Source organism: Phreatobacter sp. (genome assembly GCF_030691135.1).
Lineage (GTDB): Bacteria > Pseudomonadota > Alphaproteobacteria > Rhizobiales > Phreatobacteraceae > Phreatobacter.
In genome coordinates this window covers 1-41,492 of sequence record NZ_JAUYFA010000114.1, presented here as the reverse complement: position 1 = coordinate 41,492, position 41,492 = coordinate 1, and the positions used below count along the sequence as shown (strand labels likewise).

The 41,492-nt window shown below is 68.9% G+C and carries 40 protein-coding genes; 19 read left to right on the top strand and 21 right to left on the bottom strand.

What is annotated here, in order from left to right:
* Both Q8O26_RS20680 and Q8O26_RS20675 read left to right on the top strand, forming a co-directional pair.
* On the top strand, window positions 1-1,036 hold a 1,036-nt coding region (locus Q8O26_RS20680; protein WP_305579118.1), incomplete at its 5' end, for a M20 aminoacylase family protein.
* An 8-nt stretch (window positions 1,037-1,044) separates the two neighbouring features.
* On the top strand, window positions 1,045-2,016 hold the full coding sequence (locus tag Q8O26_RS20675; protein ID WP_305579116.1) for a Gfo/Idh/MocA family protein: 972 nt from the start codon (window positions 1,045-1,047) through the stop codon (window positions 2,014-2,016).
* 442 nt (window positions 2,017-2,458) lie between these two features.
* Here Q8O26_RS20675 and Q8O26_RS20670 read toward each other — a convergent pair whose 3' ends face one another.
* Window positions 2,459-4,084: a GMC family oxidoreductase gene (locus tag Q8O26_RS20670; protein WP_305579114.1), complete on the bottom strand. Its 1,626-nt coding sequence runs from the start codon at window positions 4,082-4,084 to the stop codon at window positions 2,459-2,461.
* 231 nt (window positions 4,085-4,315) lie between these two features.
* Here Q8O26_RS20670 and denD point away from each other — a divergent pair, with 231 nt between their 5' ends.
* The 3 genes from denD to Q8O26_RS20655 all read left to right on the top strand — a co-directional run bounded on the left by denD (window position 4,316) and on the right by Q8O26_RS20655 (window position 6,623).
* On the top strand, window positions 4,316-5,302 hold the full coding sequence (gene denD / locus Q8O26_RS20665) for a D-erythronate dehydrogenase (RefSeq protein WP_305579112.1): 987 nt from the start codon (window positions 4,316-4,318) through the stop codon (window positions 5,300-5,302).
* A gap of 4 nt (window positions 5,303-5,306) precedes the next feature.
* On the top strand, window positions 5,307-6,035 hold the full coding sequence (gene sfsA / locus Q8O26_RS20660; RefSeq protein ID WP_305579110.1) for a DNA/RNA nuclease SfsA: 729 nt from the start codon (window positions 5,307-5,309) through the stop codon (window positions 6,033-6,035).
* A gap of 84 nt (window positions 6,036-6,119) precedes the next feature.
* The gene (locus Q8O26_RS20655) at window positions 6,120-6,623 is read left to right on the top strand and encodes a MaoC family dehydratase (RefSeq protein ID WP_305579108.1); all 504 of its coding nucleotides are present in this window, start codon (window positions 6,120-6,122) and stop codon (window positions 6,621-6,623) included.
* Window positions 6,624-6,981: 358 nt separating this feature from the next.
* On the opposite strand, the gene Q8O26_RS20650 is transcribed toward Q8O26_RS20655, so the two are convergent.
* Window positions 6,982-7,194 (bottom strand): alkylphosphonate utilization protein, encoded by a 213-nt coding sequence (locus Q8O26_RS20650; protein ID WP_305579106.1) that lies wholly within the window; start codon window positions 7,192-7,194, stop codon window positions 6,982-6,984.
* 3 nt (window positions 7,195-7,197) lie between these two features.
* Window positions 7,198-8,259, bottom strand: a complete 1,062-nt coding sequence (locus Q8O26_RS20645) for a lysine-2,3-aminomutase-like protein (protein ID WP_305579104.1) — start codon at window positions 8,257-8,259, stop codon at window positions 7,198-7,200.
* A 282-nt stretch (window positions 8,260-8,541) separates the two neighbouring features.
* Between Q8O26_RS20645 and Q8O26_RS20640 the strand changes: the two genes are divergently transcribed.
* Window positions 8,542-10,155: a phosphoenolpyruvate carboxykinase gene (locus Q8O26_RS20640; RefSeq protein WP_305579102.1), complete on the top strand. Its 1,614-nt coding sequence runs from the start codon at window positions 8,542-8,544 to the stop codon at window positions 10,153-10,155.
* A 268-nt stretch (window positions 10,156-10,423) separates the two neighbouring features.
* Here Q8O26_RS20640 and Q8O26_RS20635 read toward each other — a convergent pair whose 3' ends face one another.
* Window positions 10,424-11,290, bottom strand: coding sequence for a tetratricopeptide repeat protein (locus tag Q8O26_RS20635; RefSeq protein WP_305579100.1), 867 nt, complete (start codon window positions 11,288-11,290; stop codon window positions 10,424-10,426).
* Window positions 11,291-11,366: 76 nt separating this feature from the next.
* Window positions 11,367-12,707 (bottom strand): NAD(P)/FAD-dependent oxidoreductase, encoded by a 1,341-nt coding sequence (locus Q8O26_RS20630; protein ID WP_305579098.1) that lies wholly within the window; start codon window positions 12,705-12,707, stop codon window positions 11,367-11,369.
* A 165-nt stretch (window positions 12,708-12,872) separates the two neighbouring features.
* Here Q8O26_RS20630 and Q8O26_RS20625 point away from each other — a divergent pair, with 165 nt between their 5' ends.
* A complete protein-coding gene (locus Q8O26_RS20625; protein ID WP_371134615.1) occupies window positions 12,873-13,700 on the top strand; it encodes a YiiX/YebB-like N1pC/P60 family cysteine hydrolase in 828 nt (275 codons plus the stop codon).
* A gap of 10 nt (window positions 13,701-13,710) precedes the next feature.
* Here Q8O26_RS20625 and Q8O26_RS20620 read toward each other — a convergent pair whose 3' ends face one another.
* From Q8O26_RS20620 to Q8O26_RS20610, 3 genes are read right to left on the bottom strand one after another with little or no spacing between them, the layout of a single operon-like run.
* On the bottom strand, window positions 13,711-14,373 hold the full coding sequence (locus Q8O26_RS20620) for an RraA family protein (protein WP_305579096.1): 663 nt from the start codon (window positions 14,371-14,373) through the stop codon (window positions 13,711-13,713).
* A gap of 53 nt (window positions 14,374-14,426) precedes the next feature.
* Window positions 14,427-15,188, bottom strand: a complete 762-nt coding sequence (locus tag Q8O26_RS20615; protein WP_305579094.1) for an enoyl-CoA hydratase-related protein — start codon at window positions 15,186-15,188, stop codon at window positions 14,427-14,429.
* 3 nt (window positions 15,189-15,191) lie between these two features.
* Entirely contained in the window at window positions 15,192-16,337 is a 1,146-nt protein-coding gene (locus tag Q8O26_RS20610) for a CaiB/BaiF CoA-transferase family protein (RefSeq protein WP_305579092.1), read from the bottom strand.
* 230 nt (window positions 16,338-16,567) lie between these two features.
* Between Q8O26_RS20610 and trxA the strand changes: the two genes are divergently transcribed.
* Window positions 16,568-17,572, top strand: a complete 1,005-nt coding sequence (gene trxA, locus Q8O26_RS20605) for a thioredoxin (RefSeq protein ID WP_305579090.1) — start codon at window positions 16,568-16,570, stop codon at window positions 17,570-17,572.
* Window positions 17,573-17,865: 293 nt separating this feature from the next.
* Here the strand turns inward: trxA and Q8O26_RS20600 are convergent, their stop codons facing one another.
* The 3 genes from Q8O26_RS20600 to Q8O26_RS20590 form a co-directional block, all read right to left on the bottom strand.
* Entirely contained in the window at window positions 17,866-18,723 is an 858-nt protein-coding gene (locus tag Q8O26_RS20600) for an SDR family oxidoreductase (RefSeq protein WP_305579088.1), read from the bottom strand.
* A gap of 3 nt (window positions 18,724-18,726) precedes the next feature.
* Entirely contained in the window at window positions 18,727-19,989 is a 1,263-nt protein-coding gene (ispG, locus tag Q8O26_RS20595) for a flavodoxin-dependent (E)-4-hydroxy-3-methylbut-2-enyl-diphosphate synthase (RefSeq protein ID WP_305579086.1), read from the bottom strand.
* 127 nt (window positions 19,990-20,116) lie between these two features.
* Window positions 20,117-20,614 (bottom strand): transcriptional repressor, encoded by a 498-nt coding sequence (locus tag Q8O26_RS20590; RefSeq protein WP_305579084.1) that lies wholly within the window; start codon window positions 20,612-20,614, stop codon window positions 20,117-20,119.
* Between the two features lie 152 nt (window positions 20,615-20,766).
* Between Q8O26_RS20590 and Q8O26_RS20585 the strand changes: the two genes are divergently transcribed.
* A complete protein-coding gene (locus tag Q8O26_RS20585) occupies window positions 20,767-21,552 on the top strand; it encodes a 3-hydroxybutyrate dehydrogenase (RefSeq protein WP_305579082.1) in 786 nt (261 codons plus the stop codon).
* Window positions 21,552-22,604, top strand: a complete 1,053-nt coding sequence (locus Q8O26_RS20580; RefSeq protein WP_305579080.1) for a patatin-like phospholipase family protein — start codon at window positions 21,552-21,554, stop codon at window positions 22,602-22,604. Before Q8O26_RS20585 ends, Q8O26_RS20580 begins: the two co-directional genes overlap by 1 nt.
* 4 nt (window positions 22,605-22,608) lie before the next feature.
* On the opposite strand, the gene Q8O26_RS20575 is transcribed toward Q8O26_RS20580, so the two are convergent.
* On the bottom strand, window positions 22,609-23,025 hold the full coding sequence (locus Q8O26_RS20575) for a TerB family tellurite resistance protein (RefSeq protein ID WP_305579078.1): 417 nt from the start codon (window positions 23,023-23,025) through the stop codon (window positions 22,609-22,611).
* 170 nt (window positions 23,026-23,195) lie between these two features.
* Between Q8O26_RS20575 and Q8O26_RS20570 the strand changes: the two genes are divergently transcribed.
* Entirely contained in the window at window positions 23,196-23,546 is a 351-nt protein-coding gene (locus tag Q8O26_RS20570; RefSeq protein WP_305579076.1) for a RidA family protein, read from the top strand.
* An 86-nt stretch (window positions 23,547-23,632) separates the two neighbouring features.
* Here Q8O26_RS20570 and Q8O26_RS20565 read toward each other — a convergent pair whose 3' ends face one another.
* Window positions 23,633-25,612 (bottom strand): methyl-accepting chemotaxis protein, encoded by a 1,980-nt coding sequence (locus Q8O26_RS20565; protein WP_305579074.1) that lies wholly within the window; start codon window positions 25,610-25,612, stop codon window positions 23,633-23,635.
* 193 nt (window positions 25,613-25,805) lie between these two features.
* Between Q8O26_RS20565 and Q8O26_RS20560 the strand changes: the two genes are divergently transcribed.
* Both Q8O26_RS20560 and Q8O26_RS20555 read left to right on the top strand, forming a co-directional pair.
* Window positions 25,806-26,684, top strand: coding sequence for a DMT family transporter (locus Q8O26_RS20560; protein ID WP_305579072.1), 879 nt, complete (start codon window positions 25,806-25,808; stop codon window positions 26,682-26,684).
* A 98-nt stretch (window positions 26,685-26,782) separates the two neighbouring features.
* Complete coding sequence (locus Q8O26_RS20555) at window positions 26,783-28,462, top strand: acyl-CoA dehydrogenase family protein (RefSeq protein WP_305579070.1); 1,680 nt, start codon at window positions 26,783-26,785, stop codon at window positions 28,460-28,462.
* Window positions 28,463-28,465: 3 nt separating this feature from the next.
* Here Q8O26_RS20555 and Q8O26_RS20550 read toward each other — a convergent pair whose 3' ends face one another.
* Window positions 28,466-29,626: a PLP-dependent aspartate aminotransferase family protein gene (locus Q8O26_RS20550; RefSeq protein WP_305579069.1), complete on the bottom strand. Its 1,161-nt coding sequence runs from the start codon at window positions 29,624-29,626 to the stop codon at window positions 28,466-28,468.
* Window positions 29,627-29,789: 163 nt separating this feature from the next.
* Here Q8O26_RS20550 and Q8O26_RS20545 point away from each other — a divergent pair, with 163 nt between their 5' ends.
* From Q8O26_RS20545 to Q8O26_RS20535, 3 genes are read left to right on the top strand one after another with little or no spacing between them, the layout of a single operon-like run.
* Window positions 29,790-30,521 (top strand): rhomboid family intramembrane serine protease, encoded by a 732-nt coding sequence (locus tag Q8O26_RS20545; RefSeq protein WP_305579067.1) that lies wholly within the window; start codon window positions 29,790-29,792, stop codon window positions 30,519-30,521.
* Window positions 30,518-30,859: a hypothetical protein gene (locus Q8O26_RS20540; protein WP_305579065.1), complete on the top strand. Its 342-nt coding sequence runs from the start codon at window positions 30,518-30,520 to the stop codon at window positions 30,857-30,859. The genes Q8O26_RS20545 and Q8O26_RS20540 overlap by 4 nt, the downstream gene beginning before the upstream one ends.
* A gap of 27 nt (window positions 30,860-30,886) precedes the next feature.
* Window positions 30,887-31,840 carry a hypothetical protein gene (locus Q8O26_RS20535; RefSeq protein WP_305579063.1) on the top strand — a complete coding sequence of 318 codons (954 nt, stop codon included), beginning with the start codon at window positions 30,887-30,889 and terminating at the stop codon, window positions 31,838-31,840.
* Window positions 31,841-31,863: 23 nt separating this feature from the next.
* Here Q8O26_RS20535 and Q8O26_RS20530 read toward each other — a convergent pair whose 3' ends face one another.
* From Q8O26_RS20530 to Q8O26_RS20520, 3 genes are all read right to left on the bottom strand, one after another.
* Window positions 31,864-32,157, bottom strand: coding sequence for a 4a-hydroxytetrahydrobiopterin dehydratase (locus Q8O26_RS20530; protein WP_305579061.1), 294 nt, complete (start codon window positions 32,155-32,157; stop codon window positions 31,864-31,866).
* 307 nt (window positions 32,158-32,464) lie between these two features.
* On the bottom strand, window positions 32,465-32,977 hold the full coding sequence (locus Q8O26_RS20525; RefSeq protein ID WP_305579059.1) for a prolyl-tRNA synthetase associated domain-containing protein: 513 nt from the start codon (window positions 32,975-32,977) through the stop codon (window positions 32,465-32,467).
* Window positions 32,978-32,987: 10 nt separating this feature from the next.
* Window positions 32,988-33,617 carry a TlpA disulfide reductase family protein gene (locus Q8O26_RS20520; RefSeq protein ID WP_305579057.1) on the bottom strand — a complete coding sequence of 210 codons (630 nt, stop codon included), beginning with the start codon at window positions 33,615-33,617 and terminating at the stop codon, window positions 32,988-32,990.
* Window positions 33,618-33,650: 33 nt separating this feature from the next.
* On the opposite strand from Q8O26_RS20520, the gene argH reads away from it, so the two are divergent.
* Complete coding sequence (argH, locus tag Q8O26_RS20515; RefSeq protein WP_305579055.1) at window positions 33,651-35,048, top strand: argininosuccinate lyase; 1,398 nt, start codon at window positions 33,651-33,653, stop codon at window positions 35,046-35,048.
* A gap of 205 nt (window positions 35,049-35,253) precedes the next feature.
* The gene (locus Q8O26_RS20510) at window positions 35,254-35,523 is read left to right on the top strand and encodes a hypothetical protein (RefSeq protein WP_305579053.1); all 270 of its coding nucleotides are present in this window, start codon (window positions 35,254-35,256) and stop codon (window positions 35,521-35,523) included.
* Between the two features lie 71 nt (window positions 35,524-35,594).
* Here the strand turns inward: Q8O26_RS20510 and Q8O26_RS20505 are convergent, their stop codons facing one another.
* The 3 genes from Q8O26_RS20505 to Q8O26_RS20495 form a co-directional block, all read right to left on the bottom strand.
* Window positions 35,595-36,830 carry an argininosuccinate synthase gene (locus Q8O26_RS20505; protein ID WP_305579051.1) on the bottom strand — a complete coding sequence of 412 codons (1,236 nt, stop codon included), beginning with the start codon at window positions 36,828-36,830 and terminating at the stop codon, window positions 35,595-35,597.
* A 77-nt stretch (window positions 36,831-36,907) separates the two neighbouring features.
* On the bottom strand, window positions 36,908-37,654 hold the full coding sequence (locus Q8O26_RS20500) for a phosphatase PAP2 family protein (protein ID WP_305579049.1): 747 nt from the start codon (window positions 37,652-37,654) through the stop codon (window positions 36,908-36,910).
* 62 nt (window positions 37,655-37,716) lie between these two features.
* Window positions 37,717-38,328 carry a septation protein A gene (locus Q8O26_RS20495; protein WP_305579047.1) on the bottom strand — a complete coding sequence of 204 codons (612 nt, stop codon included), beginning with the start codon at window positions 38,326-38,328 and terminating at the stop codon, window positions 37,717-37,719.
* Window positions 38,329-38,423: 95 nt separating this feature from the next.
* Here Q8O26_RS20495 and Q8O26_RS20490 point away from each other — a divergent pair, with 95 nt between their 5' ends.
* On the top strand, window positions 38,424-39,122 hold the full coding sequence (locus Q8O26_RS20490) for a fumarylacetoacetate hydrolase family protein (protein WP_371134614.1): 699 nt from the start codon (window positions 38,424-38,426) through the stop codon (window positions 39,120-39,122).
* 131 nt (window positions 39,123-39,253) lie between these two features.
* Here the strand turns inward: Q8O26_RS20490 and infB are convergent.
* On the bottom strand, window positions 39,254-41,492 hold a 2,239-nt coding region (gene infB / locus Q8O26_RS20485), incomplete at its 5' end, for a translation initiation factor IF-2 (protein WP_305579045.1).

The following is a 41,492-nucleotide window of genomic DNA, read 5'->3' as shown; positions in this document are numbered from 1 at the left end:
CTTCGGCTGCGACGAGGTCGTCCCCGGCATCGGCCAGACCGGCGTCGTCGCGGTCATCAAGGGGCGCAAGAGCGGCTCGGGCAAGGTCATCGGCCTGCGCGCCGACATGGACGCGCTCCCCATCGAGGAAGCCAACGACCTGCCCTACAAGTCGAAGGTGCCGGGCAAGATGCACGCCTGCGGCCATGACGGCCATACGGCCATGCTGCTGGGCGCGGCGAAATACCTCGCCGAGACACGCAATTTCGACGGCACGGCGGTGGTCATCTTCCAGCCGGCGGAAGAGGGCGGTGGCGGCGGCGACGCCATGGTCAAGGACGGCCTGATGACCCGCTGGAACATCCAGGAGGTCTATGGCCTGCACAATATGCCGGGCATTCCCGTCGGCACTTTCGCGGTGCGCAAGGGCCCGGCCATGGCGGCGGCGGACCGCTTCATCATCGACATCGAGGGCAAGGGCGGCCATGGCGCCATGCCGCATCTGTGCGTCGATCCGGTCCAGGCGGGCTTTGCCATCGGGCTGGCCATGCAGACCATCGTGGCGCGCAATGTCGATCCGATCGAGAGCGCCGTTGTCTCCATCACCTCGGTCAAGGCGGGCGAGGCCTTCAACGTCATCCCGCAGACCCTGCGCATGCTCGGCACGGTGCGCACCTTCAAGCCGGAGATCCAGGACCTCGTCGAGGCGCGGATGAAGGAGCTGGTGGAGAATGTCGCCAGAGGCATGGGCTGCGTCGGCACGATCGACTACCAGCGTGGCTATCCCGTCACCTTCAACCATGCCGACCAGACCGACTTCGCCGTCAAGGTGGCGCAGTCCGTCGTCGGCACCGACAAGGTCGATCCCAACACGCCGCCGCTGATGGGCGCCGAGGACTTCTCCTACATGCTCAACGAGCGGCCGGGCAGCTACATCTTCCTCGGCAATGGCGACACCGCCGCCTGCCACCACCCGGCCTATAATTTCGACGACGCCGCGATCCCGGTGGGCACGAGCTACCTCGCCAAGCTCGTCGAAGCGGCCATGCCGGCGTGAGCGGGACCATGACCGCAAACCCCGTCGCGCTCGGCATCGTCGGTGCCGGGATCATGGGCGAGCGCCTGCTCGGCGCCGCCCTCTCCCAGGCCTCCGACGTCGTTCGGATTGCCGGCATCTGGGACCCCTCGGCGGAGGCCATGGCGCGCATCGCCGCGGCCTTTCCGGGGGTGCCGCGCCTCGCCGATGCGGCGGCGGTTACCGCCGCCTGCGACGCGCTCTACATCGCCTCGCCGCCATCGTCGCATCTCGGTTATGGGCGTATGGCTCTCGCGAGCGGAAAGGCCGTGTTCTGCGAGAAGCCGCTGGCGGTGGACGTCGCCGATGCCCGCGCCTTCGTGGCGGAGGCCGGAGGAAGGGGCGCCGTCAACTTCCCCTTCGCCTCGTCCTTCGGGGTGGCGACGCTCACGCGCTGGATCGGCGAGGGCGCGGTGGGCACCGCGCGCCACATCACCATCGAGGTCGCCTTCGCCACCTGGCCGCGCTCCTGGCAGATGGACGCGGCGGGCTGGCTGGACGGGAGGGCGCAAGGCGGCTTCACCCGCGAGGTGGTGTCGCATTTCCTCTTCCTGTCCCGCCGTCTCGGCGGGCCTCTGACGGGCCTGAAGGCGACGGCGGACTATCCGGAAGTGGGCCGGTCCGAGCGGCGCATTGCGGCGACGCTGACCGCCGGGGCGCTGCCGGCGACGCTGGCCGGCAATGTCGGGACAACGGCGAAGGACGACCACAATATCTGGATGATCGAGGGGGAAGCGGGGGCCGTGCGGCTGCGCGACTGGTCGATCGCCGAGCGGCGCATGGCGGACGGCTCCTGGCAGCCCGATCCGGAGGCGCTGCCGAACGAGAAGATGCGCCCGCTGGTGCTGCGCCGGCAGCTCGAAGGCGTCGCGGCGCTGGTGCGCGGCGAGGCGCACCACCTCGCGACGCTGGCCGAGGCGCTGGAGGTGCAGGAGATGGTCGAGGGAATTTTGAAGGGGTGAGGGTGACATGGCCCCACCCGCACCCTCCCCGCTCCCGCGGGGAGGGAGACCACGATGTCGCGCCCGATGTTGAGCGGTTCCGCCAGGCCCAACCCATCGATAGTCCAGGGAGGCCGAAGTCTCCCTCCCTGCGACAGCGGGGAGGGTAAGGGTGGGGCCTTAGGCAGTCTCGGTCGCTGCCGAGGCCCGCTGTGCCCCTCAAAACCGCAGCGCCGTTGACCGCCACCATGACAGTTCCATGATAGCCACCGACCCTTCCGTCATGGCCGGGCTTGTCCCGGCCATCCACGACTTGAACACGCGGCTTAAGGCAAAATTCGTGGATGCCCGGGACAAGCCCGGGCATGACGGGTGAGGTTCGGTCGGGAGAACCGCGACGGGCGATCACCTTTCCGGCAGCGAGCCTCGAAGGACGCACTTGGCTGATGCAGGGCGCCCGCCCCTACCTCTTCCCATCCTCCAGGATCATCCGCGCGCCCTTCTCGGCGATCATCAGCGTCGGCGTATTCGTGTTGCCGGAGGTGATGGTGGGCATGACCGACGCATCGGCCACCCTGAGGCCATCGATCCCGATGACCCTGAGCCGCTCGTCCACCACGGCGAGCGGGTCCGAGGCGCGGCCCATCTTCGCGGTGCCGACGGGGTGGAAGATGGTCGTGCCGATGTCGCCAGCGGCCTTCGCCAGGCTCTCGGCATCATCGCCGATCACCGGGCCGGGCAGGAATTCCTCGGGACGGTAGGGCGCCAGCGCCGGCTGGCCCATCAGGCGGCGCGTCACGCGCAGCGAATCCGCCGCCACCTGCCGGTCCGCGTCGGTGGCGAGATAGTTCGGCGCGATGACCGGCTTGTCGGCGGGATCGGCGGAGCGGATGTGCACCGAGCCGCGCGAGGTCGGCCTGAGGTTGCAGGGCGCCACGGTCACGGCGGGGAAGCGGTGCAGCGGGTCGCCGAACTTGTCGAGCGACAGCGGCTGGACGTGGAACTGGATGTTGGCCCGCTCCTGGGAAGGATCGGAACGGGTGAAGATGCCGAGCTGGCTCGGCGCCATGGTCAGCGGGCCGGTGCGGCGGAAGAGATATTCGAGCCCCATCAGGCCGCGCTTGAACAGGTTGTGGTAGGTCTCGTTCAGCGTCTTGATGCCGTCGACCTTGTAGATGGCGCGGATCTGCAGGTGGTCCTGCAGATTGCCGCCGACGCCGGGCTTCTCCTGCACGACCGGAATGCCGTGGCGCGAGAGCACCTCGCCATGGCCGATGCCGGAGAGTTCGAGGATCTGCGTCGAGCCGATGGATCCGGCGGTGAGCACGACCTCGCCGCGGCAGCGGGCGATGATGCTCTCGCCGCCCTGGCGGAACTGCACCCCCGTTGCACGGCCGTTCTCCACGATCACCTTCTCGACGAGCACGCCGGAGAGGAGATCGAGATTGTCGCGGCCATCGATGACCGGCTTGATGAAGCCGCGGGCCGCCGACCAGCGCAGGCCCTTCTTCTGGTTGACGTGGAAATAGGCGGTGCCCTCGTTGTCGCCGGTGTTGAAATCGTCGAGGGGGCGGACGCCCATCTGAACGGCGGCCTCACGGACCTTGTCGAGCAGGTCCCAGCGCACCCGCGGCGCCTCGACGCGCCAGTTGCCGCCGGTGCCGTGGTGCTCGCTGTCCCCAAGGAAATGATCCTCCAGGCCGACGAAGAGCGGCTTCACGTCGTCCCAGCCCCAGCCGGCGAGGCCGAGCTGGCGCCAGTGGTCGTAGTCGGCGCTCTGGCCGCGCATGGTGATCATGGCGTTGATGGCGGAGGAGCCGCCGATCACCTTGCCGCGCGGATAGATCAGCGAGCGGCCGTTGAGGCCGGCCTCGGCCTCGGTCCTGAACATCCAGTCGGCGCGCGGATTGCCGATGGCGAAGAGATAGCCGACGGGGATGTGGAACCAGATCCAGTCGTCCTTGCCGCCGGCCTCCAGCAGCAGGACGCGGTTCTTCGGGTCGGCGGAGAGGCGGTTCGCCATCAGGCAGCCGGCCGTGCCGGCGCCGCAGACGATATAGTCCCACTCACCCCCAATGGTGCGGGCCATGGCTCCCCTCCGGCACTGTCACGGGCTCTCGGTGACGGCCCTTGCAGCGATCCATCGCGCGGGGCGGGACGAAGGTCAATTGGACGGAGGGGGGAGCAGGTGCCGTTTCGAAGGTCCCCATCGGCGAAGCCGCAAACCTGCAACCCGCCCCCTCGCCCGTGCCCCATTCCCTGCCGGCGCAGGGCGCGCTAGCCTCCCGTCCAAATCGTTTGAAAAGAAGAGGACACGTCCATGCATATCCTGATCATCGGCGCCGCCGGCATGGTCGGCCGCAAGCTCACCGAGAAGCTCGTCCGCGACGGCACGCTCGGCGGCAAGGCGATCACGGAATTCTCCCTGGTCGACGTGGTCGCCCCGGAAAAACCCGCCGGCTTCACCGGCAAGGTGACGAGCTGGGCCGTCGACATCTCCTTCCCCAACACCGCCGGGCCGATGGTCGCCGGACGGCCGGACGTCATCTTCCACCTCGCCGCCATCGTCTCCGGCGAGGCCGAGGTCGATTTCGACAAGGGCTACCGCATCAATCTCGACGGCACGCGGCAGATCTACGAGGCGATCCGCCAGGAAGGCGTCAAGGCGCCCTACCATCCGCGCGTCGTCTTCACCTCCTCCATCGCCGTCTATGGCGCGCCGTTCCACGAATTCATCGAGGACGAGTTCTTCCACACGCCGCTGACCAGCTACGGCACGCAGAAGTCCATCGGCGAGCTGCTGCTCACCGACTATTCGCGCAAGGGCTTCTTCGACGGCGTCGGCATCCGCCTGCCGACCATCTGCGTGCGTCCGGGCAAGCCCAACAAGGCGGCCTCGGGCTTCTTCTCCAACATCATCCGCGAGCCGCTGGTGGGAATGGAGGCCGTGCTGCCGGTGGGCGACGACGTGGTGCATACCCATGCCAGCCCGCGCTCGGCGGTGGGCTTCCTCATCCATGCCGCGACCATGGACACCGCCCAGCTCGGCTGGCGGCGCAACCTCTCCATGCCGGGCGTGGTGGCCACCGTCGGCGAACAGCTCGAGGCGCTGCGCAAGATCGGCGGCGAGAAGGCCCTGAAGCTCGTGCGCCGCGAGCCGGACGCGCTCATCATCCGCATCGTCTCCGGCTGGTCGCAGCGCTTCAACGCCAAGCGCGCCGCCGAACTCGGCTTCACCGCCGAGACCAGCTTCGAGGAGATCGTCCGCGCCCATGTCGAGGACGAGCTCGGGGGGAAGGTCGCCTGAGGGCATGCTGTTCCCCTCCCCGCTCGTCCCCGGCCGGCTGGTGCAGCGCTACAAGCGTTTCCTCGCCGATGTCGTGCTCGACACCGGTGAGGCCGTCACCGCCCATTGCGCCAATCCCGGCGCGATGCTGGGGCTGAACGCGCCGGGCAACCGGGTCTGGCTGTCACGCTCGGCCAATGCGGCGCGCAAGCTCCCCTGGTCGTGGGAGCTGGTGGAGGCCGATGTCGGACGCGGGCCGGAACTCGTCGGCATCAACACCGCCCATCCCAATGCGCTGGTGGAGGAGGCGATCGGCGACGGCACGATCGCGCCGCTCGCCGGCTACGCGACGCTGCGCCGCGAGGTCGCCTATGGCAAGGCGAGCCGCGTCGACATGATGCTGACGGCCGAGGGGCGGCCGCCCTGCTATGTCGAGGTGAAGAACGTCCACCTGATGCGCGTGCCGGGCCTCGCGGAGTTTCCCGATTCGGTTACGGCGCGCGGGGCGAAGCATCTCGACGAGCTCGGCGACATGGTGGAGGCCGGGCACCGGGCGGTGATGGTGTTCCTGATCCAGTACGGCGGCGCCGAGCGCTTCGCCCTCGCCCGCGACATAGACCCCGCCTATGGCAAGGCCTTCGACCGGGCGCGGGCGCGCGGCGTCGAGATGCTCAGCTTTCGCTGCCGCCTGAGCCCCGAGGCCATCGTGGTGGAGCGGGCGGTGGAGATCGCGGAGGGAAGCGCCACCGCCTGATCGGCGGGCTTGCCGCGGCCGCCTCCCTCTTTCATGAAGGGCGCGATGCGGTCCCGGGGACGCCGGGGCGATGGGAGCGACGGCATGAGCGTGAAACCGGGCTGGCAGGGCCGCTTCTTCGAGGATTTCGAGATCGGCGACGTCTACAAGCACCCGCTCGGACGCACGGTGACGCAGGCCGACAATATCTGGTTCACGCTGCTGACCCAGAACACCGCCCATCCGCATTTCGACGCCAACTATGCGGCGGCGACCGGCTTCGGCAAGCCGCTGGTCAATTCCTGCTTCACCATCGCCCTCGTCACCGGACAGTCCGTCACCGACATCAGCCAGAACGTCTTCGCCAATCTCGGCTGGGACGAGGTGCGCCTGCCGGCCCCGGTCTATGAGGGCGACACGATCTATTCGGAGAGCGAGGTGCTGGAGAAGCGTGATTCCGGCTCGCGGCCGGAGGTCGGCATCCTCACCGTGCGCACCAGGGGTTACACGCAGGCCGGCGACGTGGTGATCACCTTCAAGCGCACGGTCATGGTCTATCGGCGGGGACAGGGGCCGGGCGGCAAGCACCGGCCGGAGCCGAAGGGCTGAGGGTGGTTTGCCTCCTGTGACGTCAGCCAAGGCGCTCGCCTGAAGGCCCCACCCGTACCCTCCCCGCTGACGCGGGGAGGGGGGCTACCGCGTCGTGCCGCGACAAGCGGCGTCGCGCCGGGCCCGGCCGTGAAGGTGCGCGAGGAGGAGCCCGGTGCCGCCGCATGCCCACGCTGAATGCACGGTGCCGGTGGTGCCTGGCGGCCCGGCCGCCATTGGGGCGAGAGGTCGAAGACCCCCTCTCCTCGCGGCAGCGAGGGGAGGGTGCGGGTGGGGCTTCTGGACAGGCGCCCCTCACCCGGCCTGCGGCCGACCTCTCCCCGCCGGGGAGAGGTGAAGCAGCGGGTGCGCCCCCGCCTCACGCCTTCTTCAGAAACTCCGTCCGCAGCACCAGGCCCTTGACCCTGTCGACGCTGCATTCGACCTCGTCAGGATCGCCGGTGAGGCGGATAGATTTCACCCGCGTGCCGCGCTTCAGCGTCACCGATGTTCCCCGTACCTTCAGGTCCTTGATCAGCGTCACGCTGTCGCCATCAGCTAGGATCGCCCCGTTCGAATCCCTGACATCCATGGTTCAGTCCTTCGTTTCCGCCGGGGGATAGGGGTGGCGGGCGCCGCGCCAGTCGGCGACATCGTCCGCGCCGAGATAGGCGGGGCCGACCGGGACCTTGCCCTCGCCGCCGGGAATGTCGAGGACATAGGTCGGCTGGGCGAGGCCGGAGAGCCGGCCGCGCAACGCCCGCATCAGCGCCTGGCCTTCGGCGATGGACAGGCGGAAATGGGCGGTGCCCGGGGCCATGTCGGGATGGTGCAGGTAATAGGGCTTCACCCGATTGGCGAGGAAGGCGCGCATCAGCGCGGCGAGCGTCTCGGCATCGTCGTTGACGCCGCGCAGCAGCACGGACTGGCTGACGAGGGCGATGCCGGCATCGGCGAGGCGGGCCAGGGCCTGTTCGGCGGCGGGCGTGAACTCACGGGCATGGTTGGCATGGACGGCGACATAGACCGCCTTGCCGGCCGCGCGCAGGGCCCGGGCGAAATCGGCGGTGACGCGGTCGGGCGCGACGATCGGCACGCGGGTATGCCAGCGGATGACCTTCACATGGGGGATCGCCGCCAGCGCCCGGGTCAGCGCGCGTGCCCGCCTTGCCGAGAGCACGAAGGGATCGCCGCCGGTGAGGATGACTTCGAAGATCTCCGGCCGCGCCGCGATGTAGGCGATGGCGGCAGCAAGCTCCGCCTCGTCCAGCGATCCCTTGCCGCCCGGGCCGACCATCTCGCGGCGGAAGCAGAAGCGGCAATAGACCGGGCAGACATGGACGATCTTCAGGAGGACCCGATCCGGGTATCGGTGGACGAGGCCGGGCAGCGGGGAGTGCGCCTCGTCGCCGATGGGATCGGCGCGCTCCTCGGGCCGGGTGTCGAGTTCGCGGGAATCGGGCAGGAACTGAAGCGCGATCGGATCGGCGGCGGCCGCCGCGCCCGGCTCCGCGGGCATCAGCGAAGCCATCAGCGGTGTCACCGCGATGGCATAGCGCTCTCCCACTTTCGCCGCATCGGGGCCGGCGGCGGGCGGCAGCAGGCCGGCCGCGACGAGGTCGGCCGCCGTGCGCAGGGTGCGGTCGGGTCGGGTCATGGCGGCCTCATGGTCCCTGGCGCGGGCAAAGGCAAGGGCCAAGGCAAGGGCCAAGGCCCGAATCGGGGGATCGGGGACGGTCCGCGGCGGCCCTCCCGCCTGTTCACCGCTTTGGCGAAAAAGGCCGGCGGGGAGGGTGATCTGCCCTCAGGCGGGCTTGCCGGCAAAGAGCCTTTGGATTAGGGGGATTGCCTCCGTCGCGGACCCTGACCCGGCGCCTGACTGCATGGCATCAAAAGGCGCGGAAAGCGTCGTGACGCGGACCCTTGAGGGAGGACTTCCATGGCCGAGACCGGAACCTGGAACAAGGCACATGGCGCCGACGCCTTCGGCTTTTCGGGGCTGAAGGCCCTCCACTGGAACTATCTCGAGCCGCAGCTGGTCGAGGAGTCGATCGCCCGCGGCGAGGCCAAGCTCTCGGCCGGCGGCCCGCTGGTCGCCGAGACCGGCCAGCACACCGGCCGCTCGCCCAAGGACAAGTTCGTCGTCCGCGACGCCACCACCGAATCCACCGTCTGGTGGGACAACAACGGCGCCATCTCGCCCGAGGCCTTCGACCTCCTGATGGCCGACATGCTGGAGCACGCCAAGGGCCGCGAGCTCTTCGTCCAGGACCTCTATGGCGGCGCCGATCCGGCGACGCGGCTGAAGACCCGCGTCTTCACCGAATATGCCTGGCACAACCTGTTCATCCGCAACCTGCTGATCCGCCCGAAGCGCGAGGATCTCGCGGCCTTCCTGCCGGACATGACCATCGTCGACCTGCCGTCCTTCCGCGCCGACCCGAAGAAATACGGCGTGCGCACGGAAACGGTGATCGCCTGCGACTTCACCCGCAAGATCGTGCTGATCGGCGGCACCTCCTATGCCGGCGAGATGAAGAAGAGCGTCTTCACGATGCTCAACTTCCTGCTGCCGCCGCAGCACGTCATGCCGATGCACTGCTCGGCCAATGTATCGTCCTCGGGCGAAGTGGCGGTGTTCTTCGGCCTGTCGGGCACCGGCAAGACGACGCTGTCGGCGGACGCCTCGCGCACGCTGATCGGCGACGACGAGCACGGCTGGGGCCGCGACGGCGTCTTCAATTTCGAGGGCGGCTGCTACGCCAAGGCGATCAAGCTGTCGCGCGAGGCCGAGCCGGAGATCTACGCCACCTCCGAGCGTTTCGGCTCGGTGATGGAGAACGTGGTCATCGACCCGATCTCGCGCATTCCCGATTTCGACGACGGTTCGAAGACCGAGAACACCCGCATCGCCTATCCGCTGCACTTCATCGCCAATGCCTCGGAGACAGGCCGCGCCGGCCATCCGAAGAACATCGTGATGCTCACTGCCGATGCCTTCGGCGTGATGCCGCCCATCGCCAAGCTGACCCCGGCGGAGGCGATGTACCACTTCCTGTCAGGCTTCACCGCCAAGGTCGCTGGCACGGAAAAGGGCGTCACCGAACCGCAGCCGACCTTCTCGACCTGTTTCGGCGCGCCGTTCATGCCACGCCACCCGTCGGAATACGGCAACCTGCTGCGCGAGCTCATCGCCAAGCACCACGTCGATTGCTGGCTGGTGAACACCGGCTGGACCGGCGGCAAGCACGGCGTCGGCCGGCGCATGCCGATCTCGATCACCCGTCTGCTGCTGCGTTCGGCGCTGGACGGCTCGCTCAACCGCGCCGATTTCCGCCGCGACCCCTATTTCGGCTTCGCGGTGCCGACCTCGGTGCCAGGCGTGCCGCCGCACATGCTCTATCCGATCAAGACCTGGCGCGACAAAGCCGAGTTCGACACCACCGCACGCAAGCTCGTCCAGATGTTCCAGGACAATTTCACCAAGTTCGAGCCCTATGTGGATGCCGACGTGAAGGCGGCGGCCCCGGCAGTGCAGCTCGCGGCGGAGTGAGGGTTCTCACAGCCGATACGGACAAGCCCGGCCTCGCGCCGGGCTTTTTCGTTGGTGCCGGGCGGTGCCGGGCGAACCGCGTCACCTCTCCCCGGCGGGGAGAGGTCGTCGAGCGACAGCGAGACGGGTGAGGGGAAAGGGCGGCGGGCGAGAGCCCCCTCACCCGGCCTTCGGCCGACCGCTCCCCGCTGGGGAGAGGTGAAGAGGAGCCTCAACCGGCACCGGGGAGAGATGAAGGGGGCCTCATCCGCTCATATAGAGACCTGGATCAGCCGCGCGGAGCGGGGGATGTGGCGGGAGCGGCCGGTGCCTGTGCCGGCGCGCCCGTGCGCTGCTGCGCTCCGGGCCGACGCTCGCTCTGGCGGATCTGCGCCCAGGAGTTCTGCTGCGTCACCATGGTGCGCAGATAGGCGACGTTCTGCTCGGCCTCGGCGGGGGGCAGATCCTTGCGGGCGATCTCCTCGGCCTCGCCGAAGCGACCCTGGAGGCCGACGACGAGCGCGAGGTTCTGCCGCACCCGCTTGTCGGCCTGCGGATGGGCGGCGGCCTGCCGGAGGGCCTGCTCGGCCTGCGGCAACTGGCGCGAGAGCGCATGGGAGAGGCCGAGATTGGACAGGATGGCCGGCTCGCCGGGGGCGATCTTGAGGGCGTCGTTGTAGAGGGCCTGGGCTTCCTGCGGGCGGCCCATCTGGTCGTAGATGGAGCCCTGGACGTTGATGATGCGCCAGTCCGGCTGGTCGGGGCGGTGGGCCCGGCTGAGCACCTGCAGCGCCTGGTCGTGGCGGCCGGCATCGGCCAGCGCCCGCCCGAACTCGCCCATCAGGGCGAGGTTGCGTGCATCCCGGATGGCGACGCGTTCGAGCACGGCGACGGCCTGGACGGCCTGCCCGGTGGCGCGCAGCGCCCGTGCATAGCGCATGGCATTGGCCGAATCCGTCGGGTTCGACCGGTAGCGCGCCGCGAGACCGTCGATCTCGCTGCGGGCCGCCTGTTCGGTGAGGGGCGCGTTGCGGACGGAGCCGGTGATGTCACCAGCGCCGCCGCGGCTGGCGGTCAGCGAGCAGCCGCCGGAGACAAGGGCCGCGAGGGTGACGACCAGGACGAGGGGTCGGATGGGCAGAGACACGATCGGCATGACGAACTCCGCGGGACAGGGCGAGCGGCGAGTTCTCAGGTCATAATCCGTTAACGTTAACGAGCCGCTAAGATGCTCAGCCGCGACGGCGTGTCTGGGCCGGCTGCAGCCAGCGCAGCGCCTGGTCGGCCGCCCGCTCGCCGGAGGCCCAGGCGCCGCCGACCGTGCCCCACAGCCCCTCGTCGGTGGCCTCCCCGGCGATGAGGATGCGCTGGCCGACGGGTTCGGCGAGACGCAGGCGCTGGCCCGTCGCGCCGGGACCGGCGACCGACCAGGCGCCCCGCACGAAGGGGTCGGTGGCCCACGAGGTCACGTGGACGTCCCCCAGGACACGACGCGCCTGCGGCCCGAATTCATTGCCGACGAATTCCACCGCGAAGGCCTTCATGGTGGCCGGGCCCGCCGTGGCGAGATCGCGGGCGAAGGCCCCGCCGACGTCGAGATACCACCAGTCGGACCCGGCGATGCGGGCGAGCGGCTTGGCGGTGGCGGCGGTGTCCGCCTTGACGACGAAGGGCTCGTCGGCCGCGGCCTCCATGGGGTTGCCCGGGAGGTGGACGATGAGATGCTCATAGGTGCCGCAGGACAGCGCCGCGATGGCGTCGGCCTGTCGCTTCGGCAGGGCCGGCGTGAACCGGATGGCGCCGGAGCCGAGGACCGAGGTGGAGGCGGTGACGACGGCGGCGCGGGCGCGGATCGTGCCGGCAGGGGTCTCGACGACGACGCCCCGGCCCGACCAGTCGACCCGCGTCACCGCCGTCGACAGGCGGATCGGCAGCCCCTCGGCGAGCTTCGCCAGGATCGCGCCGTAGCTCTGGCGGCAGAACAGGTCGCGGGTCTCGATGGCGTTGTAGAAGTCGACGCAGGAGATCTCGGAGATCTCCTTGCCCGAATCCCAGGCCCCCTTCAGGAAGGCGACGGTGGCCTGCCAGTCCCTGAGATTGGTCGGCATGGCGGCGGCGAGGGACACCTCGCGGCCAGCCTCGCCGGCGTCCAGGATGGCGCGCTGGGCCCGGATCAGCGCCGAGGCATAGGCCTCCCATTCGCCCTCGCGCGGGCGGCGGCCCTTGACGAGGAGGCGCGGGCGATCGGGATCGTCATAGAGGTCGAAGCCGGCAGCGCGGGCGAGCGCGACCAACGGATTGTCCTCGGGCGCGTGGATCCAGTGGGCGCCGAGGTCCATCGGCATGCCGAAATTCACGGTGTCGGCGATGCAGCGCCCGCCGGAACGGTCCTTGGCCTCGAGGATGATCACCGTGCGGCCGGCCGCCGTCAGCTTGCGCGCCGCGGCGATGCCGGCGGCTCCCGCGCCGATGACGACCACGTCGGTCTCGGCTGCCGGAGGCCGCGTGCCCTGTCCGAGCGCCGGCGCGGCGGGAAGCGTCGCGGAGGCAGCGAGCAGGCGACGCCGGGTCATCAACGGTCCGTTCATCGTGCTGGGCGAATCCCGATCATGTATCACGCCTATCACAGGCAAATGGCAGCGTCGCGACGATCGGGACCGCAAAGATGAACCCCTTGTCAACCTGCGACGACAGACACTCATCGTCCAGAAACATAAGTCCCTGGGGAGGGACCACCAATGGGAGACCGCATTCTCGACGCCATGGGGCGGCGCATCGCCGCCATCCTGGACAAGCGCTCGCCGGGTTACGAGCCGACGACGCCGAGCGATCCGAACGCGCTGCGCGCCGCACTCCGGCCGGGCGACATCCTGCTGGTCGAGGGCGACACCCGCATCTCGGCCGTCATCAAATATCTGACCCAGTCGACCTGGTCGCACGCGGCCATGTATGTCGGGCCGATCGAGGGCCTGTGCGAGCCCGACGGCGAGCCCCACGTGCTGGTGGAGGCCTATCTCGGGGAAGGCGTCATCTCGGCACCGCTGTCGAAATACCGCGAGTTCCATACCCGCGTCTGCCGGCCCGTGGGACTGACCGAAGCCGACCAGCAGCAGGCCTGCCGGTTCATGATCGAGCGCATCGGCCTCGACTACGACCTGAAGAACATCCTCGACATGCTGCGCTTCCTGGTGCCCCTGCCGATCCCGGTGCGGTGGCGGCGGCGGATGATCGCCTTCGGCTCGGGCGATCCCACCCGCGCCATCTGCTCGACACTGATCGCCCAGGCCTTCGAGAAGGTGCGCTATCCGATCCTGCCGAAGATCGAGCGCTGCGCCCGGGAAGGCGAGCAGCGGGTCAAGGGACAGGCGGCGCGGCGGGAAATCCTCCACATCCGCCACCACTCGCTTTATGCGCCGCGCGATTTCGACATCTCGCCCTATTTCGCCATCGTCAAGCCGACGATCCAGCGCGGCTTCAACTACAAGAAGCTGCAATGGGGCGACGTCGCCGCCGACGGGGCATCGGCGGCGCCGAACGATGCCCCCTCGCTGAGCAGCGTCGCCTGAGGCGCAGCCGCTACAGCAGGCCGTGCTTGCGGAAGGCCTCGGCCAGCGGCATGCCGGCTTCGAGATCGGCCCGCATGCGCCGTTCGCCGTTGATCTTGGTCATGGCGGTGGAGAGCACCGCGAGCGCATGGGCGCGGGGCACCACCACGATGCCGTCGACGTCACCCACCACGATGTCGCCGGGCGCGATGACGACGCCGCCGATGGTGATCGGCACGTCCTTCTCCACCATCATGCCGCGATACTGGGTGTCGGCGGGCGACAGTGCGCCGGTGAAGACCGGGAACCCCATGGCGCGGATGGCGACGACGTCGCGGGCGGCGCCGTCGGTCAGGAAGCCGGCGGCCTCCAGGTGGCGCGCGCGGGTGGAGAGCAACTCGCCCCAGGGGCCGATATTGGTGTTGCCGCCGGTCGCCATGACGCAGACCTCGCCGGGCTTGAGATCGTCGACCAGGGCGATCTCGAGGTCGTAGATGCCTTCGACGAAGCCGGAGATGACCTTGTAGCCGCCGGTGCGGGCCGGGCCGAACAGCACCGTGCCGTCGTCGACCGGGCGGATGGCGGGAGGCAGGATCTGGTGGTGCAGCCCGTGTTCGTCCAGCGCGTCCGAAACCGGCGCGGCGGCGATGACGGGCCGCGCGGCGGCGATGATGTCGTCGAATGTGTCGGTCATGGCGAGCCCTCCTCCTGTTCGTTGCCGGCAGGATAGGCCGTTCCGCTGCCGTGTCAGCCCGCCTTCTTCGCAAGGAAGGCGCGCACGCCCTCCATGAAGGCCGGCTTGACGATGAGGCCGATCTGCGTCTCCCGCTCGGCGTCGAGCTGGGCGGCGAGCTCCGTCGTCTCCGCCCGGTCCATCAGCCGGCGGATCTCGTAGAAGGCCTCGGCCGAGCCGCGGCCGAGCCTGGCAGCCAGGGCGCGCGCCGTGGGCATGCACTCCGCGTCGTCGACGCAGGTCCAGACGAGGCCCCATTCGGCCGCCTTCTCGGCGGGCAGCTTGTCGCCGAGGAGGGCGAGCGCCCGCGCGCGGGCACGGCCGATGGCGCGCGGCAGGAACCAGGTGACCCCGAGATCGGGCACGAGACCGAGCTGCGGGCCGAAGGTCAGCACGAAGGAGGCGGAGCGGGCGGCGACCGCGATGTCGCAGGCGAGCGCCAGGCCGACGCCGGCCCCGGCGGCCACCCCGTTGATGGCGGCGACGGTCGGCTTGGGGAAGTCGTCGAGCGCGAGGATCAGCGGGTTGTAGAGGTCGCGCATGGCGGCATTGACCCCCTCCCCCGTCGGCGCGAGGCCGCCGGCGAGGTCGGCGCCGGCGCAAAAACCGCGGCCGTTGCCGGTCAGCACCAGCGCCCTGACGGCGGGATCGACGCGGGCCTCGGCGAGCGCCTTCAGCGCGCCGCGGACGAGATCGTCGTTGAAGGCGTTGAGACGGTCGGGGCGATCGAGCGTCAGCGTCGCGACGCCCTCGGAGACCTCATAGGTGACGGCCATGGTTCAGGTCCTTTCGGCGACGAGGCCGGAGGCGAGCGCCGCGTCGATCTCGGTTTGGGTCAGTCCGGCGCCGGCGAGAATGGCGCGGGTGTCGGCGCCGGGGCCGCGGGCGGGCGGCGCGGCCTCGGTCGGTGTTCCCGAGAAGCGCGGCGCCGGCTTCGGCATCGGCCCCTCCGGCGTCCGGGTGAAGGTGCCGCGGGCGACGTTGTGGGGATGGGCCGCAGCCTCCACGGGGTCGAGGACCGGCGCGTAGCAGATCTCGCGACCGTCGAGCAGCGCGGTCCAGGCGTCGCGGGTCTTCGACCGGAAGGCAGCGGCGATGGCGGCCCGCAGGTCCGGCCACATGGCCTTGTCCCATTGCCTGGCGAAACGCGGATCGGTGAGGTTCAGCCCCTTGAGAAGCTCCACATAGAATTGCGGCTCCAGCGACCCGATGGAGACATATTTGCCGTCGGCGGTGTCGTAGACGCCGTAGAAGGGCGCACCGCCGTCGAGCATGTTGGCCTCGCGCGCCACCGTCCACGTCCCGGCATTGATCATGCCGAAGATCATGGTGCCGAGGACGGCGGCGCCGTCGACCATGGCGGCATCCACCACCTGGCCGCGGCCGCTGCTCTTCGCGCCATAGAGCGCGGCGACCATGCCGAGAGCCAGCATCATGCCGCCGCCGCCGAACTCGGCGGCGAGGTTGAGCGGCGGCACGGGCGGGCGGTCGGCGGGGCCGAGCGGCCAGAGCATGCCGGACAGGGCGAGGTAGTTGATGTCGTGGCCCGGCGCCGGACCATAGGGCCCCTCCTGACCCCAGCCGGTCATGCGGCCGTAGACGAGGCGCGGATTGGTCTTCAGGCAGATGTCGGGACCCAGACCGAGGCGCTCCATGACGCCGGGGCGAAAGCCCTCGAGCAGCGCATCGGCGCCGGCGATGATCCTCAGCACGAGGTCGGCGGCGCCGGGCTTCTTCAGGTCGATAGCGACCGAGCGCCGGCCGCGCCCGAGGGCGTCGCCGGCATTCCAGGCGCTCTTGCCGGCCCGGTCGATGCGGATGACATCGGCGCCGAGATCGGCCAGCATCATGGCGCAGAAGGGGCCGGGGCCGAGGCCCTGGAACTCGACGATGGTCACGCCGGCAAGCGGGCCGCCTCTGGTCACGTCGTCCTCCCCAACCGCCCGGCGGCGGTCCCATGCTTTGGGGGAAACGCTAAAGCCGGCATGGCGACAGTCAAGGCGAGGCCGACCGGCCTTCCGGGGGAGGCCGAAGGGCGGACGGTCGGGCCGGCGCGACAAATGGGCGTTGCATTTTGGGCCCGAGCGTCCATCTATGCCTCGACAGAAACGGTATGGCGCGGCGGGTCGAGACCGCCAGCGTGAGGGAGACTTCCATGAGCGGCAATGGCGGCGCGAAATTCGGCGCGTCCTTCGGCGGTTCCTATGGCGGCAGCTTCGGCGGCGCGGCGCCGCAGGTCGCTCCGACACCGGCACCGGCCCCGGCACCGGCACCCGCAGCGGCGGCGCCTGGCGAGCTCATCAAGGACACGACGACCCGCGACTTCGTGAAGGACGTGCTGGAGGAATCGAAGAAGCAGCCGGTCCTGGTCGATTTCTGGGCCACCTGGTGCGGTCCCTGCAAGCAGCTCACCCCCGTGCTCGAGAAGGTGGTACAGTCCTTCAAGGGCAAGGTGAAGCTCGTGAAGATGGACATCGACAAGCACCCGGAGATCGCCGGCCAGCTCGGCATCCAGTCGATCCCCGCGGTCATCGCCTTCGACAAGGGCCAGGGCATCGACGGCTTCATGGGCGCCCTGCCCGAGAGCCAGGTGAAGGCCTTCATCGACAAGCTGGTGGGCGGCAAGGTGAGCCCCGACATCGCCGAAATCCTCGCCGCCGCCGACGCGGCACTGGTGGAGGGTGACGCGGCGGGCGCCGCGCAGGTCTATGCCCAGGTGCTCGGCGCCGAGCCGGAGAACCTGCATTCGCTGGCGGGCCTCGCCCGCTGCGCGGTGGAGACGGGCGACCTCGACCAGGCCCGGGCGATCCTCGAGCAGGTTCCCGCCGACAAGGTCAACGACAAGGCGGTGGTGGCGGCCCGGGCGGCCCTCGACCTCGCCGCGCAGGCCGCCGATCTCGGCCCGATCCACGAGTTCGAGCACAAGCTGGCGCAGGACCCGGCGGACCATCAGGCCCGTTTCGACCTCGCCGTCGCGCTGAACGGCCAGGGCCGTCGCGACGAGGCCGCCGACCATCTCCTGGAGATCTTCAAGCGCGACCGCACCTGGAACGAGGACGGCGCACGCAAGCAGCTGGTGCAGTTCTTCGAGGCCTGGGGTCCCATGGACGAGGCGACGCTGGCCGGCCGGCGCAAGCTGTCATCGCTGCTGTTCCGGTAAGGGGGCAGCGCCCTGCATCGGGGCAGGCTGACATCGCGGGCCGCGTTCGCGCGGGTGACGGGTGGTGGGCGTGTGGCACGCTGCTTCACCTCTCCCCGGCGGGGAGAGGTCGACGAGCGAAACGAGGCGGGTGAGGGGGAGAATGAGGGCGGGAACGGTCTTGCCCCCTCACCCGGCCTGCGGCCGACCTCTCCCCGCCGGGGAGAGGTGAAGGGGAGTCCTTTGCCGAAACGCCGGGGAGAGGTGAAGCGGCGGCGCCCGGCACCGGCGACCAGCGTCCGCGAAGCAGGCGCCTAGCCCTTCCGCGTCAGCCCGAGGCGCTTGGCGGCGATCCGGTCGAGCCAGCGGGCCGGCAGGATGAGTGGCAGGAACCAGTTCATGAGCGGCGACGGGGTGATCGTGTAGCGCACCTTCGGCTGCGGCGCCGACAGCGCGGTGTGGACGACCTCAGCCACGGCAGACGCCGGCAGGGCGTGTTTCGCGCGGGCGAGCACTTCCTTCTCGAAGAGGTCGATGAGCGGGCCGTAGAACGTCGCCTGGTAGCGCGCCTTCTCCACCGCGCCGGCCGACTTCTCCCAGATCGGCGTGGCGATCGGTCCCGGCCCGACGATGACGACGTCGACGCCGAAGGGCATGAGTTCGCGGCGCAGGGCGTGGCTGATGGCCTCCAGCGCGTGTTTCGTCGCCGCATAGCCGCCGACGAAAGGCCAGGCGAGCTTGCCCGAGACCGAGGACATCATGACGATCCGCCCCGGCTGGCCGGAAAAGCCTTCCTGGGCGCCGAGGAGCGGCGCGAAGGCCTGCACCGTCGCGACCTGGCCGAGGACATTGACCTTCCATTGCCGGTCGAGCTCGTCGAGCGACTGGTGCAGCAGCGGCCCGGGCAGGGAAATGCCGGCATTGCAGACGAGACCGTCGAGCGCGCCGCCGTCGAGGAGGTCGGCGACCCGCGCCGCGGCGCGCGACAGCCCGTCGACGTCGGTGACGTCGCAGATGAGCGGGGTGAAGGACGGCCCGAGATCGTTGTCGAGGCGCTCGGCGTCCTCGCTGCGCCTGACGGTGCCGAAGACCCGCCAGCCCCGCTTCACGAGATCGGCGGCGATGGCCTCGCCGATGCCGGAGGAGACGCCCGTGACGACGCAGCTGCGCATGGCCTATTCCGCCGCCTGGCGGCCGCCGACGCCGTAGCGCTTGTCGATATAGGCGATGACCATGGCCTTGAACTCGGCGGCGACGTTGGGGCCGCGCAGGGTGGTGACCTTCTCTCCGTCGACGAAGACCGGGGCGGCGGGGTTCTCGCCCGTCCCCGGCAGGGAGATGCCGATATCGGCGTGTTTCGACTCGCCCGGTCCGTTGACGATACAGCCCATGACGGCGACGTTCAGCGCCTCGACCCCGGGATAGCGCGTCTTCCATTCCGGCATCGAGGTGTGGATGAAGCCCTGGATGTCCTGGGCGAGTTCCTGGAACAGGGTGGAGGTGGTGCGGCCGCAGCCCGGGCAGGCGGCCACCAGCGGCACGAAGGTGCGGATGCCCATGGTCTGCAGGATCTCCTGCGCCACCTTGACCTCCAGCGTGCGGTCACCGTTCGGCTCGGGCGTCAGCGAGACGCGGATCGTATCGCCGATGCCATCCTGCAGCACGACGCCGAGGGCGGCCGCGGAGGCGACGATGCCCTTGGAGCCCATGCCCGCCTCGGTGAGGCCGAGATGCAGCGCATAGTCGCAGCGCGCCGCCAGCATGCGGTAGACGGCGATCAGGTCCTGCACCGCCGAGACCTTGGCGGAGAGGATGATCCGGTCCTTCGGCAGGCCGATCTCGACGGCCCGGTCGGCGGAAAGCACGCAGGACTGCACCATCGCCTCGTGCATGACGGCACGGGCGTCGAGCGGTGCGCCGCTCTTGGCGTTCTCGTCCATCAGATGGGTGAGCAGTTCCTGGTCGAGTGAACCCCAGTTGGCGCCGATCCGGACGGCCTTGCCGTGCTGGATCGCCTTCTCGACGATCATCGAGAACTGGCGGTCCTTCTTGGCCTTGAAGCCGACATTGCCGGGGTTGATCCGATATTTGTCGAGCGCCTCGGCGCAGGCCGGATGGTCGGTCAGAAGCGTGTGGCCGATATAGTGGAAGTCGCCAACCAGCGGCACGCCGACGCCCATGCGCATGAGCTTCTCGCGGATGTGCGGCACGGCGGCGGCGCTCTCGTCACGGTCGACGGTGATGCGCACCAGTTCGGAGCCGGCGCGGGCAAGGGCCGCGACCTGGCGCACCGTTCCCTCGATGTCGGCCGTGTCGGTATTGGTCATCGACTGCACGACAATGGGGGCGCCGCCCCCGACCGTAACCGCTGCCGCGCCCTGGCCGATCGTCACGCCGACCGTCCGGTGCCGGGGCTTCACCCCAAATCCCTGGATCATCGCTTCTCGTCTCCGCTCAGCCCTGTCGCCGCTCAGCCCTTGTCCAATAGCGGCTGCGGCCTGCCCGCGCCAGCCGTCGTGACATCGGACACTCCCGATCCGGCAGGATGCAAGGGCCGGGCGGGGGTCAGGTCGCGGCGGGCTCGACGCAATGGGCGCAGCGGCCGAACATCTCGACGACCTGCGTCGCCGGCTTGAACCCCGCGGCTTCGGCGATGCCCGACAGATCGCGCTGGACCGGCGCGCCCGAGGCTTCCGAGACGCAGCCGCAGGAATCGCAGATCATGAAGACCACGAGGTCGCGGCTGTCGTGGCGGTGGGCGCAGGCGACGAAGGCGTTGCGGCTCTCGATGCGGTGGGCGAGGCCCGCCTCCAGAAGGAAGTCGAGCACGCGATAGACGCTGATGGGAGCGGGACGCCGCCCGCTGGCGCGATGCATCAGCTCGATGAGGTCATAGGCGCCGACCGGGGCGGGCGAGGCGGCCAGGTGCGAGAGCACCTCGCGGCGGATGGGGGTCAGCTTCAGCTTCCGCTCGGCGCAGCGCGCTTCCGCCACCTTGAGCACGTCGACCGGGGGATGGCCGTGCTCGCAGGCGTGATCGTGCGCAGGTCGTGATTTCAGCATCGCTGCTTGCCTTCGCGGTTCCGGGGACCCAGCATCTAGCACGGCGCCCGGATCCGCCATAGCGCGCCCCCGTATCGCCATGTTGCGTTGCGACAGAACCCGCGCCAGTGATGGCGGAGCGGGATATCGGCCATCTTGAGGAGATAGTGATCATGAGCCTTGCGGGAAAGAGCGCGATCGTCACGGGATCGACCAGCGGGATCGGACTGGCCATCGCGACGGCCCTGGCCGAGGCCGGCGCCGACGTCATGCTGAACGGTCTCGGCGAGGCGGCCGAACTCGAGGCGATCCGGGCGAAGCTCGCCGCCGAGACAGGGCGCAAGATCCTGTTCTCGCCCGCCAACATGATGAAGCCCGACGAGATCGCGGCGATGGTGGCGGCGGCCGAGGGCGACTTCGGCAAGGTCGACATCGTCGTGTCGAATGCCGGCATCCAGTATGTCGCGCCGGTGGAGGATTTTCCCGCGGACAAGTGGGACGCCATCATCGCCATCAACCTGACCGCCTCCTTCCACCTCGCCAAGGCGGTGGTGCCGGGCATGAAGGCGCGCAAGCACGGCCGCATCGTCAACATCGCCTCGGCCCATTCGCTGGTCGCCTCGCCGTTCAAGTCGGCCTATGTCGCGGCCAAGCATGGCCTCGTCGGCTTCACCAAGACCATCGCGCTCGAACTCGCGACCTTCGGCATCACCGCCAACTGCATCTCGCCGGGCTATGTCTGGACGCCGCTCGTCGAGAAGCAGATTCCCGACACGATGAAGGCGCGCAACATGACCAAGGAGCAGGTCATGAATGACGTGCTGCTGGCGGCCCAGCCGACCAAGCAGTTCGTCCAGGTCGGGGAGGTCGCGGCGCTGGCGCTGTGGCTGTGCTCGGACGCGGCGAAGAACATCACGGGCGCCAACAACGTCATCGACGGCGGCTGGACGGCGGCGTGATGGCCAAGCCGTCGAAGCCGACGAAGAGCATCAACCTCGCCCTGCAGGGCGGAGGCGCCCACGGCGCCTTCACCTGGGGCGTCCTCGACGAGGTGCTGCGCGACGGCAGGCTGGCGATCGAGGGCGTCACCGGGGCCTCGGCCGGGGCGATCAACGCAGTCCTGCTGGCCGACGGCCTGGCGGAGGGCGGGCCGGAGGCGGCGCGGGAGCGGCTCGGGCGGTTCTGGAGGGCGGCCTCGCATGACGGCAAGATGCCCGCCCTGCAGCGCCGGGCGCTCGACCGTCTGTTCTCGGTGGTGCCCTATGAGGGTTCGCTGATGGAATCCTGGGTCACCTCGATGCAGCGCTACTTCTCGCCCTACGATCTCAATCCCTTCGACATCAACCCGCTCGAAGATCTGATCCGCAGCTTCGTCGACTTCGACCGCCTCGCCGCCTTCGACGGCATCAAGGTCTTCATCTCCGCCACCAACGTGCATACCGGCAAGCTGACGATCTTCCGGCGCGAGCGCATCTCCTGCCGGGCGGTGATGGCCTCGGCCTGCCTGCCGACCCTGTTCAAGGCGGTCGAGATCGACGGCACGCCCTATTGGGATGGCGGCTACATGGGCAATCCGCCGATCTTTCCGCTCTACCGGGCGACCGAGGCCGAAGACATCCTGCTGGTGCAGATCAATCCGGTGGTCCGCAAGGCAACGCCGACCACCGCGCGCGGCATCGCCGACAGGCTGAACGAGATCACCTTCAACTCCTCGCTGCAGGCCGAACTGAGGGCCGCGGCCTTCGTGGCGCGCCTCGTCAACGAGGGCCGGCTTCCCCGTGGCCGCAAGGCCGGCGAGTACAAGCGCGTCAACCTGCACCGCATCGCCCTCGGCGATTCGCTCAAGGGCCTGACCGCCGGCTCGAAGGTCGTCACCGACCTCGACTTCCTCCTGGAACTCCACAATGCCGGCAAGAAGGCTGCACGGCGGTTCCTGAAGGTCCATTTCGACGATATCGGCGAACGCTCCACCCTCGACCTGGAGGCCGAGATCGCCGCCGAATGGGCCTGAGCGCTCAGCGCATCGGCACCTCGACACCCATCAGCGCCGCGGCGCGTTCGACCACCGCCTCCTCGAGTTCGGCGGCGGCACCGTCGGCGAGAACCACGCTCCACATCATGTCGACGATGCGCCGGCGGCCGTCCTCGTCGAGGCGCTTGGCGAGGAGGTCGGCGAAGGAGGTCCAACTGTCGGCCGAGGCCTCGGCATCGACGGCCCTTTCAATCAGGCGCCCGGTATCGCCGCGGGAGAGGGCGAAGCCCGCCTCCAGCACGGTCTGGATGCGCTCGCGCTCGGATGCCGACACCCTTCCGTCGACCGCCATGACGTGGACGAGAAGGGCGGCCGCGGCGAGGCGGTAATCGTCGTCGCCGAAGGCTTCGTGCGGCGCCTCAGTCAGGTCGGAGATGAGGGCGAAGAAGCGGTCGAGCATGGTCAGGGGGTCCCGGAGTGTTGCCGTGGCGATCATCGCGGCCGGAGGGCTGCGATGGCAAGAAGGCGATGCCGGTGCATGGCGCCGCAGCGGCGGAACGGGTTGGCCTGAAGCGCCGCCCGCGCTAGGAGACGCGTTCTGCGATCAGGCAGTTCCAAGGAGAGACAAACATGGCCATCGAGCGCAAGCAGGTCGGTCCGCGCATGAGCGGCGCCGTCGTCCACGGCAACACCGTCTATCTCGCCGGTCAGGTCGCCCACAAGGCGGCCGGCAAGTCGGTGACCGAGCAGACCCGGGAGATCCTGGAGACCATCGACGCGCTGCTGGCTGAGTGCGGCACGTCGAAGCAGAACCTGCTGTCGACCAATATCTGGCTGTCGGACATGTCGACCTTCGCCGAGATGAACGCGGTCTGGGATGCCTGGGTCGTTCCCGGCCAGACGCCGGCCCGCGCCACCGTCGAGGCCAAGCTCGCCACCCCGCAGTTCACCGTCGAGATCATGGTCGTCGCGGCGAAGTGAGAGCGGACGCCGCGGCGTCCCTTCGAAAACGTCATGGCCGGGAGACCCCGGCCATGATCTGGCTGTCCTGACCGCCTGGGCGTTCGTCAGGCGGCGCGCACACCTTCGAGGAAGGTGCGGATCTCGCGGTCGAGGGCCTGAGCCTCCTCGCCGAGACGGCCCGACAGGGAGCGCACGTCCTCGGCCGTCGCCTGCGCCGACTGGGCGGTGCCGCCGACACGGCCCATGGCCTCGGCGCCGCCGCGGGTCTCGTCGGAGGCGCGGTTGACCGCCTCGGCGATGGTCGAAACGGCGGCGTTCTGCTCCTCGACGGCGGCGGCGACGGAGGCGGCGATGCCGCGCATCTCACCGATTACCTGGCCGACCTTGTCGATGGCGTCGACGGCATCGCCCGAGGCCATCTGGATGGCACCGATCTGGGAGGCGATCTCCTCCGTGGCGCGGGCGGTCTGGGCCGCCAGGCTCTTCACTTCCGAAGCGACGACCGCGAAGCCCTTGCCGGCCTCGCCGGCACGGGCGGCCTCGATGGTGGCGTTGAGGGCCAGGAGGTTGGTCTGACCGGCGATCGCCTGGATGAGGTTGACGACCTCGCCGATGCGGGAGGCGGCCTGGGCGAGCGAGCCCATGGTCTGCGCCGTGCGCTCGGCCTCGGTGACGGCGGTGCCGGCAACCTGGGTCGACTTTGTCGCCTGCGAGGCGATCTCGGCGATGGAGGCGGCCAGTTCCTCGGCGGCGGCGGCGGCGGAGGAGACGGAATTCGCCGCCTGCTCCATGGCACCGGAGGCGGTGACGGCCTCCTGCGTCACGGCGCCGGACGTGCCGTCGAGCTGGTCGGAAGCGCCGTCGAGCTGGCCGGAGGCGCTGCGCAGCGCACCGAGCGATTTCTCGGCAGCCTCCTCGAAGCCCTTGATCAGGTTGTCGACGACCGTGGCGCGGCGGTTGCGGGCCTCGACCTCGACGATCTGCTCGGCCGCGAGGCGCTCGCGCTCGATGGCGTTGTCGCGGAAGACGAGAACGGCCCGGGCCATCTGACCCAGTTCATCGGTGGCCTCCGTCGAGGGGACTTCGACGGCCGTGTTGCCGCCGGCGAGTTCGCGCATCGACACCGTGATGCCGCCGATCTGCCGCGTCATCGAGCGTCCGAGAACCATCGCGACGATACCGCATAGAACCACGACGCCGACGATGATGCCGAACACCAGGAACATGGTCTGGCCCTGCGCCTCAAGCCGCGCCTCGTTGGCGCGTGTCTTGCCGTCATTGGCGGCGGAAACGAGGACGTTGGTCGTCTGGTCCAGGGTGGTGAGAAGCGCGTCGAGCTGCTGGATCGTCTTTTCCACCGTGCGCGTCCCCTCGACAAAGGAATCGAGAGCCGGCCAGTAGATTTCCCCCGCCTTGAGGAGCTCGGCCTTGGTGGCGGGGGCGACGACCGAGCGCGTCACTTCGTTGACGAACTTGGTGCGGGCCTGGCGGAAGGCCTCGAGGTCGGAATCCAGACCGCGCAGCATGAAGTCCTTCTCGTGCCGGCGCATCTGCAGAACCTGCTCAAGAATGCCGGCGCCGTCGTCGAAGTTGGCGGCGACGCGGCGCGCCTGCACTTCGAGCAGTTGGACGGATTCGTTCATGCGGCCGGTCAGGCCGGAGACCTCGTCCTTGCCGAGAGTCTCGATGGTGGTGCGCACCAGATCGAAGGCCGCGCTGGCATCGCCGAGTTGCTTCAGCGACTGGTCGATCTCGCCCTGGAGCCGGGCGGCGGAGGGCTTCCGGCGGGCTTCGCCGAGGGCCATCGTCGCCTCCGTCCGGGCGCGGGCGAAAGCGGTCGGCGCCGCCTCGGTGTAGCGCTCGGCATAGTCGAGGGCGGCGAAGCGCAGGTCGCGGACGCTGGCGCGGACACGGGCGGCATCGGTGGCGAGCCCGGCGAAGTCGTCATAGGCCTCGAAGGCGCCGGCCGCCGACTTCTGGCCGTACCAGGCGGCACCGCCGGCGGCGAGCACGCCGATGATGGGGACGATGGCGAGAAGAGCGATCCTCAACCGAACCGACATTGCGGGCATACGAACGGCCATTGCTATGAGTCCCCGAGTTTGCAGCGAGGCGATACTGCTCCTCATTGGTTAAGGAATGACTATCCGATCCGCTGTGCGGTCAAGAATTTCTTGGTTTTACAGTACGTTGCTGACGAATAACGTTCCCCTGCGTCAATGATTGAGTTTTGGTCGGCCGCCCCCTAGGGTCCGCGCCTCCTTGCGTGAGATCGCCATGTCCCTTGCGGTGCGGGCCGTTCCCTTCCTCTTCGTGTTCGCCTGGTCGACCGGCTGGATCGTGGCGGGCTTCTCGGCGCGCCTGGCCGATCCGCTGTGGTTCCTGTTCCTGCGCTTCGCCATGGCGGCCGCGGTGATCGCCGCCATCGCCTTCGCCATGGGCGCGCCATGGCCGCGATCGGGACGGGAGATCGGCCATGCGATGATGTCAGGCGTGCTCCTGCATGCGCTCTATCTCGCCGGGGTCTGGTGGGCCGTCAGGAACGGCGTGCCGTCGGGCGTGTCCGGGATCATGGCCGGTCTCCAGCCGGTCATGACCGCGCTGCTCGCCCCGGCGATCCTCGGCGAAAGGATCACGGCCCGACAGGGCTTGGGCGTCGCCCTGGGCTTCGCCGGCATCGTCCTCGTGCTGATGCCGAAGCTCGTCGGCGTGCCGGCCGAGGTCTATGATGCCATCGTGATCCCGCTGACGGTCAATCTCGTCGCGATGCTCTCGGTGACGGCCGGCACCTTCTACCAGAAGCGCTTCGTCTCCGGCGGCGACATGCGCACCACGACCGCATGGCAATACATCGCGGCCTCGCTGACGATGCTGCCGCTGCTCGCCCTCTTCGGCAAGGTCGAGGCGGAATGGAACCAGACGCTGATCCTCACCATGGCCTGGTCGGTGCTCGCCCTGTCGGTCGGCGGCATCTTCCTGTTCCTCTACCTGATCCGCCGCGGCGAGGTGTCCCGCGCGACCGCCTATATCTATCTGGTGCCGGCGGTCTCGGCGCTGATGGCCTTCGTGTTCTTCGGCGAGACGCTGACCTTCGTGCAGCTGGTCGGCATGGCGGTCACCGCCGTCGGCGTCTGGCTCGCCACCCGACCGCGCTGAACTTTTTCTGCGCATCACCGGTCATTTGCCGGATTGAAACAGCGTTGCGCTGCGTTATTTTGCATTGCAGCAACGTCGAACAACCCGAGGGAACCACCATGAGCCCCGCTCTCGCCCTGAAGGATGCTCCCGGCACGCTGACGGATCTCGCCCAGGGCGCGGTCGTCGCAGCCGATGCCGTGCTGGCCGAGGCCACCGCCGCGGTGCGCGCCCGCGTCACCGAAGGCGGCCGCATCTCGGGGGCCGCCATCGAGCGCGAGCAGCGCGCGACCCACGGGCTCGCCTGGCTCGCCACCTATGTCGAGAGCGTGCGGCAGCTCGCCTCCTATGCCGAACGCCTCGGCGCCGAGAGCAAGTTCGGCGAGATCGAGGATCTCATCGTCCGCATCGGCCTCGGCGAATATCTGGCGCAGATCGTCGGCGGCATCCCGATGAGCCAGGGCGAGATGGTGCGCCCCGGTGATGTCGGCCTGTCCGCCGCCGATGTCGCCCGCCGCTTCACCGGCGCCGCCGATACGCTGATCGCCACCGGCAATACGGCGGCCAACCGCGCCCGCCTGGCAACGCTGGTGCAGGAGCAGGAATCCTCAGGCCATTTCGGCGAGCCGGGGCTCGACGAGACGCTGGAGGCGATCCGCGACGAAATGCGCAAGTTCTCGGTGGCCGAGGTCCTGCCCCATGCCCATCAATGGCATCTGGAGAACGCCTATATCCCGCTCGAGGTCATCGCCAAGCTCGCCGAACTCGGCGTCTTCGGCCTGACGCTGCCGGAGAGCTATGGCGGCATGGGCCTCGGCAAGGAGAGCATGTGCGTCGTCTCCGAGGAGCTGTCGCGCGGCTATATCGGCGTCGGCTCGCTCGGCACCCGCTCGGAAATCGCCTCGGAGCTGATCCTGGCCGGCGGCACGCAGGCGCAGAAGGACCACTGGCTGCCGAAGATCGCCTCCGGCGAGATCCTGCCCACCGCCGTCTTCACCGAGCCGAATACCGGCTCGGACCTCGCCTCGCTGAAGACCCGCGCCGTGCGCGAGGGCGACGTCTACAAAATCTCCGGCAACAAGACCTGGATCACCCACCCCGTGCGCGCCGACGTGATGACGCTGCTGGTGCGGACCGATCCGAGCGAGCCCGGCTACAAGGGCCTGTCGATGTTCCTCGCGGAAAAGCCGCGCGGCACCGACGAGACCCCGTTCCCGGCTGAGGGCATGTCAGGCGGCGAGATCGAGGTGCTCGGCTATCGCGGCATGAAGGAGTACGAAATCTCCTTCGATGGCTTCGAGGTGAAGGCGGACAACCTGCTCGGCGGTGTCGAGGGCCAGGGCTTCAAGCAGCTCATGCAGACCTTCGAGGCGGCCCGCATCCAGACCGCGGCGCGCGCCGTCGGCGTCGCCCAGGCGGCCATGGACCTGGCGCTGCGCTATGCCCAGGAGCGGGTGCAGTTCGGCAAGCCGCTGATCGCCTTCCCGCGCGTCTCCGACAAGATCGCCATGATGGCGGTGGAGGTGATGATCGCCCGCCAGCTCACCTATTTCTCGGCACGGCAGAAGGATCTCGACCGGCGCTGCGACCTCGAGGCCGGCATGGCCAAGCTGCTCGGCGCCCGCGTCGCCTGGGCGGCGGCCGACAACGCCCTGCAGATCCATGGCGGCAACGGCTTCGCGCTGGAATATCCGGTGTCCAGAGTGCTCTGCGACGCGCGCATCCTCAACATCTTCGAGGGCGCCGCCGAGATCCAGGCGCAGGTCATCGCAAGGCGCCTGCTCGACGGGGCGAACTGACCCTCAGGCGTTGGCCGCTCGCAGCGCCCGGTCGATATCGGCATAGAGGTCGTCGACCGCCTCGAGGCCGACCGACAGGCGCAGCAGGTCCGTCGGGCAGGGCGAGCCGGCGCCCTCGATCGAGGCGCGATGCTCGATGAGGCTCTCGACGCCGCCGAGCGAGGTCGCCCGCTTCCACAATGCAACGCGGGCAGCGGTGGAGACGGCCGCCTGTTCGCCGGCCTTCACCCGTACCGACATCATGCCGCCGAAGCCGCCCTGCATCTGCCGCGCGGCGAGCGCGTGCTGCGGGTGGGAGGCAAGGCCCGGATAGAGCACGTCGGCGACCATGGCATGGGCCTTCAGCTTCTCGGCGAGGGCAAGGGCGGCCCTGGCCTGCGCCTCGACCCGCACATGCAGGGTGCGCATGCCGCGCATCAGCAGAAAGGCCTCGAAGGGGCCGAGGATCTGGCCGTGCATGGAGCGGACGCGCCGGACCTTCGCCCAGAACTCGTTCACCTCCCGCGTGACGAGAGCCCCGGCGACGACGTCGGAATGGCCATTCAGATATTTCGTCGCGGCATGCATGACGATATCGGCGCCGAGCGTCAGCGGCCGGGTGAAGACCGGCGTCGCCACGGTGGAATCCACCGCGCAGATGGCGCCGGCGGCATGGGCGATGTCCGAGATGGCGGCGATGTCGGCGACGGTCCAGAGCGGGTTGGAGGGTGTCTCCAGCCAGACGAGCCTGGTCTTGCCGGGCACGACCGCGGCCTTCACGGCGGCGAGGTCGGTGGTGTCGACGAAGCTGGTCGTATAGCCATAGGTGACGGCGTCGTTCATCAGCCAGTTGCGCAGCGCCCAGTACATGATCGTCGGCGCGACGATGTGGGCGCCGGCCGGCAGAGCCATGACCACGGCGGTCGCCGCCGACATGCCGGAGCCGAGCAGCAGGGCCTCGGGCCCCTCCTCCAGCGCCGCCAGAATCGCCTCGCACTGGCGCACCGTCTGGTTGTCGGGCCGGCCATAGACGAAGCCGTTGCGGTACTGGTTGTCGGGATCGCGGATGAAGGTGGTGGCGACATGGATCGGCGTCACCACGCCATGCGTCTCGGCCTCCTCCCAGCCCAGCGCCTGGGCGGCGAGCGTGCGTGGCTGGAGGCCGGAGGACTTGTCGGCGGTCATGGGGCTATCCTGGTCAGGCGGGGACGTGCCTCGTGCGGCCTTGAGACCGGCGAGGCGTTCCATCATCCGCAACTACATTTCCGGTATCGTGGAATCAAGCGGCGTTGCGAGGAGCTTGTAAAGCACGATGACAGAATTCGGTTCGCGCGGCTAACATGGCGCGATGTTCATCCCCCTCTCCGATCACAATCCCCACCGCCACATCACCGCGCCCTATGTCACTTTCGCGCTGATCGCCCTCAACGTCGCGGTCTTCCTGCTGACGACCGGGCTGGTGCCGTCGCAGTCGGCCAATGCCAACATGCTCGGCCTCGGGCTCATTCCGGCCGTCGTCACCGAACAGGCGCATCTGGCGAGAGAACTCGTCATCGTGCCGGCCTGGGCGACCTGGCTGACCTACATGTTCATGCATGCGGGATGGATGCATCTCATCGGCAACATGCTGTTCCTCTGGGTCTTCGCCGACAATATCGAGGACGCCATGGGCCACTGGCGCTTTTTCGTCTTCTACCTGCTGTGCGGGCTGATCGGCGGCGCCGCGCATCTCGTCATCAATCCGGCCTCGCAGGCGCCGCTGGTCGGGGCGTCGGGGGCGGTCTCGGGCGTGCTGGCGGCCTATCTCCTGCTGTTCCCGCGGGTCCGGGTGTTCGGGCTGGTCTTCAACATCCTGCCCCTTACGATCCCGGTCTGGCTGGCGCTGGGCACCTGGATCATGCTGCAGGTCTATCACCTGTTCACCACCCAGGGCGGTGCGACGGCCTGGTGGGCGCATATCGGCGGCCTCGTGGCCGGCGCAGCGCTGGTCGGCCTGATGAAGAGCCGCGACGTCGTCTTCTTCAGCCACCAGCGGCAGCTGCCGGTCACGGTCCCGGGCATTCCCCTGCGTCGCGGATGATCGCCGACGGCATTTTGCCTCGCCGCGGCCTTTCGCCTACACAGTCGGGAACAATCGGGCGCGCCCATGCATTGGGCATCGATTCGGGGGAGCGCATGGCATTCGGCGGACAGACCGCGACGGCGATCGCCGGCCCCGAAGGCGGGCGGCTCACGGCGCCATATTTCGACACGCTTTCGCCCGAAGGCCGCCCATCGCGCCAAGCACAGGTGCTGGTCACCTCGCGGCCGGGCCGGCCGAACGGATTTGCCAGAATGGTCGCAAAGTTCATCGACGATGCCATGCTGAACGGCTCCGTCATCCGCAGGGATGGGGCCACCGGCATGACGCGGCGATGACGGCCTGAACGCCAGGATCGGAATTTCGTGGACGTCGCCCCGCTCGTCTCGGCCTACCGCTACCGTTTCCACGTCCTCGACGCCTATGGCGGTCGGATGGGCGGCCTCGCCCGTCCCAGCGGAACGATCGAGGAGGCGCTGCGCCAGGCGGCGGCGGAACTCAAGCTGGTGGCCGATCCGCCCGGCCAGCTCAAGCGCCTCGCCCACCGGATCAATGCCGAGACGCGTGCCGCGCTGCGCGACGTCATCGCCCGCGCCGAGAACGACCTCGCGATCGCCATCACCCGTTTCGGAACCGATATCGGCGCCCCTCCAACGGGCCCGCATATCGACCTCAGGGCCTCGCTGGACGGGCTCGACCGCGCCTATCGGGCGAGCGACCCGGCCCCCGATGATTTCGACGGCTGGTACGACCAGCTCGATTCCCAGATCTCGCACCTCTCGGCACTGATCCAGCTCGAGAAGGAGCTCGATGTCGCCCGCGGCGGCGGCGCACAGGTCCGCCTGCCGGACCCGTCGCCCCGGCGGCTGAAATGGTTTCTGGTGATCCTGGTCGTCGCCGCACTGGCGGCCCTGGGGATCGCCGGCCTGACGGCCTTCAACATGCAGGGCGGCGGAACCGCGGCGACGCCCCCCGTGCCGCCAATCGGCGGCGCAGAACAGCCGCGGCTCGTCCGCACCGTGCCGATCACGGTGTCGCCGCCGACGGCTGCAGAGAGCGCGCCGGCCGTGGGGACAGCGGACGCCTGCCGTGTTCTTGAGATGGAGATCGCCCCCGCGGGCGCCAACCTCCTCGATGCCCCGCTCGGCGGCCAGCCCGTCGTCCGGCTGGAGGCGGGGGAAAAGGTTCAGCTCCGTCAGGTCATCGACATGGGGCCGACGCGGCTCGTCGAGGTCGAGGTTCCCGCGCGGTCGGCGCGTGGCTTCATCGGCGAGCGGGAAGTCCGCCTGCCGGTCATGACCTGGTCCTGCGACCGCTGACGGCCCGGCGGGCGAAAGCCGCGTCAGATGCCCGCGATCTCGTTCATGGCGCGGGCGAGCGCGATGTCCCTGGCCGTCAGCCCACCGGCGTCGTGGGTCGACAGCGTGACCTCCACCGTCCGGTAGACATTGAACCATTCGGGATGGTGGTCCATCGCCTCGGCGGCGAGCGCCACGCGGCTCATGAAGCCCCAGGCCTCGGAGAAGTCACGGAAAGCGAAGCGCCGGGTGATGGCGTCACGGCCCTCCACGGCGATCCAGCCGGAAAGCGAGGCCATCGCCGCGCGTCGTTCGTCGTCGGTCAGCCTGCCGGCCATGAGGATCTCCACCTTCGGTTCGTCCCTCTCCCGCGGCCGAGCATGGCCGAAAAAAACGGGCCGGCGCAGAAGCGCCGGCCCGCACGTTCGCGTCGGAGGGGATGACCGAACGTTTCCATCGGCAGGACCGATGGTGCTCGACACGATCGGACTGACCCCGGGGGGCTGGGGGGCTGAAGAGTCCGGGGCAGCGCCGATCGGGCGCCGAGGCAACGGCTCGAAGCTCGTGCCCGCTCTTGACCCCACCGGGGCCGAATTGGGGCGGTACCATGGCATGTCTCACCGCGGCGTGATGGCCGGCCATGGTTCAACCGGGCTGGCTGCACGGCAGGACGAGCGGCTCGTGCCCGGTCGCGGCGAGGAAGGCGACGAGATCGTCCCGTCCGATCGAGGTCGTCGCGGTGTTTTCCAGCGGATGATAGTTGAGGACCGGGTGCTCCATCATCGCCGCGTCGAGCACGACGGTGACCCGCTGCCCGGTGTCGCAGAGCGCGCCGAAGGGCGTGACCGAGCCGGGCTTGACGCCCCAGACCTCTTCCAGCAGTTCGCCGGACCCGAAGGACAGCCGTCCCGCGGCGCCGATGACCTCGTGCAGGCGCTTCAGGTCGATCACCGCGTCGCCGAGGGCGACGACCAGGAAGAGCCGGCCCTTCTTGTCCTTGAGGAAGAGGTTCTTGGTGTGGCCGCCGGGGATCGCCTCCTTGACGTGGCGGCTCTCGGCCACGGTGAAGACGGCCTCGTGTTCGTGGGTCGTGGTGGCGATGCCGAGCCGGTCGAGCAGGGCGAAGAGGGCGGCGCGGCGCGCGGCGATGGTGGTCATGGCGGCGACGCTAGGTGCCAAGGGCGGTGCGGATCAGCCGCAGGGCGTCCTCGCTCGCCCATTCGGCCGGGCCGGCGAGGAAGCCGAGCTCGCAGCCATTGGCGTCGATGAGCAGGGTCGTCGGCATGCCGAAGGCGCGGCCCGCCGCCTTCAGGTCCTGGAAGATGCGGGCGCTGTGGTCGGCGTAATGGGCCATATGGCGGATGCCGTTGTCGGTGAGCCAGGTGGCGGCGCGGTCGGGGTTGCGCGTGTCGATGTTCACCGCCACCACCTCGAAGGTCTGCCCGCCCAGCGTCTGCTGCAGGCGGTCGAGGGCCGGCATCTCGTGGCGGCAGGGCGCGCACCATGTGGCCCAGAGGTTGAGGAGCACGACGCGGCCGCGGAAATCGGCGAGGGTGACGTCGCGCCCGTCCGGCGCCTTGAATGCGAGGTTGGGTGCGATCATCGGCGCGGTCGTCACCTTGAAGGCCGCGAGTTCGCCGCGCGCCAGGGGCCCGAGGTTGGCGGCGACGGTGCGGGCGGCGTTGCAGGCCTCAGCCGACGCATTGCGCGCGGGCCCGCCTGTCCAGTAGAAGGCCAATGCGCCGGCGCACAGTCCGATCAGTCCTGCTGCGAGGATGGTCATTCTGGCGCGGGACAAGAGCGAATTCCTTCTTCCTTCGGGGACGCGACGATGACCGTAGCCGACAAAGCCGGCAATTCCATGTGGGGCGGCCGTTACGCCTCGGGCCCGGCCGCCGTGATGGAGGACATCAACGTCTCGATCGATTTCGACAAGCGACTGTATAGGCAGGACATCGCCGGCTCGAAAGCCCATGTGGCCATGCTGGCCGCTCAAGGCATCGTGAGCCGCGATGACGAAGCCGCGATCACCCGCGGGCTCGACCAGGTCCTGGCCGAGATCGAGGGCGGCAGCTTCGTCTTCAAGCGCAGCCTCGAGGACATCCACATGAACGTGGAGGCGCGGCTCGCCGAGATCATCGGTGCACCGGCCGGCCGTCTCCACACCGCGCGTTCGCGCAACGACCAGGTGGCGACCGACTTCAAGCTCTGGGTGCGCGACGCCGCCGACGGGCTCGACGCGCAGCTGAAGGACCTGCAGAAGGCGCTGGCCGAAAAGGCGCTGGCCGACGCCGCCACGGTGATGCCGGGCTTCACCCATCTGCAGGTGGCCCAGCCGACCACCTTCGGCCATCACCTGATGGCCTATGTGGAGATGGTCGGACGCGACAGGGGGCGGATCACGGACGCGCGCCGCCGCCTCAACGAGAGCCCGCTCGGCGCCGCCGCCCTCTGCGGCACCTCCTTCCCCATCGACCGGCACATGACGGCGGCCGCCCTCGGCTTCGACAGGCCGACCGCCAATTCGCTCGATTCGGTGGCCGACCGCGACTTCGTCATGGAAGTGCTGGCTGCGGCGACGATCACGGCGGTGCACCTGTCGCGCCTCGCCGAGGAGATCGTCATCTGGTGCTCCTCGCCCTTCTCCTTCGTGACGCTGTCGGACGCCTTCTCCACCGGCTCGTCGATCATGCCGCAGAAGCGCAACCCCGACGCCGCCGAACTGGTACGCGCCAAGGTCGGCCGCATCCTCGGCGCCTTCAACGCCATCGTCGTGGTGCTGAAGGGCCTGCCGCTGACCTACCAGAAGGACATGCAGGAGGACAAAGAGCCGACCATGGATGCGCTCGCCTCGCTGTCGCTGGCGATTGCCGCCACGGCCGGCATGGTGCGAGATCTCAAGGCCAATGCGCCGGTGATGAAGAAGGCGGCCGGCCAGGGCTACGCGACCGCCACGGATCTCGCCGACTGGTGCGTCCAGGCGCTCGGCATCCCCTTCCGCGAGAGCCACCATATCGCCGCCAAGGCGGTCGGGGTCGCTTCGGCCAAGGGCCTGCCGCTGCACAAGCTGACGCTCGCCGACATGCAGTCGGTGGACGCGCGCATCACCGCCGAGGTGTTCTCGGTGCTGTCGGTGGCGAAGTCGGTCGCCAGCCGCGTCAGCTATGGCGGCACCGCGCCGAAGAACGTCAGGGCGCAGGCCAAGCGCTGGCTGAAGACGCTGGGCTGAGGGGGGCGGCCGGCGCTGTTTGGAAGAATGCCCCAACCGCACCCTCCCCTCGCGTGATCGAGGGGAGGGCGCGGGCGGGGCATGGTTGCCTAGTGCGACGCCCCTCCGAAAAAATCCCGAACCCTGTCGAACCTTTCTCCCGCCTCCCGCCACCCATGGTCACGCCGCAGCACGGGCCGCGGACATGACACGGGGGAGACGATCCATGTTCATCCAGTTCGACATTCGAAAGTCGGCTCTCACGCTCCTTGCTGCCGCAGCTTTGTCGACGGGCGCCGGGATCGCCTCCTCCGCCCATGCTTCCGCGCTCGCCGCCAGCGCCCGCCTCGCCGTCCCGGCCATGACCTCGCAGACCGAGTACGGCACCGACGACGACGGGTCCGGCAAAGGCCATCGCCTCACCCGCCCGGCCAATCGCTTCAATGGCTCCGTCGGCACACCCGGCCCGACCGCAGGCACGCACCAGGGGCCGTGAGCGCGCCCTGGCCCGAATATGACAAAGGCCGGGTTGCCCCGGCCTTCGTTCATGTCCGCGGGCTGGAGCCCTCAGAGCCCCAGTTTCTTCTTGCGCTGGCCGAGCGTGCGCAGGCGCAGCGCATTCAGCTTGATGAAGCCGGCGGCATCGCGGTGGTCATAGGCGACGGCGCCTTCCTCGAAGGTCACCAGGTCCTGATCGTAGAGCGAATAGATGCTCTCGCGGCCGATGGTGATGACATTGCCCTTGTAGAGCTTCAGCCGGACGGTGCCGGTGACAAATTCCTGGCTCTTGTCGATCAGCGCCTGCAGCATCTCGCGCTCGGGCGAGAACCAGAAGCCGTTGTAGATGAGCTCGGCATATTTCGGCATGATCTCGTCCTTGAGATGCGCCGCGCCGCGATCGAGCGTGATGCTCTCGATGGCACGATGGGCCATCGAGAGGATCGTGCCGCCCGGCGTCTCGTACATGCCGCGCGACTTCATGCCGACGAAGCGGTTCTCGACGAGATCGAGCCGGCCGATGCCGTTGATCTTGCCGAGTTCGTTGAGCTTGGTCAGCAGGGTCGCCGGCGACATGGCCTGGCCGTCGATGCCGACGGGGTCACCTTCCTTGAAGTCGATGGTGATGACGGTCGCCTTGTCAGGGGCGCTCTCCGGGCCATCGGTGCGCGAATAGACGTAGTCCGGCACTTCCAGCGCCGGATCTTCCAGTACCTTGCCCTCGGACGAGGCGTGCAGGAGGTTGGCGTCGACCGAGAACGGGGCTTCGCCGCGCTTGTCCCTGGCGATCGGGATCTGGTGCTGCTCGGCGAAGGCGATCAGCTGCTCGCGTGAGCGCAGGTCCCATTCGCGCCACGGCGCGATGATGGTGATGTCCGGCTTCAGCGCATAGTAGGAAAGCTCGAAGCGCACCTGGTCATTGCCCTTGCCGGTGGCGCCATGGGAGACGGCATCGGCGCCGACCTGTTCGGCGATCTCGATCTGGCGCTTGGCGATCAGCGGCCGGGCGATCGAGGTGCCGAGGAGATACAGGCCCTCATACATCGCGTTGGCGCGGAACATCGGGAAGACGTAGTCCTTTACGAAGGTCTCGCGCAGGTCGTCCATGAAGATGTTCTCAGGCTTGATACCGAGCAGCAGCGCCTTGTCGCGCGCCGGGCCGAGTTCCTCGCCCTGGCCGAGGTCGGCGGTGAAGGTGACGACCTCGCAGCCATAGGTGGTCTGCAGCCATTTCAGGATGATCGAGGTGTCGAGGCCGCCCGAATAGGCGAGGACGACTTTCTTGACGGACTTCTGCGCGGCCATGAGTGGGTTTCCAGGGCGGTCGGAGGGGGTTGCGTCGGCTTAAAGAAGCCGCGCCCGCGTGGCAAGCCGCACGGGCGTCAGGGCCGCCCGCCGACGACGCGCCGGAGCGGCGCACCGAGCCTGCCGAGACGGGCGGCGAAGTCCGCCTCGGTCGGCGCCTGCGGGCGTCGGTAGAACCAGCGATAGGCGAAGGCGATGATGAGCAGCGTGAGCAGGATCGCGATCAGCGTGTCGGAGAGGAAATGGCCGCCGAAGGCGATGCGCAGGCCGGAGACGACGGCCGTATAGCCCGCCACCGCCGCAAGCAGGGGCAGGCGCGCCGGCGGCGGGGCAAGGAGGGCGGGGGCGGCCAGCCAGGCGGCGCCGGAGGCCTCACCGGAGACGAAGGAGCAATTGGTGACGCATTGCCGGCCGTCGCCGGGCTGCCACCATGGGGTGAAGCGCCAGGAACCGCCGAGTTCGGTGACATGGACCGGTCGGGCGCGCTCCCAATGTTCCTTCAGGATGCCGTTGACGAGAAGGACCGGGGCGGCGAGCAGTGTCAGGAACAGGAAGGCGGCGGCCCTGGCCGACATGAACTGGCGCGAGGCCGGCAGAAGGATGTGCTGGATCAGCGAGACGAGGGCGGCGATGCCGATGACGATGGTCGGCCACATGCTGATCCGGCGCAGGAAGGCGGCGGCGCCGTGCTGGCCGAGCCAGAACCCGTCGGCGGGCGTCCAGAACCAGCTGGCGACCGTCAGGTCGTCCTGCGGGAAGACGGCGATGACGGCGATCACGATGGACATCGCGACGACGGCGGCGATGAAGAGGGCGCGGATCAAGGCGGTTTCCGGTCTGACGGCGGGAGTGGCGTTCTACAGCGATGCCCGCAGCGGGCCAAGGCTCACGAAGGCGAGTCCGGTTCAGCGCTGGCATCGTGCCGCATGATCAGCGGCATCTGGGCGATGGCGAAGATCATCGTCAGGGGCATGATCCCCCAGACCTTGAAGGCGACCCAGAAATCGGTCGTCTGGGTGCGCCAGACCACCTCGTTGATGCCGGCGAGCAGGAAGAAGAAGAAGGCCCAGCGCCAGGTGAGCTGGCGCCAGCCCTCGTCGGTCAGCGTGAAGACCGAATCGAGCACCAGCTTGAGGACATTGCGGCCGGTGAGACCGGCCCAGACCAGCACGACGCCGAACAGCGTGTTGACGATGGTGGGCTTCAGCTTGATGAAGAGGTCGTCGTGGAGCAGCAGCGTCAGGCCACCGAAGACGGTGACCACGACCGCCGAGACCAGCGGCATGACCGGCAGCTTGCGGATCAGCGACCAGGTGACCGCCAGCGAGGTCAGGACGGCGACGACGAAGATGCCGGTGGCGAGGAACAGGCGCTTGTCGGGCGCCACGCCGAACCAGCGGTCGCCGTAGGAATTGACGAGGAAGAAGATCACCAGCGGGCCCATTTCGAGGGCGAGCTTGGCGAGCGGGGCGAGTTCGCGCTTTTCGGTATGCGTCATCAGCCTTGGAGCCATGGACAAATTGTCGGGCGAGTCTAGCGTGCGCGCGGCGTCGAGACCACCGTGATCCGACGCGACCGTGCTGGAGCGCCATTTTGTCCTACGTCTTCGAACCCGCCGCCCGCCCCGCCCTGCCGATCGTCGGCACCGACAAGCTGTTCCCGGTGCGCCGGGTCTATTGCGTCGGGCGCAACTATGCCGCTCACACGCGCGAGATGGGCGGCGACCCGACCCGCGAGCCGCCGTTCTTCTTCAACAAGGCGGCGGACGCCCTTCAGCCGGTGCCGCACGGCACGACGGTCGACCATCCCTACCCGCCGAAGACGGCCAACTACCATTTCGAGCTCGAAATGGTCGTCGCCCTCGCCAAGGGCGGCAAGGACATCCCGGTCGACAAGGCGCTGGACTGCGTCTTCGGTTATGCGGTCGGCCTCGACATGACCCGCCGCGACCTGCAGGACGAGGCCAAGGCGCTGAAGCGTCCGTGGGAACTCGGCAAGTCGTCGGATCTCTCCGGTCCGGTCGGACCGCTCTATCCGGTCGCCCAGGTCGGCCAGAAGCTGAAGGGTCCGATCTCGCTCGCCGTCGACGGCGTCGTGAAGCAGAAGGCCGACCTTTCCGACATGATCTGGTCGGTGGCCGAGCAGATCTCCTTCCTGTCGACCTATTTCGAGGTCTTCCCCGGCGACATCATCTTCACCGGTACGCCGGACGGCGTCGGCGCGGTCACCCGCGGCCAGACCATGGTGGCGACGGTCGAGGGTCTCGGCGAAATCAGCCTGAAGGTCGTCTGAGGGCTTCCTCGCGGTTCAGACAACGGGACGCGGTTGCCGCCGGCAGCCGCGTCTTTTTGTTGTCGGGCCCGACCAAAGAAAAGGGCGGCCCGGGGGCCGCCCTGATGCTGGGGATCGCAGCGCTTCCGCCGTCACAGCGAGCGCTTGATCTCCTCGACGCGGTAGCACTCGATGATGTCGCCGGCGCGCATGTCCTGGTAGCTCTCGAAGGCCATGCCGCATTCCTGGCTGACCTGGACTTCCTTGACCTCGTCCTTGAAGCGCTTGAGCGTCGACAGCTTGCCCTCGTGGACGACGACGCTGTCGCGGATGAGGCGGACATTGGCACCGCGCTCGACACGACCGTCGGTGACGCGGCAACCGGCCACCTTGCCGACCTTGGTGATGTTGAACACCTCCAGGATCTCGGCATTGCCCAGCATGGTCTCGCGCAGTTCGGGCGCGAGCAGGCCGGACATGGCGGCTTTGATGTCGTCCACCAGGTCGTAGATGATGTTGTAGTAGCGCACCTCGATCCCGGCCTGTTCGGCCGCCGCACGCGCTTCCTTGTGGGCGCGCGTGTTGAAGCCGATGATGACCGAGCCGGCCGTCTGGGCGAGGCCGACATCACTCTCGGTGATGCCGCCGACACCCGACAGGATGACACGGGCCGCCACCTCGTCGTTGCCGAGCTTGCCGAGAGCACCGACGATGGCCTCGACCGAACCCTGCACGTCGCCCTTGATGATGAGCGGGAATTCCTTCTTGCCCGCGCCGGCCTTGAGCTGGCTCATCATGTCGGCGAGGGAAGAACGGCCGGCGCCGAGGCGTGCTGCCGCCTTCTCCCGCTTCAGGTTGGAGCGGTAGTCGGTGATCTCGCGGGCACGGGCCTCGCTGATGACGACCGCGACGCGGTCGCCGGCTTCCGGGGTACCGTTGAAGCCGAGCACCTCGACGGGGACCGAAGGACCGGCACCGTCGGTCGATTCGCCCTTGTCGTTGATCAGGGCGCGCACGCGGCCCCACTCGGCGCCGGCGACGATGATGTCGCCGGGATGCATGGTGCCGCGCTGGATCAGCACGGTGGCGACCGGACCGCGGCCGCGGTCGAGCTTGGCTTCGATGACCGTGCCCTCGGCGAGGCGCAGCGGATTGGCCTTCAGTTCGAGCACTTCGGCCTGCAGCTGGATGAGTTCCAGCAGCTTGTCGAGGCCCTGACCGGTCTTGGCCGAGAGTTCGACCTCGAGCACGTCGCCACCGAGGCTCTCGAGCTGCACCTCGTACTGGAGCAGGTCGGTCTTGACCTTCTCCGGCCGGGCGTCGGGCAGATCGATCTTGTTGATCGCGACGATCAGCGGAACCTTGGCGGCCTTGGCGTGATTGATCGCCTCGACCGTCTGCGGCATGACCGAGTCGTTCGCGGCGACGACGAGAACGACGATGTCCGTCACCTTGGCGCCGCGGGCACGCATGGCGGTGAAGGCCGCGTGGCCCGGCGTGTCGATGAAGGTGACAAGGCCGCCGAGCGGGGTCAGCACCTGATAGGCACCGATATGCTGGGTGATGCCGCCGGCCTCGCCGGAGACCACGTTGGTCTTGCGCAGCGCGTCGAGCAGCGAGGTCTTGCCGTGGTCGACGTGGCCCATGATGGTCACGACGGGGGCGCGCCCCTGCAGCATCTCCTCCGGATCGGGCGAATCGAACAGGCCTTCCTCGACGTCCGATTCGGCGACGCGGCGAACCGTATGGCCCAGTTCCTCGGCAATGATCTGGGCGGTGTCGGCATCGATCACGTCGGTGATCTTGTGCATCGCGCCCTGCTTCATCAGCATGCGGATGATGTCGACGGCCCGCTCGGACATGCGGTTGGCAAGATCGGCGATGGTGATCGTCTCGGGGATCGTCACCTCGCGCAGGATCTTTTCCTTCTGCTCGGTCGGACGACGCCCCGTCATGCGCTGCACGCGGCGGCGGAAGGAGGCTTCCGACCGCATGCGGTCGGAGGAATCCTCAAGCGCGTTGGTCAGCGTCAGGCGGGTACGGCTCGGCGCATCGGCCGCCGGGCGCTCGGGGCGGGTCGGGGGCGGCGCAACCTTGCCTCCGGGGCCACGGCGAACGCCGCGCGGACCGTCATCGTCGTCACCCGGCGTGCGCGGGCGGCCGGCGGAGGGCGGACCCGAACGCATCGGACCTGCACCTTCGGGACGGGTGGGAATGGCGCTGGCGGCCGGGGCGCCGAACTGGCGCGGCGGGCGCGGGCTGTCGAGGCGCGGCGGACGGCCGTCGACACGCGGCGGACGGTCGCCGAAGGGACGGTCGCCCTGCGGACGGTCGCCATAGGGGCGGTCACCCGGGGGACGCGGGGCGTAGCCACCCTCGCGCGGCGGCGGA

Excerpts from the sequence above, each read along its gene's own strand:
- Q8O26_RS20650 (WP_305579106.1), bottom strand. The coding sequence starts at position 7,194 with ATGGATGTCAGGGATTCGAACGGGGCGATCCTAGCTGATGGCGACAGC.
- Q8O26_RS20670 (WP_305579114.1), bottom strand. The coding sequence starts at position 4,084 with ATGGCCCGCACCATTGGGGGTGAGTGGGACTATATCGTCTGCGGCGCC.
- Q8O26_RS20510 (WP_305579053.1), top strand. The coding sequence starts at position 35,254 with ATGTTCATCCAGTTCGACATTCGAAAGTCGGCTCTCACGCTCCTTGCT.
- Q8O26_RS20645 (WP_305579104.1), bottom strand. The coding sequence starts at position 8,259 with ATGACCCGACCCGACCGCACCCTGCGCACGGCGGCCGACCTCGTCGCG.
- Q8O26_RS20505 (WP_305579051.1), bottom strand. The coding sequence starts at position 36,830 with ATGGCCGCGCAGAAGTCCGTCAAGAAAGTCGTCCTCGCCTATTCGGGC.
- Q8O26_RS20580 (WP_305579080.1), top strand. The coding sequence starts at position 21,552 with ATGGCCAAGCCGTCGAAGCCGACGAAGAGCATCAACCTCGCCCTGCAG.
- Q8O26_RS20525 (WP_305579059.1), bottom strand. The coding sequence starts at position 32,977 with ATGACCACCATCGCCGCGCGCCGCGCCGCCCTCTTCGCCCTGCTCGAC.
- Q8O26_RS20550 (WP_305579069.1), bottom strand. The coding sequence starts at position 29,626 with ATGACCGCCGACAAGTCCTCCGGCCTCCAGCCACGCACGCTCGCCGCC.
- Q8O26_RS20530 (WP_305579061.1), bottom strand. The coding sequence starts at position 32,157 with ATGGCCGGCAGGCTGACCGACGACGAACGACGCGCGGCGATGGCCTCG.
- Q8O26_RS20615 (WP_305579094.1), bottom strand. The coding sequence starts at position 15,188 with ATGGCCGTCACCTATGAGGTCTCCGAGGGCGTCGCGACGCTGACGCTC.
- Q8O26_RS20540 (WP_305579065.1), top strand. The coding sequence starts at position 30,518 with ATGATCGCCGACGGCATTTTGCCTCGCCGCGGCCTTTCGCCTACACAG.
- Q8O26_RS20585 (WP_305579082.1), top strand. The coding sequence starts at position 20,767 with ATGAGCCTTGCGGGAAAGAGCGCGATCGTCACGGGATCGACCAGCGGG.
- Q8O26_RS20555 (WP_305579070.1), top strand. The coding sequence starts at position 26,783 with ATGAGCCCCGCTCTCGCCCTGAAGGATGCTCCCGGCACGCTGACGGAT.
- Q8O26_RS20625 (WP_371134615.1), top strand. The coding sequence starts at position 12,873 with ATGGGAGACCGCATTCTCGACGCCATGGGGCGGCGCATCGCCGCCATC.
- denD (WP_305579112.1), top strand. The coding sequence starts at position 4,316 with ATGCATATCCTGATCATCGGCGCCGCCGGCATGGTCGGCCGCAAGCTC.
- Q8O26_RS20635 (WP_305579100.1), bottom strand. The coding sequence starts at position 11,290 with ATGCCGATCGTGTCTCTGCCCATCCGACCCCTCGTCCTGGTCGTCACC.
- Q8O26_RS20630 (WP_305579098.1), bottom strand. The coding sequence starts at position 12,707 with ATGACCCGGCGTCGCCTGCTCGCTGCCTCCGCGACGCTTCCCGCCGCG.
- Q8O26_RS20565 (WP_305579074.1), bottom strand. The coding sequence starts at position 25,612 with ATGGCCGTTCGTATGCCCGCAATGTCGGTTCGGTTGAGGATCGCTCTT.
- Q8O26_RS20620 (WP_305579096.1), bottom strand. The coding sequence starts at position 14,373 with ATGACCGACACATTCGACGACATCATCGCCGCCGCGCGGCCCGTCATC.
- sfsA (WP_305579110.1), top strand. The coding sequence starts at position 5,307 with ATGCTGTTCCCCTCCCCGCTCGTCCCCGGCCGGCTGGTGCAGCGCTAC.
- Q8O26_RS20575 (WP_305579078.1), bottom strand. The coding sequence starts at position 23,025 with ATGCTCGACCGCTTCTTCGCCCTCATCTCCGACCTGACTGAGGCGCCG.
- Q8O26_RS20495 (WP_305579047.1), bottom strand. The coding sequence starts at position 38,328 with ATGACGCATACCGAAAAGCGCGAACTCGCCCCGCTCGCCAAGCTCGCC.
- argH (WP_305579055.1), top strand. The coding sequence starts at position 33,651 with ATGACCGTAGCCGACAAAGCCGGCAATTCCATGTGGGGCGGCCGTTAC.
- Q8O26_RS20640 (WP_305579102.1), top strand. The coding sequence starts at position 8,542 with ATGGCCGAGACCGGAACCTGGAACAAGGCACATGGCGCCGACGCCTTC.
- Q8O26_RS20570 (WP_305579076.1), top strand. The coding sequence starts at position 23,196 with ATGGCCATCGAGCGCAAGCAGGTCGGTCCGCGCATGAGCGGCGCCGTC.
- Q8O26_RS20655 (WP_305579108.1), top strand. The coding sequence starts at position 6,120 with ATGAGCGTGAAACCGGGCTGGCAGGGCCGCTTCTTCGAGGATTTCGAG.
- trxA (WP_305579090.1), top strand. The coding sequence starts at position 16,568 with ATGAGCGGCAATGGCGGCGCGAAATTCGGCGCGTCCTTCGGCGGTTCC.
- Q8O26_RS20545 (WP_305579067.1), top strand. The coding sequence starts at position 29,790 with ATGTTCATCCCCCTCTCCGATCACAATCCCCACCGCCACATCACCGCG.
- Q8O26_RS20560 (WP_305579072.1), top strand. The coding sequence starts at position 25,806 with ATGTCCCTTGCGGTGCGGGCCGTTCCCTTCCTCTTCGTGTTCGCCTGG.
- Q8O26_RS20600 (WP_305579088.1), bottom strand. The coding sequence starts at position 18,723 with ATGCGCAGCTGCGTCGTCACGGGCGTCTCCTCCGGCATCGGCGAGGCC.
- ispG (WP_305579086.1), bottom strand. The coding sequence starts at position 19,989 with ATGATCCAGGGATTTGGGGTGAAGCCCCGGCACCGGACGGTCGGCGTG.
- Q8O26_RS20590 (WP_305579084.1), bottom strand. The coding sequence starts at position 20,614 with ATGCTGAAATCACGACCTGCGCACGATCACGCCTGCGAGCACGGCCAT.
- Q8O26_RS20675 (WP_305579116.1), top strand. The coding sequence starts at position 1,045 with ATGACCGCAAACCCCGTCGCGCTCGGCATCGTCGGTGCCGGGATCATG.